This is a genomic window from Flavobacterium sp. Root420 (assembly GCF_001427905.1).
In the GTDB taxonomy this organism is placed as follows: Bacteria; Bacteroidota; Bacteroidia; order Flavobacteriales; family Flavobacteriaceae; genus Flavobacterium.
Map to the genome: position 1 here is coordinate 1 of NZ_LMEF01000014.1, position 57307 is coordinate 57307.

General features: G+C 33.7%; 62 protein-coding genes, 3 tRNA genes, 1 pseudogene and 1 riboswitch (1 of these 67 cut by a window edge). Of the genes and pseudogenes, 47 read left to right on the forward strand and 19 right to left on the reverse strand.

Annotated elements, in window-relative coordinates:
• The 4 genes from ASC72_RS24365 to ASC72_RS10645 form a co-directional block, all read left to right on the forward strand.
• On the forward strand, positions 1 to 187 hold a 187-nt coding region (locus tag ASC72_RS24365), incomplete at its 5' end, for a hypothetical protein (RefSeq protein WP_206743211.1).
• A gap of 106 nt (positions 188 to 293) precedes the next feature.
• Complete coding sequence (locus tag ASC72_RS10635) at positions 294 to 593, forward strand: hypothetical protein (protein WP_056190626.1); 300 nt, start codon at positions 294 to 296, stop codon at positions 591 to 593.
• Positions 594 to 843: 250 nt separating this feature from the next.
• Positions 844 to 1695, forward strand: coding sequence for a transketolase (locus ASC72_RS10640; RefSeq protein WP_056190628.1), 852 nt, complete (start codon positions 844 to 846; stop codon positions 1693 to 1695).
• A 73-nt stretch (positions 1696 to 1768) separates the two neighbouring features.
• Complete coding sequence (locus ASC72_RS10645) at positions 1769 to 2722, forward strand: transketolase family protein (protein ID WP_026984046.1); 954 nt, start codon at positions 1769 to 1771, stop codon at positions 2720 to 2722.
• 209 nt (positions 2723 to 2931) lie between these two features.
• Here ASC72_RS10645 and ASC72_RS10650 read toward each other — a convergent pair whose 3' ends face one another.
• Positions 2932 to 4092: an FKBP-type peptidyl-prolyl cis-trans isomerase gene (locus ASC72_RS10650; RefSeq protein ID WP_056190631.1), complete on the reverse strand. Its 1161-nt coding sequence runs from the start codon at positions 4090 to 4092 to the stop codon at positions 2932 to 2934.
• A 79-nt stretch (positions 4093 to 4171) separates the two neighbouring features.
• Here ASC72_RS10650 and ASC72_RS10655 point away from each other — a divergent pair, with 79 nt between their 5' ends.
• Positions 4172 to 4561 carry an RNA-binding S4 domain-containing protein gene (locus ASC72_RS10655; RefSeq protein WP_056190632.1) on the forward strand — a complete coding sequence of 130 codons (390 nt, stop codon included), beginning with the start codon at positions 4172 to 4174 and terminating at the stop codon, positions 4559 to 4561.
• 96 nt (positions 4562 to 4657) lie between these two features.
• Entirely contained in the window at positions 4658 to 5158 is a 501-nt protein-coding gene (locus ASC72_RS10660; protein ID WP_056190634.1) for a phosphoribosyltransferase domain-containing protein, read from the forward strand.
• On the opposite strand, the gene ASC72_RS10665 is transcribed toward ASC72_RS10660, so the two are convergent.
• Positions 5150 to 5668: a shikimate kinase gene (locus ASC72_RS10665; protein WP_056190635.1), complete on the reverse strand. Its 519-nt coding sequence runs from the start codon at positions 5666 to 5668 to the stop codon at positions 5150 to 5152. The genes ASC72_RS10660 and ASC72_RS10665 overlap by 9 nt on opposite strands.
• A gap of 126 nt (positions 5669 to 5794) precedes the next feature.
• On the opposite strand from ASC72_RS10665, the gene ASC72_RS10670 reads away from it, so the two are divergent.
• The 18 genes and pseudogenes from ASC72_RS10670 (at position 5795) to ASC72_RS10750 (ending at position 17928) form a co-directional block, all read left to right on the forward strand.
• Positions 5795 to 5867: transfer RNA gene (locus ASC72_RS10670), tRNA-Lys, on the forward strand.
• A gap of 40 nt (positions 5868 to 5907) precedes the next feature.
• Positions 5908 to 5980, forward strand: a tRNA-Lys gene (locus ASC72_RS10675).
• A 41-nt stretch (positions 5981 to 6021) separates the two neighbouring features.
• Positions 6022 to 6104 (forward strand) — tRNA-Leu (locus ASC72_RS10680).
• Positions 6105 to 6292: 188 nt separating this feature from the next.
• Complete coding sequence (locus tag ASC72_RS10685) at positions 6293 to 6934, forward strand: GNAT family N-acetyltransferase (protein ID WP_056190637.1); 642 nt, start codon at positions 6293 to 6295, stop codon at positions 6932 to 6934.
• A gap of 165 nt (positions 6935 to 7099) precedes the next feature.
• Positions 7100 to 7312 (forward strand): annotated as a pseudogene (locus ASC72_RS24800) (helix-turn-helix domain-containing protein); the annotation flags it as partial.
• A 269-nt stretch (positions 7313 to 7581) separates the two neighbouring features.
• Positions 7582 to 7905, forward strand: coding sequence for a helix-turn-helix transcriptional regulator (locus tag ASC72_RS10690; RefSeq protein ID WP_056190639.1), 324 nt, complete (start codon positions 7582 to 7584; stop codon positions 7903 to 7905).
• Between the two features lie 6 nt (positions 7906 to 7911).
• On the forward strand, positions 7912 to 8379 hold the full coding sequence (locus tag ASC72_RS10695; RefSeq protein WP_056190641.1) for an SRPBCC domain-containing protein: 468 nt from the start codon (positions 7912 to 7914) through the stop codon (positions 8377 to 8379).
• Positions 8380 to 8385: 6 nt separating this feature from the next.
• Entirely contained in the window at positions 8386 to 8763 is a 378-nt protein-coding gene (locus tag ASC72_RS10700; protein WP_056190643.1) for a DoxX family protein, read from the forward strand.
• Between the two features lie 17 nt (positions 8764 to 8780).
• Positions 8781 to 9359: a YdeI family protein gene (locus ASC72_RS10705; protein WP_056190645.1), complete on the forward strand. Its 579-nt coding sequence runs from the start codon at positions 8781 to 8783 to the stop codon at positions 9357 to 9359.
• A gap of 29 nt (positions 9360 to 9388) precedes the next feature.
• Entirely contained in the window at positions 9389 to 10054 is a 666-nt protein-coding gene (locus tag ASC72_RS10710) for a DNA alkylation repair protein (protein WP_056190647.1), read from the forward strand.
• A 15-nt stretch (positions 10055 to 10069) separates the two neighbouring features.
• Entirely contained in the window at positions 10070 to 10630 is a 561-nt protein-coding gene (locus tag ASC72_RS10715; RefSeq protein WP_056190649.1) for a DUF4256 domain-containing protein, read from the forward strand.
• Between the two features lie 224 nt (positions 10631 to 10854).
• The gene (locus ASC72_RS10720) at positions 10855 to 11355 is read left to right on the forward strand and encodes a hypothetical protein (RefSeq protein WP_241775679.1); all 501 of its coding nucleotides are present in this window, start codon (positions 10855 to 10857) and stop codon (positions 11353 to 11355) included.
• Between the two features lie 130 nt (positions 11356 to 11485).
• Positions 11486 to 12445 (forward strand): ion channel, encoded by a 960-nt coding sequence (locus tag ASC72_RS10725; protein ID WP_056190654.1) that lies wholly within the window; start codon positions 11486 to 11488, stop codon positions 12443 to 12445.
• Positions 12446 to 12520: 75 nt separating this feature from the next.
• Complete coding sequence (locus ASC72_RS10730) at positions 12521 to 13420, forward strand: MerR family transcriptional regulator (RefSeq protein WP_056190655.1); 900 nt, start codon at positions 12521 to 12523, stop codon at positions 13418 to 13420.
• A gap of 37 nt (positions 13421 to 13457) precedes the next feature.
• Entirely contained in the window at positions 13458 to 14924 is a 1467-nt protein-coding gene (locus ASC72_RS10735) for an NAD(P)/FAD-dependent oxidoreductase (RefSeq protein ID WP_056190657.1), read from the forward strand.
• 4 nt (positions 14925 to 14928) lie between these two features.
• A complete protein-coding gene (locus ASC72_RS10740) occupies positions 14929 to 15768 on the forward strand; it encodes a phytoene/squalene synthase family protein (protein WP_056190659.1) in 840 nt (279 codons plus the stop codon).
• Positions 15769 to 15852: 84 nt separating this feature from the next.
• Entirely contained in the window at positions 15853 to 16293 is a 441-nt protein-coding gene (locus tag ASC72_RS10745) for a sterol desaturase family protein (RefSeq protein ID WP_056190661.1), read from the forward strand.
• A 339-nt stretch (positions 16294 to 16632) separates the two neighbouring features.
• Entirely contained in the window at positions 16633 to 17928 is a 1296-nt protein-coding gene (locus tag ASC72_RS10750; RefSeq protein WP_056190663.1) for a deoxyribodipyrimidine photo-lyase, read from the forward strand.
• A gap of 235 nt (positions 17929 to 18163) precedes the next feature.
• Here the strand turns inward: ASC72_RS10750 and ASC72_RS10755 are convergent, their stop codons facing one another.
• Positions 18164 to 19468: an AarF/ABC1/UbiB kinase family protein gene (locus ASC72_RS10755; protein WP_056190665.1), complete on the reverse strand. Its 1305-nt coding sequence runs from the start codon at positions 19466 to 19468 to the stop codon at positions 18164 to 18166.
• A complete protein-coding gene (locus ASC72_RS10760) occupies positions 19465 to 20127 on the reverse strand; it encodes a TetR family transcriptional regulator C-terminal domain-containing protein (RefSeq protein ID WP_056190667.1) in 663 nt (220 codons plus the stop codon). Before ASC72_RS10760 ends, ASC72_RS10755 begins: the two co-directional genes overlap by 4 nt.
• 96 nt (positions 20128 to 20223) lie before the next feature.
• On the opposite strand from ASC72_RS10760, the gene ASC72_RS10765 reads away from it, so the two are divergent.
• Positions 20224 to 21135 carry a TIGR01777 family oxidoreductase gene (locus ASC72_RS10765; RefSeq protein ID WP_056190669.1) on the forward strand — a complete coding sequence of 304 codons (912 nt, stop codon included), beginning with the start codon at positions 20224 to 20226 and terminating at the stop codon, positions 21133 to 21135.
• A 1-nt stretch (position 21136) separates the two neighbouring features.
• Here ASC72_RS10765 and ASC72_RS10770 read toward each other — a convergent pair whose 3' ends face one another.
• The 4 genes from ASC72_RS10770 to rmuC form a co-directional block, all read right to left on the reverse strand.
• Positions 21137 to 21706 carry a YceI family protein gene (locus tag ASC72_RS10770; protein ID WP_056190671.1) on the reverse strand — a complete coding sequence of 190 codons (570 nt, stop codon included), beginning with the start codon at positions 21704 to 21706 and terminating at the stop codon, positions 21137 to 21139.
• Between the two features lie 234 nt (positions 21707 to 21940).
• Positions 21941 to 22333 (reverse strand): VOC family protein, encoded by a 393-nt coding sequence (locus ASC72_RS10775; protein ID WP_056190672.1) that lies wholly within the window; start codon positions 22331 to 22333, stop codon positions 21941 to 21943.
• A gap of 25 nt (positions 22334 to 22358) precedes the next feature.
• Positions 22359 to 22907, reverse strand: coding sequence for an acyl-CoA thioesterase (locus ASC72_RS10780; RefSeq protein WP_056190674.1), 549 nt, complete (start codon positions 22905 to 22907; stop codon positions 22359 to 22361).
• Positions 22908 to 22940: 33 nt separating this feature from the next.
• A complete protein-coding gene (gene rmuC, locus ASC72_RS10785; RefSeq protein ID WP_056190675.1) occupies positions 22941 to 24314 on the reverse strand; it encodes a DNA recombination protein RmuC in 1374 nt (457 codons plus the stop codon).
• Between the two features lie 191 nt (positions 24315 to 24505).
• Between rmuC and ASC72_RS10790 the strand changes: the two genes are divergently transcribed.
• From ASC72_RS10790 to ASC72_RS10810, 5 genes are all read left to right on the forward strand, one after another.
• Complete coding sequence (locus ASC72_RS10790) at positions 24506 to 25381, forward strand: protease complex subunit PrcB family protein (RefSeq protein ID WP_056190677.1); 876 nt, start codon at positions 24506 to 24508, stop codon at positions 25379 to 25381.
• 7 nt (positions 25382 to 25388) lie between these two features.
• Positions 25389 to 25784, forward strand: a complete 396-nt coding sequence (locus ASC72_RS10795) for a hypothetical protein (RefSeq protein ID WP_056190678.1) — start codon at positions 25389 to 25391, stop codon at positions 25782 to 25784.
• A gap of 49 nt (positions 25785 to 25833) precedes the next feature.
• Positions 25834 to 26388, forward strand: coding sequence for an RNA polymerase sigma factor (locus ASC72_RS10800; RefSeq protein WP_056190680.1), 555 nt, complete (start codon positions 25834 to 25836; stop codon positions 26386 to 26388).
• Positions 26385 to 28421, forward strand: a complete 2037-nt coding sequence (locus ASC72_RS10805) for a hypothetical protein (protein ID WP_056190681.1) — start codon at positions 26385 to 26387, stop codon at positions 28419 to 28421. The genes ASC72_RS10800 and ASC72_RS10805 overlap by 4 nt, the downstream gene beginning before the upstream one ends.
• A 61-nt stretch (positions 28422 to 28482) precedes the next feature.
• Positions 28483 to 29040 (forward strand): MepB family protein, encoded by a 558-nt coding sequence (locus tag ASC72_RS10810; RefSeq protein WP_371258452.1) that lies wholly within the window; start codon positions 28483 to 28485, stop codon positions 29038 to 29040.
• A gap of 58 nt (positions 29041 to 29098) precedes the next feature.
• Here ASC72_RS10810 and ASC72_RS10815 read toward each other — a convergent pair whose 3' ends face one another.
• Both ASC72_RS10815 and ASC72_RS10820 read right to left on the reverse strand, forming a co-directional pair.
• Positions 29099 to 32512, reverse strand: coding sequence for a T9SS-dependent choice-of-anchor J family protein (locus tag ASC72_RS10815; protein ID WP_056190685.1), 3414 nt, complete (start codon positions 32510 to 32512; stop codon positions 29099 to 29101).
• A gap of 242 nt (positions 32513 to 32754) precedes the next feature.
• A complete protein-coding gene (locus ASC72_RS10820; RefSeq protein WP_056190687.1) occupies positions 32755 to 33123 on the reverse strand; it encodes a hypothetical protein in 369 nt (122 codons plus the stop codon).
• A 186-nt stretch (positions 33124 to 33309) separates the two neighbouring features.
• On the opposite strand from ASC72_RS10820, the gene ASC72_RS10825 reads away from it, so the two are divergent.
• From ASC72_RS10825 to ASC72_RS10835, 3 genes are all read left to right on the forward strand, one after another.
• The gene (locus ASC72_RS10825; protein WP_056190688.1) at positions 33310 to 33513 is read left to right on the forward strand and encodes a hypothetical protein; all 204 of its coding nucleotides are present in this window, start codon (positions 33310 to 33312) and stop codon (positions 33511 to 33513) included.
• Between the two features lie 57 nt (positions 33514 to 33570).
• Positions 33571 to 34143 carry a pseudouridine synthase gene (locus ASC72_RS10830; protein WP_056190690.1) on the forward strand — a complete coding sequence of 191 codons (573 nt, stop codon included), beginning with the start codon at positions 33571 to 33573 and terminating at the stop codon, positions 34141 to 34143.
• A gap of 80 nt (positions 34144 to 34223) precedes the next feature.
• Positions 34224 to 34679, forward strand: a complete 456-nt coding sequence (locus tag ASC72_RS10835) for a tRNA (cytidine(34)-2'-O)-methyltransferase (RefSeq protein ID WP_056190693.1) — start codon at positions 34224 to 34226, stop codon at positions 34677 to 34679.
• Positions 34680 to 34882: 203 nt separating this feature from the next.
• Here ASC72_RS10835 and ASC72_RS10840 read toward each other — a convergent pair whose 3' ends face one another.
• From ASC72_RS10840 to ASC72_RS10850, 3 genes are all read right to left on the reverse strand, one after another.
• Positions 34883 to 35659: an ABC transporter ATP-binding protein gene (locus ASC72_RS10840; protein WP_056190696.1), complete on the reverse strand. Its 777-nt coding sequence runs from the start codon at positions 35657 to 35659 to the stop codon at positions 34883 to 34885.
• An 86-nt stretch (positions 35660 to 35745) separates the two neighbouring features.
• Positions 35746 to 36774: an iron ABC transporter permease gene (locus ASC72_RS10845; protein ID WP_117595789.1), complete on the reverse strand. Its 1029-nt coding sequence runs from the start codon at positions 36772 to 36774 to the stop codon at positions 35746 to 35748.
• A gap of 1 nt (position 36775) precedes the next feature.
• Positions 36776 to 37918 (reverse strand): ABC transporter substrate-binding protein, encoded by a 1143-nt coding sequence (locus tag ASC72_RS10850; RefSeq protein WP_056190698.1) that lies wholly within the window; start codon positions 37916 to 37918, stop codon positions 36776 to 36778.
• A 173-nt stretch (positions 37919 to 38091) separates the two neighbouring features.
• Between ASC72_RS10850 and ASC72_RS10855 the strand changes: the two genes are divergently transcribed.
• The 8 genes from ASC72_RS10855 (at position 38092) to ASC72_RS10890 (ending at position 45878) form a co-directional block, all read left to right on the forward strand.
• Positions 38092 to 38454: a DUF5522 domain-containing protein gene (locus ASC72_RS10855; RefSeq protein WP_056190700.1), complete on the forward strand. Its 363-nt coding sequence runs from the start codon at positions 38092 to 38094 to the stop codon at positions 38452 to 38454.
• A gap of 23 nt (positions 38455 to 38477) precedes the next feature.
• Positions 38478 to 38858: a four helix bundle protein gene (locus ASC72_RS10860; RefSeq protein WP_056190702.1), complete on the forward strand. Its 381-nt coding sequence runs from the start codon at positions 38478 to 38480 to the stop codon at positions 38856 to 38858.
• Positions 38859 to 38887: 29 nt separating this feature from the next.
• Positions 38888 to 39394 (forward strand): bifunctional adenosylcobinamide kinase/adenosylcobinamide-phosphate guanylyltransferase, encoded by a 507-nt coding sequence (gene cobU, locus ASC72_RS10865; protein ID WP_056190704.1) that lies wholly within the window; start codon positions 38888 to 38890, stop codon positions 39392 to 39394.
• Between the two features lie 123 nt (positions 39395 to 39517).
• Positions 39518 to 41197 carry a nicotinate-nucleotide--dimethylbenzimidazole phosphoribosyltransferase gene (cobT, locus tag ASC72_RS23640; protein WP_082564291.1) on the forward strand — a complete coding sequence of 560 codons (1680 nt, stop codon included), beginning with the start codon at positions 39518 to 39520 and terminating at the stop codon, positions 41195 to 41197.
• Between the two features lie 151 nt (positions 41198 to 41348).
• Positions 41349 to 42146 carry an adenosylcobinamide-GDP ribazoletransferase gene (locus ASC72_RS10875; RefSeq protein WP_056190706.1) on the forward strand — a complete coding sequence of 266 codons (798 nt, stop codon included), beginning with the start codon at positions 41349 to 41351 and terminating at the stop codon, positions 42144 to 42146.
• Positions 42131 to 42667 (forward strand): alpha-ribazole phosphatase, encoded by a 537-nt coding sequence (gene cobC, locus ASC72_RS10880; RefSeq protein ID WP_056190709.1) that lies wholly within the window; start codon positions 42131 to 42133, stop codon positions 42665 to 42667. Before ASC72_RS10875 ends, cobC begins: the two co-directional genes overlap by 16 nt.
• 68 nt (positions 42668 to 42735) lie before the next feature.
• Positions 42736 to 42941, forward strand: a riboswitch (cobalamin riboswitch).
• A 26-nt stretch (positions 42942 to 42967) separates the two neighbouring features.
• Entirely contained in the window at positions 42968 to 44821 is a 1854-nt protein-coding gene (locus ASC72_RS10885; protein ID WP_056190711.1) for a TonB-dependent siderophore receptor, read from the forward strand.
• A 4-nt stretch (positions 44822 to 44825) separates the two neighbouring features.
• A complete protein-coding gene (locus ASC72_RS10890; RefSeq protein WP_056190713.1) occupies positions 44826 to 45878 on the forward strand; it encodes a YncE family protein in 1053 nt (350 codons plus the stop codon).
• A gap of 91 nt (positions 45879 to 45969) precedes the next feature.
• On the opposite strand, the gene ASC72_RS10895 is transcribed toward ASC72_RS10890, so the two are convergent.
• The gene (locus ASC72_RS10895) at positions 45970 to 47442 is read right to left on the reverse strand and encodes a S41 family peptidase (RefSeq protein WP_056190715.1); all 1473 of its coding nucleotides are present in this window, start codon (positions 47440 to 47442) and stop codon (positions 45970 to 45972) included.
• Positions 47443 to 47672: 230 nt separating this feature from the next.
• Here ASC72_RS10895 and ASC72_RS10900 point away from each other — a divergent pair, with 230 nt between their 5' ends.
• The 4 genes from ASC72_RS10900 to ASC72_RS10915 are packed head-to-tail and all read left to right on the forward strand — an operon-like array spanning position 47673 to position 49731.
• Positions 47673 to 48182, forward strand: a complete 510-nt coding sequence (locus tag ASC72_RS10900) for an RNA polymerase sigma factor (RefSeq protein WP_026984094.1) — start codon at positions 47673 to 47675, stop codon at positions 48180 to 48182.
• Positions 48169 to 48627, forward strand: a complete 459-nt coding sequence (locus tag ASC72_RS10905) for a hypothetical protein (protein ID WP_056190717.1) — start codon at positions 48169 to 48171, stop codon at positions 48625 to 48627. Before ASC72_RS10900 ends, ASC72_RS10905 begins: the two co-directional genes overlap by 14 nt.
• A 28-nt stretch (positions 48628 to 48655) precedes the next feature.
• A complete protein-coding gene (locus ASC72_RS10910) occupies positions 48656 to 49183 on the forward strand; it encodes a DUF4252 domain-containing protein (protein ID WP_056190734.1) in 528 nt (175 codons plus the stop codon).
• Positions 49184 to 49185: 2 nt separating this feature from the next.
• Positions 49186 to 49731 carry a DUF4252 domain-containing protein gene (locus ASC72_RS10915; protein ID WP_056190719.1) on the forward strand — a complete coding sequence of 182 codons (546 nt, stop codon included), beginning with the start codon at positions 49186 to 49188 and terminating at the stop codon, positions 49729 to 49731.
• Between the two features lie 77 nt (positions 49732 to 49808).
• Here ASC72_RS10915 and carB read toward each other — a convergent pair whose 3' ends face one another.
• Both carB and rpmH read right to left on the reverse strand, forming a co-directional pair.
• Positions 49809 to 52664, reverse strand: a complete 2856-nt coding sequence (carB, locus tag ASC72_RS10920) for a carbamoyl-phosphate synthase large subunit (RefSeq protein WP_056190721.1) — start codon at positions 52662 to 52664, stop codon at positions 49809 to 49811.
• A gap of 147 nt (positions 52665 to 52811) precedes the next feature.
• A complete protein-coding gene (rpmH, locus tag ASC72_RS10925; RefSeq protein WP_008464848.1) occupies positions 52812 to 52973 on the reverse strand; it encodes a 50S ribosomal protein L34 in 162 nt (53 codons plus the stop codon).
• 166 nt (positions 52974 to 53139) lie between these two features.
• Here rpmH and ASC72_RS10930 point away from each other — a divergent pair, with 166 nt between their 5' ends.
• Positions 53140 to 53655, forward strand: coding sequence for a hypothetical protein (locus ASC72_RS10930; protein ID WP_056190723.1), 516 nt, complete (start codon positions 53140 to 53142; stop codon positions 53653 to 53655).
• 407 nt (positions 53656 to 54062) lie between these two features.
• On the opposite strand, the gene ASC72_RS10935 is transcribed toward ASC72_RS10930, so the two are convergent.
• A complete protein-coding gene (locus ASC72_RS10935) occupies positions 54063 to 54722 on the reverse strand; it encodes an alpha/beta hydrolase family protein (protein ID WP_056190725.1) in 660 nt (219 codons plus the stop codon).
• A gap of 279 nt (positions 54723 to 55001) precedes the next feature.
• Between ASC72_RS10935 and ASC72_RS10940 the strand changes: the two genes are divergently transcribed.
• Positions 55002 to 55307 carry a GNAT family N-acetyltransferase gene (locus tag ASC72_RS10940; protein WP_241775680.1) on the forward strand — a complete coding sequence of 102 codons (306 nt, stop codon included), beginning with the start codon at positions 55002 to 55004 and terminating at the stop codon, positions 55305 to 55307.
• Positions 55308 to 55380: 73 nt separating this feature from the next.
• Here the strand turns inward: ASC72_RS10940 and ASC72_RS10945 are convergent, their stop codons facing one another.
• Positions 55381 to 57015, reverse strand: coding sequence for an ABC-F family ATP-binding cassette domain-containing protein (locus ASC72_RS10945; RefSeq protein WP_056190727.1), 1635 nt, complete (start codon positions 57013 to 57015; stop codon positions 55381 to 55383).
• 269 nt (positions 57016 to 57284) lie between these two features.
• On the reverse strand, positions 57285 to 57307 hold the 3' end of the coding sequence (locus ASC72_RS10950; RefSeq protein WP_056190728.1) for a GlmU family protein. The gene runs 1153 nt beyond the window's last position; the window shows 23 of its 1176 coding nt (coding positions 1154-1176); its start codon lies beyond the right edge, outside the window; it ends in the stop codon at positions 57285 to 57287.

The window sequence follows — 57307 nt, forward strand, 5'->3', positions numbered from 1 at the left end:
AGAAAACCTGGTATCACAACCTTTTGGATTGGCCTGCAAAAATTCAATTCAGTCATGCAAGGCTGGATACTCTTTAGAGATGTGTCCAGACGGTAGGCTAAAAAGCCTTGTTTTTCTAAATCGGGAGATACCGCTTCTATCCCTAACGCAAATAAGTGACCGTTTTTCAGGAAACAATCAAATGTAAAAGTTACAACATATACAATAGTAAAGTATAACACCACAACAACATTGATTCCTTAATTTTAATGAAATAGAAAAACGAAAATAATATCCATTTAAATATAGAAATCATGATAAATTCAGACGATAATAACCCAATTAAAGAAGATCAAATTGAAAAAAATCTGGAAAACCTAGATTATCCGGCAAATGAAGATATTTACAATCAGGAAGATCAATTAGAAGACATTGATCCCGAAGATATTTCCGGTGAAAGAATCGTCAATCAGGATAATCATGAATGGAAACAAAACAGTGATAAACTCGGAAATGACTTAGATATACCAGGCTCAGAACTTGATGATAAACAAGAAGAAATTGGGTCAGAAGACGAAGAAAATAATTTCTACAGTGAAGGTGACACTAATTAAACCCCTATTTCAGATACATTTTAAAAACGAAATCAAAGTCCCAAAAGGGACTTTTTTTATTTAAATTTTCAATAAAAAACGATACAATTAAGTTATCTCGCTCAAGATATCTAAAACATTTCGGTCTTTTTTTCAGGATCAATAAAAAAAGCGGTGGAATTTAACAATTCCAGCAAACTAAAGCAAAAAATCATTTGTCTCCCCGCAAAATAAAAATTACTTTTGCTCCAGTTTAACTTTTACATATAAAATGAAGCCTAACACACAACAATTAAGCGATTTAACTATCCAAGTAAGAAGAGATATTCTTCGAATGGTACATGCTGTCAACTCAGGACACCCAGGTGGTTCACTAGGTTGTACTGAATTTTTGGTAACCTTATACCAAAATATTATGGAGCGCAAAGAAGGTTTTGATATGGACGGAATTGGAGAAGACATCTTTTTCCTTTCAAATGGTCATATTTCTCCAGTATTTTACAGCGTTTTAGCACGTAGTGGTTATTTCCCTGTTTCAGAACTTGCAACTTTCAGATTATTAAACTCTCGTTTACAAGGGCACCCAACAACTCACGAAGGATTACCTGGAGTTCGTATTGCATCTGGTTCATTAGGGCAAGGTTTATCTGTAGCTCTTGGAGCAGCTCAGGCAAAAAAATTAAATGGAGACAATCATTTGATCTATACTTTACATGGAGATGGTGAATTACAAGAAGGTCAAAACTGGGAAGCGATCATGTATGCTTCTGCAAAAAAAGTAGACAACCTTATTGCAACAATCGACGTTAACGGAAAACAAATTGACGGTACAACTGATGAAGTTTTACCAATGGGAAGTATCCGTGCTAAATTTGAAGCTTTTGACTGGGACGTTCTTGAAATTAAAGAAGGAAACAACATCGACGCTATCCTTGCAGGCTTAACAGATGCTAAATCAAGAACCGGAAAAGGAAAACCAGTTTGTATTTTATTATATACTGAAATGGGTAACGGAGTAGACTTTATGATGCATACACATGCATGGCATGGTAAAGCACCAAACAACGATCAGTTGGCAAGTGCTTTGGCTCAAAACTATTCTGCAGATCAAATCGATTATTAAAAAAGCTTTAAGCTTTAAGCAGTAAGCTTTATGCCTATTGCCTACAGCCTATTGCGTACAGCAAAAAAACAAAATGAAAAAATATACAAATACAGGAAGTAAAGATACCCGTTCAGGTTTTGGAGCGGGAATGACTGAATTAGGTCAAAAAAACGAAAATGTGGTTGCATTATGTGCGGATTTAATTGGATCATTAAAATTTGATGATTTCAAGAAAAATCATCCGGAGCGTTTTTTCCAAATTGGAATCGCAGAAGCTAATATGATTGGTATTGCTGCAGGTTTAACAATTGGAGGAAAAATTCCTTTTACAGGAACTTTTGCTAACTTCTCTACAGGAAGAGTTTACGATCAAATTCGTCAATCAGTTGCTTATTCTGATAAAAACGTAAAAATTTGTGCTTCTCACGCTGGTTTAACACTGGGTGAAGACGGTGCAACACACCAAATCTTAGAAGATATTGGTTTAATGAAAATGTTACCTGGAATGACTGTAATCAACACTTGCGATTACAACCAAACTAAAGCAGCAACTTTAGCATTAGCTGATCACCATGGTCCTGCTTACTTACGTTTTGGTCGTCCGGTTGTAGCTAACTTCACTCCTGCTGACGAGCCATTCGTAATTGGAAAAGCAATTTTATTAAACGAAGGAACTGATGTTACAATCGTAGCAACAGGACACCTAGTTTGGGAAGCGCTTATTGCTGCTGAAGCTTTAGAAGCAAAAGGAATCTCTGCTGAAGTAATCAACATCCACACGATCAAACCACTTGACGAAGAAGCGATTCTTAAATCATTGGCAAAAACTAAATGTGTGGTAACTGCAGAAGAGCACAATATCCTTGGAGGCCTTGGAGAAAGCATCTCAAGAGTATTAGCTTTAAACACTCCTGCTCCACAAGAATTCGTAGCAGTAAATGATAGTTTTGGTGAGTCTGGAACTCCGGAGCAATTAATGGAAAAATACAAACTAAACAATCAGGCGATTGTTGAAGCTGTAGAAAGAGTTATCAAAAGAAAATAATTTTTTACTTTTCTTACTTTATAAAAAACCTCGAAAAGTGATTTTCGAGGTTTTTTTATAATTATAAATTACGCTTGTATTTTTCATTAAAAGCACACGAACAAATAACCACGTAAATTCTTAAAGCTTAAAAAGAACTTCCATGGAAATATTACTTATAAAAAAACCTCGAAAGTGATTTCGAGGTTTTATATTTATAGGAAATAAATTTAATTCTTTTGAAAAGGATAGGTTTTATCCACATGCATTCTTGTACGTCCAGGAGCTGTATAATCTTCCGGCACAAATGCTTTTGAATTAGTAATAGATTCCGGTTTCGTAGGATCAGCAAGCGCTCCAGTTGGTCTTCTTGGAATACCCCAAATTTCAGATTCATCAGTATTAGGTGTATTCGGATTATCTAAAATTGGATCGTAAGGATAATATTTACTTACACCTGAATAGGTAGCGCCTGTTGGTTTAGTAAGTTCAAATCTTGTTGTATAACCATCTCCATCATCATCTCCATCAACAAAGTCAGCAATACCATCTTTATCAGTATCGTCTACTAAATTATCTGTCGGCTTCGGATACTTCGCCGTATCTCTAAAATCATATAAATAACCATCGCCATTAACATCTTCCTGATAATCATAAACACCATCCTGATCATGGTCTAATCTTTGCAAGTCATACAATTTAAAACTAAAGACCAAAGGCGAATATGCAGGAATATCTGTTTTAACTTCAGCATAATAACCAAGTCCGGAAGGTAGAAACATTACACCAGCGCCAAAATCAGTATAGGTAATTACACCATCACTAGCAGTACTCGAAGTACCAGTTTTAAATTTTGGAAAAATTTCTGACCAACCATCAATTACAGGAAATGCGTCTGCTGTGGGTTGATCATATGGCCATAAAAAAAATCTTCCAGGAATTCCTCCATTAGAAGAATCAAAAACAGTCCCATTTAATAAGTTCCCTTTATAAGTAGCTACAACCTTATCCGTATTGATAGGATTTTGTCCCGTTCCTTCTCTTAAGATCAAATAATAAATTTTATAAGTAATACTATCATTATAAACATCTCTAGTCAACAACTTAGGAAAAGAAGCACTATTAAGATATGACATAATAGAAGGCTGCGTTGCAGGATCTGTAATCTTACTAATAACAACGTCCTGATCTTGCGGAGTACCGGAACTATTAGTAACCGTAATATAATTAGTATTTAAATATTTAACAATAGAGTCGTTATCTGCCTTATATTGTACGGTATAATCATTCAAAGGAACTACCACTGCATCATCGTCATCATCACTTTTATTACAAGAAACCAAAGAAATCCCGGCAAGCAATAAAATAAAATAATATTTAAATTTATTCATTATTGTTAATTTTTTAGGTGCGCAAGATACAATATTGATTTATTTTTGTAAAGAATTTAACTTTGATTTTAGAAAAATTATGAGAATAGATAAATACTTATGGTGCGTGCGCTATTATAAGACCCGAAATATGGTAACTGAAGCATGCAAAAAGAACCATATTACTGTAAATGGGCAGGTTGCCAAGCCATCGAAAGAAGTTTTTCCAACGGACAGAATTACCTTCAGAAAAGATCAGATTACACAAATTATTACTGTACTTGATATTCCTGAAAGTCGTGTTGGAGCAAAACTGGTTGACATATACCGCAAAAACGAAACGCCAGCTGAAGCTTATGCACATTTAGAACTATTAAAACTATCTAAAGAACATTATAGAAAAACCGGCGCAGGAAGACCAACTAAAAAAGATCGTAGAGATATTGATGAATATGGGAATGATATTATTGATGAAGAAGAAGAGAATTAAATTCCAATTTTCCATCTGAACAATTCCATTCAAAAATCTGAAATCTAAATTCTAAAATCTAAAATTCTTATTTGTATTTTAGCAAAAAAATAAATCATGAGCAAAAACATCATCTTAACCAATCAGGAAATCGAACACAAAATCAAACGTATCGCTTATCAAATTTACGAGACCTTTGTTGACGAAGAAGAAGTTGTGATTGCCGGAATCGCTTCTAACGGATCTATTTTTGCCAAAAAAATTGCTTTGGCGTTAAGTACTATCTCAACACTTAAAGTTTCGACCTGCGATGTCAAAGTCGACAAACAAAATCCGCAATCGCCAATTCAGACTTCTTTGACTAAAGAAGAGTACCAAAACAAAGGTTTAGTATTAGTTGATGACGTTTTAAACTCAGGCACAACTTTAATCTATGCTGTTCGTCATTTCTTAGACGTTCCGCTTAAGAAATTCAAAACAGCAGTACTTGTAGACCGAAATCATAAAAAGTATCCGGTAAAGGCCGATTTTAAAGGCATTTCACTTTCAACTTCTTTATTAGAGCATGTTCAGGTTGTTTTTGACGACAAAGAAGGCGATTACGCTTTTTTAAGCTAATAAAGCGACAATATCCTCAACCGTTTCTTCGACCGTTTTATCATCAACCACAACTTTATGTTGCGCATGGTTGTAATAAAAGCTGCGATCGAATAAATGCTTCGCGATAAATTCTTTCATTTCCTCTTCATCCATATCTGCAATCAAAGGACGCTTACTTTTATTGTGCACTAATCTATTATATAAAGTCTCGATAGAAGCTTTTAAATAAACAGACATAATATCATCTCTTTGTAACAATAAATGATTATTTGCATAACATGGAGTTCCCCCACCTAATCCGATAATGTTATTTTCTGAAGATTGAAGTAATTCAACAAACATTTTGTGTTCTAATTTTCTAAAATAGATTTCTCCATGTTGTTCAAAAATTTCATTTATGGATAAATTGGCTCTTTTTTCGATGCATTTATCTAAATCTAAAAACGGAATATTTATAATTTTTGAGAGATTTTGGGCAATTGTTGACTTTCCGCAACCCATATATCCTAATAAGATGATTTTTTTCATTTTAATAAAACCCTATAAACTAGGGCGTTGTAGACGTTGGTTAAAAAAAGACAAATTTATAATAAAAATGCTTGCAAATAATAAAATAAACTCCTTATATTTGCACCCGCATTCAAGAAACATAATGACTCGATAGCTCAGTCGGTAGAGCACATCACTTTTAATGATGGGGTCCTGGGTTCGAGCCCCAGTCGGGTCACAAATTATGTGATTAACAACATAAGTTTCTTGAAAGCAATGACTCGATAGCTCAGTTGGTAGAGCACATCACTTTTAATGATGGGGTCCTGGGTTCGAGCCCCAGTCGGGTCACAAAGGTTGTTCGCCACGGCGAATGACCTTTTTTCATTTTTGGCCACGTGGAGAAACGGTAGACTTGCCATCTTGAGGGGGTGGTGCTCGTAAGGGCGTGTGGGTTCAAATCCCACCGTGGTCACTATAAAAAAGAAAAAGCCTAAGAATATAGATTCTCAGGCTTTTTTTGTTCGAAATCTTATTAGGTTTTTTACTTTTTAAAAAGTCAGTATTTGAGTGGAGTATTGGTTTGAACTCCGTCATGGGATCTTCAATTTCTAAATCTAACAATTGTTGTTTTTACTATATTTGTTTATAATATATCTAACCATGAATGATTCTATTTCTTCAGAAATCGTTGAAAACTGGCTTAAAGCCTGGAGTATTTCGAGAAAATTGCCATTACCTGTTAAATTTAAATCCGGCTTAAAGGTGGATGTGGGTCTTGAAAAACAGAAAACTCGCTATGTCTTTACAGAACTTAATACCGATTTTATCCAGCTTTCGAAAGATATAGATGAACCGTGGGTCTTTTTAAAAGTTTGTGCTTCCCCAAGCGAAGTAAAACGTCATATATCGAAGAAATGGATAGTTCAGCCTCAAGGTTATATGATGTCTTGTTTTCATCCGATGACTATTCCAAATATACGTTTACATAACGATTATAAATTAGAAACAACTAATTATAATTCAACTTTTGTTATTAAAATAGTTACTCACAAAGGCGAAGTAGCATCCACAGGTCGCCTTATTCTTGTTGATCAAATGGCGGTATATGATAGAATTTTGACTGATGATAATCATAAAAGAAAAGGGCTTGCAACATTTTTAATGAAAGAACTTGAAAAAATTGCATTATCAAAAGGTATTTCCAAAAACTTTTTAGTTGCCACAGAAGAAGGAAAACCTTTGTATCAATCACTAGGATGGAAACTTTATAGTCTTTATACTTCAATCGTTATTCCTGCCTAATTTGACACTTCTTGTAAATTGATTTTATTACTTCATTGCACAACATTGACCTATCAGGTGAATCTTTTCCAAAACGACCGGAGAAATTTTTAGTTGAGGTAACTCAATAACTTTGGATGAAGTGGCAGAAATAGTTTCCATGAATAAAACTGCTTTTGCCGTTATTTTAAAAATAGAACAAAAAAAACTTTTTCATCTTTTCTAAATGAAATACGAATTGGATATGCCTGCAAATTAATTAGAGAAGATAATTATGGAATTACTGAAGCCGCTTATTTAAGTGGCTACAATAGCCCTTCCCATTTTAACAAACAATTCCGTTTAATAAAAAAAATATCACCATCAAAATTTTATCAGGATTCAAAAGATATCATATAAACCTTTGCAGGAACAAATTTGCTAATTTCCCTGAATCACTATAAATACTCTTTTTTCATAATAGGCACTAATTTTAAATCCTTCAGTAATCCTTTTATTAAAAACAGTGCAAAACAGGTTTTCAAATGCATTATTTATTTTAAAAACATACAAGACTATTCCAAAGTAAACTCATAAACGACAGATTTCTTGTCAATTACAAAAAAATAGCTCTAAATATTTGCGTAGTTAAATAACTACACATATATTTGTAGCCAAATAACTTCATAATGAATTTAAGACGAGATGTATTTCAGGCAATAGCCGATCCCACAAGAAGAGCGATTTTACTTTTGGTGACTTCGCATTCGATGACGGCGGGTGCTATAGCATCCAACTTTGACACAGCGCGACCAACCGTTTCAAAACATTTAAAAATCCTAACCGAATGTGAATTGCTTCAGCAAACACAAAACGGCAGGGAAGTTCATTACACTATAAACGCAGAAAGAATGAGAGAAGTAGCCGAATTCATTGAACCTTTCAGAAAAATGTGGGACGACAGATTCAATAAACTTGAGGATATAATGAAAAACTATAAACCAAAAAACTAAACCAATATGGAATTAAAAACAAAAATAAGTGCCGAAGACGGGAAACAGGAACTCGTCATTACAAGAGATTTTGATTTACCTGTTTCCCTACTCTTCAAGGCTTATATAGAACCCGGAATTGTAGAACAATGGATGGGAACCAAAGTATTAAAACTGGAAAACAAAAAACACGGCGGATATCAATTTGAGACCAGTGACCCTAATGGAAATGTAGTTGTTCAGATGAATGGCGCCATTCATGAGTATATTCCCAACCAAAAAATTACACGAACCTTTGAAATGGAGAATTCACCGTTTGCAGTTCAATTAGAATTCTTAGAATTTGAAGCACTTACAGAAAACACCAGTAAACTAACTATGCAAATTGTTTACAAATCGAATGCTTTAAGAGATCAAATGCTGCAGCTTCCGTTTAAACAAGGCATCAATATGGCGCACAATCGACTTCAGGAAATAGTAAATAAATTAAAATAAAACATCATGACAAAGAGAAACAAAATTATATACTGGGTTGCCACACTTTGGCTGGCATTAGGAATGACTGCAACCGGAATAGTGCAAATATTGCAAGTTAAGGAAGAAGTAGATATGATGGCACATTTAGGTTATCCGCTTTACTTTATGGTTATATTAGGTGTTTGGAAATTATTAGGCGTTATCGCAATACTGATTCCAAAATTCCCGTTACTAAAAGAATGGGCTTATGCGGGTTTCTTCTTCGCAATGTCTGGTGCTATTTTATCACACTTTGCCAAGGGTGACGAAGCTATTGCTTATTTTGGTCCAACTTTATTACTTGTTTTAACTGTTCTTTCCTGGTATTTTAGACCTGCAGACAGAAAAACTATTTCAGTTTAACCCATAAAACAAACAGCATGAATCCGAAAGTTGATTTTTATTTTAGCAAAGCCGGTAAATGGCAGGAAGAATTAGAACAATTAAGAACGATTGCACTTGATTGTCAATTGACAGAAGAGTTAAAATGGGGCACTCCTTGTTATACGCACCAACAAAAAAATATTGTTTTAATACACGATTTTAAAGAGTATTGCGCCTTTTTATTTTTTAAAGGCGCTTTATTAAAAGATACTGAAGGCATCCTGATCCAACAATCGGAGAATGTTCAGGCCGCACGTCAAATTAGATTTACCAATCTTAAAGAAATTGTCAAGTTAAAAAGCGTTCTAAAAACCTATATCTATGAGGCTATTGAAATAGAAAAAGCAGGCTTAAAAGTCGAATTAAAAAAAACCGCAGATTTTCCGGTTTCTGAAGAATTTCAAAAGCAGTTAGATGAAGATTCTACATTAAAAAAAGCTTTCGAAGCCTTAACTCCCGGTCGTCAAAGAGCTTATCTGTTACATTTTTCTCAGCCAAAACAAGCCAAAACGCGAGAGTCAAGAGTTGAAAATGCTATTCCACAAATTCTTGACGGAAAAGGATTAAATGATTAATTATCTTTACAATACAAAACAGAATCAAAATGAAGGCAAAAGATATATTAGCACAACTTGAAGCTCTTGGTGACGAAAAAATGCGTGCGCAAAACAAAAAGCGTGGCGCAGGAGATAATCAATTTGGTGTTAAAATGGGCGACATACGAACTATTGCTAAAAAGATAAAAACCAATCATGAACTAGCCTTAGAACTTTGGGATACCGGAAATGTTGAGGCCCGCTTTTTAGCTGCCTTAATTATAGATCCCAAAAAGCTTTCAAACGACGAAATTGCCAAAATGGTTTCTTCAGAAAAATTCACGCATATTGCCGATTGGTTTTATTCGTATGTCATAAAAGAATATCCAGACAAGGAAACTTTACGACAAAAGTGGATGCATACATCTGATATTATGCAGGCACGTGCCGGCTGGAGCCTTACCAGCGGCTGCGTAACCCGCAATCCTGAATTAGTCGATATTCCGGCTCTTCTCGACAGAATTGAAAACGAGATGCCAAAAGCAGCTCCGGAAGTGCAATGGACAATGAATAGCACTTTGGCACAAATCGGAATTAATCATCCTGAATATCGGGAACGCGCTCTTGCTATTGGAGAAAAATTAGGTATTTATAGAGATTACCCAACTTCAAAAGGTTGTACCTCGCCTTTCGCCCCAATCTGGATTAACGAAATGGTTCGCAGACAGGAATAAACAAATAAAAATATCATGAGCAAAAATAAATTATCACCAGAACATCAGGAGGAAATTATCAGCATCCTTAAAACGCGTTTTGAAAAAAATAAAACACGCCATGCCGATATTGAATGGAATAAAGTACAAGAGAAGCTACAAGCAAATCCAACAAAACTCTGGTCACTCCTTGAAATGGAAAAGACTGACGGCGAACCAGATGTTGTGGGTTATGATAAAAATACAAACGAATATATTTTTTTCGACTGCGTGGCTGAAAGCCCAAAAGGACGTAGAAGCTTGTGTTACGATCGTAAAGCGCTGGATTCACGAAAAGAGCACAAACCTAAAAATAGCGCCATAGATATGGCTGACGAAATGGGTATCGAAATCCTGACCGAAGAACAATATAAGGCATTACAGGAATTAGGGAATTTCGACACCAAAACTTCAAGCTGGATCGCCACAACTCCGGAGGTTCGCAAATTGGGCGGCGCATTGTTTTCTGACTTCCGTTACGGCAGAACCTTCGTGTATCATAATGGCGCCGAATCATATTATGCGGCAAGAGGTTTTCGTGGTTGTTTAAAGGTTTAGTTTTTTTCAGGAGCTATTTCCAGCCATCCACTATATCTTTTATGGTGAACCCCACCATAAAAGGATGCCGCTCCTGTCTGGGCTAGGGCATTTGTTTTCATAAGAAGTTAATAAACTTTTAATTTAATCACGATTATTTCACAAAAGAATTTCTCCTACAAATAAAACTTTCATAAATTCGTTTCCGAATTAATTAACCTACTAACCTAATCCCAAATTGGTTTATGAAAAAATTATTACTAGTATCATTTATTATGATCAGCTGCTCGACCTGGGCACAATCTGCAACGGCTTATTTTGACAAAGCCATGAAAAAAGCCGAAGCCGGCAACACAAAAGGCGCCATTGTCGATTACACCAAAGCTATAGGCATGAATCCAAAGTTTGTTGAAGCTTACCAAAACCGCGGTGTAGCAAAATTCAAACTCAACGACTTAAAAGGAGCACTCGCTGATTTTAGCAAAACAATCGAATTAAATGACATGAATGCAGATGCTTATACAGGAAGGGCAAATGTAAATTACAAATTAATGAACTTTAAAGAAGCCATCATAGATTGCACTTCATCTCTCGATTTAAACCCAAAAGATTATATCGCTTACAACTTAAGAGGTTTGGCTTATAACAAAATTGGAGATAAAAAGAACTGCTGCAAAGATTTCTCAAAAGCTATTGAATTAGGCAGTCAAAGTGCCATAAAAAACAAAGCAACGTTTTGTAGATAAAACAAAAAATAGCTGGCAATATCAAAAAGCAATCAGTAAAACGTATTTTTACTGATTGCTTTTCTGTTTAAAACCAATCGCATTTTCTTATAAAAGATATCATTACATTTGCTCTTTAAACTAACCTTGAATGGCACTTCTTAAAAAAATAAATAACCAGGCAAAAACCGATAAAAATTCAGGATTCGGAACCAATGCAAACAGTTACGGTGGCAGATTTGTAAATAAAAACGGAACTCCAAATATCGAAAAAAAAGGAATGAATATCCTGCGTCGTATCAGTTGGTACCATACCATGATCGACATGCCCAATTGGAAATTCATGCTTATTTTATTTATGTTTTATATTGCTATCAATTTTGTTTTTGCAGTACTCTATTACGGAATCGGAATTGAACATCTTGACGGAATTTCACCATCGCAAAGTGTACTTACACAATTTGGGCAAGCCTATTTTTTTAGCGCACAAACTTTTACAACAGTGGGGTACGGACATATTAGTCCAAGCGGTTTTTTAACAAGTGCATTATCTGCCGCAGAAGCTTTAATTGGTTTATTAAGTTTTGCCATTGCTACAGGTCTATTCTTTGGAAGATTCAGCAAACCAACCGCTTTCTTAAAATTCTCACATAATGCGTTAATTTCTCCATACGGTGAAGGCAAAGGACTAATGATTCGTCTTGTACCTTTTAAAAACACCAATTTTACAGATGCAACGGCCAAAGTAACACTCGGAATGAGCATCGAAGAAAACGGCCAGAGAACAAACAAATTTTACACTTTAGATTTAGAATTGGACAGAATAAATGCATTGTCTTTAAGCTGGACATTAGTTCATCCCATAACAGAAAAGAGTCCATTGTATAATTTTACCAAGGAAGATTTTAAAAGAATTCATGGCGAAATTTTAGTTTTCATCACAACCTTCGATGACATGTACAGTAATACCGTAGCAGCCAGAACATCCTACACTTTTAATGAGGTTATTTATGGTGCAAAATTCGTTACCATGTACAACAGAAGTAAGGATAACTCTAAAACAATTCTGTATCTGGACAAATTAAATCAGTATGATACTACAAACTTTTAATAATCTATCATTTTGATCAGGTTTTAAATGTAATCTCAGATTTTATTCTATTTTTGTTCATCCAAAATAGTAATAATGATAAACAACATAAAGACCGTTTTTAGCATAAAAGACCTTGAAAATTTATCAGGAATAAAAGCGCATACCATTCGTATTTGGGAGAAAAGATATAACATTCTTGAACCCATGAGAACTGATACCAACATCAGACTTTATAATGTACAAAATTTACAGAAACTCCTAAACATAACGTTATTACACGAATACGGTTATAAAATATCTAAAATTGCTACTTATCCCGAAGAGAAAATTCCGCAACTAGTTCGTGAAATTATTTCAAAAAAGAACTCTCAAAATTATGCCATTACATCCTTTAAGATGGCAATGATGAATTTTGATCAGGAATTATTCTTTACCACATTTGACTGGCTTATTTCAGAAAAAACTTTTAGTGAAGTTTTTAAAGATCATTTTCTTCCTTTATTAAAAGAATTAGGGTTATTATGGCAGTCTGAAACCATCACTCCGGCCAATGAACATTTCATGAGTCATTTGATCAAACAAAAGATTCTAATTTATACCGAAAGCCTTCAGATATTAAAACCTACCAAAACCGACCGCGTATTTGTTCTTTCATTACCTCTTAATGAAATTCATCAAATTGGATTATTGTACATACAGTATGAAATCCTGATGAAGGGATATAAAACCATTTATCTTGGTGAAAGCATGCCAATTGAAAATTTACAGGATCTTACCAAATATTTTGAGAATATTACTTTTGTCTCTTTTATGACTATTCAGCCAGATCGCAGCGTAATTAATCAATATGTAAAATCAATGGGCCAAAAGTTATTGGCAAAAAACAACGAAATCTGGCTTATGGGGAATATGGTCGAGCACATCGACGAAACAGTTTTACATGAAAGAATAAAACTTTTCTATAGCATGGAAGAGACTCTCGAAAGAATATAATTATTTTGTTTAAAGTTTTTGTACATTTGTTAAACAAATGAAAAAAACTATCGCAATAATAGGTTCGGGCTTTTCCTCTTTAGCCGCTTCTTGTTACCTGGCACAGCAAGGAAACCAGGTAACTATTTATGAAAAAAACGAATCTATTGGCGGAAGGGCAAGACAATTTAACAAAGATGGTTTTACTTTTGACATGGGACCAAGCTGGTACTGGATGCCTGATGTTTTTGAACGTTTCTTTTCTGATTTCAACAAAAAAACTACTGCTTATTACGAGCTCATCAAACTAAATCCGGCTTATCGGGTTTATTTTGGCGTAAATGATTTTATCAATATTTATGATAATCTTGCAGAAATAAAAAACACTTTTGAAGGCATTGAAAAAGGAAGTGGTAAAAAATTAGAAACCTTTATCAATCAAGCCAAAAGCAATTATGAAATTGCAATTAAAGATTTGGTTTATCGCCCCGGAGTTTCTCCATTAGAATTAATCACTCCACAAACTGCATTAAAATTAAATCAGTTCTTTAGCAATGTAAGCATTGACATTCGGAAGAAATTTAAAAACGAGCGATTAATTCAAATTCTGGAATTTCCTGTTTTATTTTTAGGAGCAAAGCCAACCAAAACACCTTCCTTTTATAATTTTATGAATTATGCCGATTTTGGATTAGGAACCTGGCATCCGAAAACCGGAATGTTTGATGTGGTTCGCGGAATCGAGAAACTGGCAATTGAACTAGGAGTTAGGATTGAAACCAATTCATCAATTGAAAAAATTATAGTTGAAAACAAAACGGCTACCGGAATCATAATTAACGGAAAAATAATAAAAGCCGATATCATTTTAAGCGGTGCCGATTATCAGCATACTGAAACTTTACTCGATGAAACGTATCGCAATTATTCAGAAAAATATTGGGAAAGCCGCGTTTTTGCACCTTCTTCTTTATTGTTTTTCGTTGGCTTCAATAAAGAGATAGCGAACATTACACATCATGCTTTATTTTTTGATGTGGATTTCAACCAACACGCAGCCGATATTTACGATGAACCAAAATGGCCTGACGAACCATTATTTTATGCCAATTTCCCATCTAAAACAGATTCAACAGCAGCTCCTGAAGGAATGGAAAGCGGATTTTTTCTTATTCCGCTAGCACCTGGAATCAAAGATACCGAAGAACTTCGGGAAGAATATTTCGAAAAGATAATTACTCGTTTTGAGCAGCTAACGCAACAAAAAATTAGAAATAATATTATATTTAAAAGATCTTTTTGCAAAAATGATTTTGTAACAGATTATAACGCATACAAAGGGAATGCTTACGGAATGGCCAACACACTTTTACAAACTGCTTTTTTAAGGCCAAAACTAAAAAGCAAAAAAGTTCGTAATTTATATTTTACAGGGCAATTAACTGTTCCTGGTCCGGGGGTTCCGCCTGCCCTAATTTCTGGAAAATTAGTAGCTGAGTTAATTCAAAAATCTCTAACATCGTAAAAAGATGAAATCACTATTCGATGCCGTTTCTATAAAATGCAGCAAATTGGTCACCCAAAGCTACAGCACTTCTTTTTCGCTTGCGGTAAAAATGCTTTCTCCAAGTATCCGAGACGGTATTTACAGCATTTATGGTTTTGTTCGTTTTGCCGACGAAATCGTCGATTCTTTTCACAATTATGACAAAGAAAACCTCATCAATGATTTTGAGAAAGAATATTACAAGGCTATCAAAATGGAAATCAGCCTCAACCCTATTCTTAACTCTTTTCAACATACTGTAAAACACTATAATATTACTGACGATTTAGTTCAGGACTTTTTAAAAAGCATGAAACTCGATCTCGTAAAATCAAATTACAGCACCCAAACAGAATACGAAGATTACATTTATGGTTCTGCCGACGTAGTCGGTTTAATGTGTTTAAAGGTCTTTGTTAAAGGAAATAATCAAAAATACGAACAGCTTAAAAATGAAGCGATGCGTTTAGGATCTGCTTTTCAGAAAGTAAATTTTTTAAGAGATTTGAAAGAGGATAATTTAGTTTTAAACCGAAATTATTTTCCCGGAGTCGATTTGAAATCTTTTGATGAAAATGCTAAAACGACAATCATCAAAGAAATTGAAGAAGATTTTAAAATTGCCTATCAGGGAATTGTGAAATTACCAATCGAAGCAAAATTTGGCGTTTATACTGCCTACATTTATTATAAAAAGCTACTAAAGAAACTAAAAAACACGCCTTATTATGAAATTGGAAATTCAAGAATCAGAGTTTCAAATTACACTAAAGCCGGACTTTTAGCACAATCTTTTGTAACTTACAAACTAAAATTAGTCTGATCCTTTATAGCTTAATCTTTTATATTTTTAAGCTAAAATCTCAGCCAGTTTAATTGCAACTTTAATATTTCAACAAATACAAAAATGATTTCTTTCTTAATCTTTTTAGGTGTTTTTCTCTTTATGGAATGCGTTACCTGGCTTACGCACAAATATGTGATGCACGGATTAATGTGGTATTTTCACGCAGATCATCACCAACCCAAGTACGATCATACTTTTGAGCGCAACGACATTTTCTTTGTCATTTTTGCCATTCCGAGTATTGTTCTTTTTTATTTTGGCGTTCAGGACGGATTCAATTATTTGTTTTTCATTGCCTGTGGTGTAACTTTATATGGTGCCTGTTATTTTTTAATTCATGATGTTTTAATTCATCAGCGTTTTAAATGGTTTAAAAACACCAAAAATAAATACCTAATCGGATTGAGAAAAGCGCATAAAATTCACCATAAACATTTAGGAAAAGAAGAAGGAGAATGCTTTGGGATGTTATTTGTTCCTTTTAAATATTATAAAATGTAAAAGATTTTGGGTTTTCGCCGCGGCGAATGGGTTTTCCGTTCCCGTTTTTTTATGTCAGGCAAAAAAGCAAACTAAAAACCATTTTTGATTATCGCCATAATAAAATTGAAGAATTGTTTACTTCAAAGTATTAGTTGAAAATCAAACCGATTAATTTTTAAACACATAGAAACATAGTTTTCATTAACCAGAAAAGGCGCTTCACTCACATATAAACACATAGTGCTATGTGTAAAAAGCTAGTTTCTTTTTAAGGTCTCTTATTATAAAATTAAAAATCTATGTTTCTATGTGTTTAAAATTACATGAAACAAAATATTTCTTCAGCAAAGATTAAAGATGGCAAAACAAAAAGTTACCCTTTTCTGGTTTAGACGCGATTTGCGTTTAGAAGACAACACCGGATTATTTCATGCTTTACAATCAGACTTTCCCGTAATACCATTGTTTATTTTTGATGATGATATTTTGGAGAATCTTCCTCAAAATGATGCGCGGGTAAGTTTCATTTATGATTCACTTCAAAAAATGAATGAGCAACTCCAGGCAATTGATTCTTCAATTTTAATCAAAAAAGGAAAAACTATTGAAGTCTGGAAATTACTTTTAGACGAATATGATGTTCAACAAGTTTTCTTTAACAAAGATTACGAACCTTTTGCCATCAAACGTGATTTAGCAATTTCATCACTTTTAAGAGATAATAATATCGAAGTTTTTTACTTTAAAGATCATGTAATTTTTGAAGAAAAAGAAATTACAAAAGCAGATGGGCTTCCCTATACCATTTACACACCCTACAAAAATAAATGGCTCGAGAAATATCATCTTTCAGGCGGCGTATCAGAATATAATTCAGAATCACTATTTGGCAATTTTGCTAAAAATCAATTTCCGTTTCCGGGATTAAATGAAATCGGTTTTGAAAGAAGTGCGATAAAAGTCCTTCTTCCTAACTTAACGCAAATTGCCAATTACAAAGAAACCCGGGATTTTCCTGCTTTAGACAGCACTTCTTATCTTTCACCACATTTACGTTTTGGAACCGTTAGCATCAGGAAATTAGTAAATTGGGCCAATCGAAAAAACCAAACTTTTTTAAGTGAGTTGATTTGGAGAGAGTTTTTTATTCAGATCCTTTTTAGCTTTCCGAATGTCGTGAATCACAATTTCAAATCTGCTTACGATGGCATTCAGTGGCGCAATAACGAAGATGATTTTAAACGTTGGTGTTCCGGAACAACGGGTTACCCGATGGTCGACGCGGGAATGCGACAACTTAATGAAACCGGTTATATGCACAATCGTGTTCGCATGGTTGTGGCCAGTTTTTTATGCAAACATTTATTGATTAACTGGCAATGGGGCGAAGCTTATTTTGCAGAGAAATTATTAGATTTCGAATTGGCTTCGAACGTAGGGAATTGGCAATGGGCCGCCGGAACAGGTTGTGATGTCGCACCCTACTTCAGAGTGTTTAATCCTGAAATCCAACAGAAGAAATTTGACGAGAAAGGAATTTATATCCGAAAATGGATTCCTGAATTTGATTTGGGATATGTCGAACCTATGATTGATCACGCTTTTGCGAGAGATCGAGCTATTGCGACTTATAAAAAGGGAATTTTGAAATAAGTTTCTTTTGTTTCAGGTTTCAGGTTTAACCGCAAAGGTCGCAAAGAGTTTACGCAAGGCACGCAAGGTTATATTCGCAAAGCTTTGCGAACTTAATAAAGCCAATTGCAACACGCGCCACAAAAATCTTCGCGCACTTTGCGTTAAATTAACCGCAAAGTGCGCAAAGCAACTACATCTAGTTTGTCACCACGAGAACCTGAAATTTGAAACCTGAAACAAAAAAAACTATTTTTTAATATTTCAAATAATTCTCAACAACAATCTTCGCTTTCAAATCAAACATCAAATTGTACAAACCAAAGAAAGTACGATTCATATAAATAAAGTGCTTAGAACCGCGATTTCCGTTCATTTTTTTGAGATTGGTATCATTTGAGAAACGTTCTCCTAATTTGGCAATGCTTTCGAAAAAAGTTTCATCGGCAAAATCGAAAGTTTCGTTTTGGAATGGTTTCGTAAAAAGTGATAACAAATCATGAAACATCTCCGTAAAATATTCAATTTCTGAAGGCGAATCGTCTGAACGCAGAATTTCCAATTCGAATAATTTCTGATTGAAAAGCTTTTGATCCGTGATTACATTTTTGTTGATTAATTCGAAATAAGGCTCGTAAAATTCATTCGGAATTTGTTTCATACAACCAAAATCCAATGCAATTAATTGGTTCTGTTCATTTACTAAAAAGTTTCCCGGATGCGGATCAGCATGCACTTTTCGTAAAACATGAATTTGATACATATAGAAATCCCAAAGCGCCTGACCAATTTTATCGCCTACTTCCTGACCTGTATTCTTAGCCGTAAACTCAGAAAGATGAATTCCGGTCATCCAATCCATCGTGATGATTTTCTCTGATGAAAACTCAGGATAATAATTCGGGAAAATTATATTTTCAATTTTACTGCAGGCTTTAACAACTTCTTGGCTTTGTTGTAATTCTAATAAATAATTGGTTTCTTCAATCAGTTTGTCTTCAACTTCCTTGAAATATTTATCAGAATCTTTTCCCTGTAAATTAAACATTCGGATGGCAATGGGTTTTACCAAAGCCAAATCTGACGAAATACTATTGGCAACGCCTGGATACTGAATTTTTACAGCCAGTTTCTTATCGTTTTTCTTCGCCAAATGCACCTGACCAATACTTGCTGCATTTACAGAATTGGCATTGAATTCATCAAAGATTTCATAGGGTGTTTTCCCAAAATTCGTTTTGAATGTTTTTAAAACTAATGGAGCTGAAAGTGGCGGAACAGAAAATTGTGATAACGAGAATTTCTCGACATAAGCCTGAGGCAAAAAGTTTTTGTCCATGCTTAACATCTGAGCAACTTTTAAAGCACTTCCTTTCAGGCTTTTTAATCCGTCATAAATATCTTCGGCATTATTTTCGTTTAATTTATCTCTGGTTAAATCTGGATTGACCATTTTTTCGGCATAATGCTTCACATAGTTTACACCTATTTTAGCCCCAGTTTGCACCAATTTTCCCGCTCTTTCTATTTTTGATGTTGGTATATAATCGATTGTTTTCATTGTTTGCTATATATTTTTTCTTTGAATAGAAATTTTCCAAAATCTATCAAATGATTTAGAGGCGCAACATTCATCAATTCAAATGAAGCATTAACTGATTTTTCGATAAAAATATCTGTTTTTTCAAAAGCGGCAGATTCATCGTCCATCCAGAATTTTATCGTCATCATTAATTGTAGCCAGGCCGATTCCTGAATTCCTTTTTCCTGAAATTTTTGAAGTTTTTCCACCTCTAATCTATAATCATCCGTCAGGATTTCAGAAACATATTCTTTAAACGATTCACGAAGAGAAGTCAGTTGAACTAAATTTTTCAATGGATTTCTGTCGAATTTCAACGATTGTAAAACATAGCTTCTGTTGGCCGTCAAAACCTCAAAGAATGTAAAATAGAAACTCAACATTTTGTTCTTCATATCATATTCCTGATAATCTGAATTTTTATGAAGCAAATCAATTGTATTAGCAAAAAAGAGTCTGAAAATCTCTTTTTCCAAACCTTCCAATGTTCCAAAAAAAGCATAAAATTCCGCTTCTGTAAAATCATTTTCTTTTGCGAAATGATAAACTGATTTTGGTTTTTGCCCCTTTTCTAAAACTTCATTCATGTACATTGAAACGATTTCTTCTTTGCTGATTATCTTCTTTTTAGTAGCCATTTCATTTAAATTTAGAATTTGCCCTAAAGGTAAGCAATGTTTAAGTACCTTTACTAATCGCTAAACAAGATGCACTGTTAAATATATTATAATATAATGACTAAGAATGTATTGCTTACAGGAGGAACGGGATTTGTTGGTAAACACCTTACAGATGTCCTTATTGACAATGGTTTTTCTGCATCTGTTTTAAGCCGTTCTCCAAGAAAAAACACGCCATCGATTACGTACTATAAATGGAATCTAAAAGATAATTTTATTGAGAAAGATGCCATTCTGAATGCGGATTATATTATTCATTTGGCAGGCGAAGGAATTGTAGAAAAACGCTGGACTAAAAAACGTAAAAAAGCAATTTTAGAAAGCCGTATCAAACCTATTGAACTTATCTTTTCTATTTTAAAAGAAAATAATAAAACTTTGTATGCTTTTGTTTCAGCCTCTGCAGTTGGAATTTATGGTGCTGTTACAAGTCAGGAAATTTGTACCGAAAACACACCTCCGGCTAATGACTTTTTAGGAACAACCTGCCAAAAATGTGAAAATGCTGCCGATCAATTTACTTCATTGGGAATAAGGACAGTAAAAATCAGAACTGGAATTGTTTTGGGAAAAGACGAAGGATTTCTTAAAAAGATAACACCAGGTTTTAAAGCCGGCTTTGGCGCTATTTTAGGTTCGGGAAAACAATATATACCCTGGATTCATATAGAAGATTTATGCCAGATTTATTTAAAAGCACTAACAGACATTGAAATGCAGGGCGCATACAATGCCACTATTACAGACAATACAACAAATGCAACGCTCTCAAGAATTCTGGCGCATTTGTACGGATATACCATTTGGTTTCCCAATATACCGGCGTTTCTAATCAAACTTGGATTAGGTGAAATGAGCATCGCTGTTCTGGAAGGACAACGTATTTCATCAGAAAAAATACAAAAAGCAGGTTTTGAATTTCAATATACAGATATTGAGGCAACACTCTCTACCAGCCTGACCTGATTTATTTTAAAGTCACCAGAAAAGCATCATTGTTTCGAATTACTCCAATCAAATCAGTATTAGCCGTTTGTGAAATTTTTTCGACTATTCTGTTAGGGATTTGAATATTAAAATCAGAAAACGAAATTGGAAAATCAGAATGAATCTGGATTCCTTCATTTACTCTTTTCAAAAAAGCTTTCACTTCAATTTCTTTCGATTTTCCTCGAACGGTCAATTTACCCTTTATCGTATATTCTTTTTCAGTTTCATTGATATCTTTCAAATCAAACTTGGCAATTTTACCTTTAAAAACCGCTTTAGGATAGCGGTTACTTTCCATATAATTGTCATTAAAATGTTCTTGCATCAAGTCCAGTTTAAAACGAAAATCTTTGACAATAACAGTGCAGATGAAAACGCTTGTTTTAGGTTCCAAAACAATCGCAACAGATCTATTTACAGCTTTTATTTCCTCAAACAAAGGGACGGATGCTTCAAAATTCACAGTTCCGGTATTGGTTGTAAATTTTTCCTGAGCAAATAAAGAAAATGCTGAAAAAAGCAGGATTAATAATGTAGTTCTTTTCATAATCGTCAGCAATTAAACAATTATGTCATTCGGTTTTCTTAGTAGGATTAACTAAAAAAAGAATCAGATTTTATAAAAATCGAATGGCAATACTCCGTGAAAATATAGTAACTTATCTATACACTTAAAGTTACGAAATTTTCGAGCTATTAGTTGCTGAATTTATGCTAAATATTTGTGAAAAGTTTTTTTTGTGTTAAATCTGAAATGTTACTTGTGACATGTTTTTAAAAACTATTCCATTTCAGTACAAATCTCTACTAAAAAGCCATCTAAATCCCTAATATAAGCCACTACTTGTCCCCATGGTTTTGCAGTTGGCTCTTTTACCAGCACCGCCCCAAAAGAAGTTGCTTTTTGTACCAACTCCGGAACATCGTCTGTAATAAAGCCTATTTCAATTGCAAAAGGCTTATTGTCTAAGTTACTTTCAACAAAACCATCTTTTAAGTTTTGACTTGCCAGTTTTTTTGAGGTAAATGAAAGTGTAGTTTCACCTGTGATTAATTCACCATAATCATTATCAGGAGTTATGAATTTTCTTGAGAACCCAAATACATTTTCATAAAACACAATTGACTCTTCTACATTTTCTACATATAAAATTGTATATCCAAATTTTACCATTTTGATTTAATTAAACTTTTTATTCCTAACTAATTTCTAAAAGTACATTATATTTATCCAAACTTGCCAAATCCTCAATCGAATTTACATTGGTAATTTTGGCGTGTTCTTCAACTTCTTTACGTACTTCAATATGTTTAACTGCTTTTCTAAAACGGCGAACCTCTTCTAAATTAGATAAAATAAGCCCGGGAACAACAACACTTTTTCCTTCTTTGTCTTTGGCCACCATTGTAAAATAAGAAGAATTACAATGTTTAACAGCTCCTGTCTGAATATTTTCTGCTTCAACACGAATCCCGACAACCATCGAACTTCTTCCAACATAATTTACAGAAGCTTTCATGGTAACAAGCTCTCCAACTTCAATAGGTTTCAAAAAGTTTACCGTATCAACCGAAGCTGTAACGCAATAATTGCCGCAAAATTTTGAAGCAGAAGCAAAAGCGATTTGATCCAGTAATTGTAAAATATAACCTCCATGAATTTTACCGCTGAAATTGGTGTGCGATGGCAACATTAATTCGGATATACTTATTTTCGATGAAGAAACGGGTTTGAAATCTGCAGTCATATAAATTGTGGTATTATTAAGTAGGTAAATATTTTAGTTTAGTAGTTGATTTTCATCTGTATTTGAGGCTCTTGCAATAATATTTTCCGGAAGCGCCTTTTTCGCCTTTGCTCCCATTTTCTTTAATTTTTCGACACTCGAAATCAGGTTTCCTTTTCCGTCTACCAATTTATTCATGGCGCTGTCGTATTCATTTTTAGTGTCTTTTATTTTGTTTCCAATTCTAACCAAATCGGCAACAAAACCTTCAAATTTATCGTATAAAGCTCCGGCTTGTCTGGCAATTTCAAAAGCATTCTCCTGTTGTTTTTGGTTTGCCCACATGCTGTCGATCGTTCTTAAAGTCGCCAGTAAGGTACTTGGTGTTACAATCACAATATTGCGATCAAATGCTTTATTATATAAAGCCGAATCTTCATTTAATGCAATCGCAAAAGCGGGTTCTATCGGAATAAAAAGCAAAACAAAATCGGGGCTTTCAATTTGATATAGATCATGATAATTTTTATTTCCGAGTTGTTCTACGTGTCTTTTAATTGAATTGACATGCTCTTTCAGATAATCAATTTTAAGAATTTCAGATTCTTCGTTGATCCATTTCTCGTAGGCTACCAAAGAAACTTTAGAATCTACAATCATTTTTTTACCGTCGGGTAAATTGATTACAACATCAGGGAAAACACGCGTTCCTTCACTGTTTGTAAAACTTTGTTGTACTTCGTATTCACGTCCTTTTTCTAAACCTGATTTTTCTAAAACACGTTCTAATACCAGCTCTCCCCAATTACCCTGCATTTTACTGTCACCTTTTAACGCCTTAGTCAGGTTTAACGTTTCTTTGCTCATTTGGGCGTTCATTTCACTTAATCCCACAATCTGCTGACGCAAAGCCGCGTGATAATCGATACTTTCTTTGTGTGTTTGTTCGACTTTTTGTTCAAATCCATGAATTTTATCCTGCAACGGCAACAAGATGTTTTTCATGTTCTCGCTATTTTGTTCGGTAAACTTAGCCGACTTTTCTTCAAGGATTTTATTGGCTAAATTTTCAAATTCTTTGGTGAATTTCTCCTGAAGTTCTGTAATCTCTGCTTTTTGTTCCTTATGTCTTTCCCATAAATTTTCAAAATCGACTTCTTTTTTAGAAAGTTGAATCGCCAGACTATCTTTTTCAGTTCTGATACTTTCTTTTTCTACATTATTTAATTGCAGTGCTTTCTCAAAATTTCTTTTTTCATTTTCAAATTGCTCTTTCTGCAATTGCAATTGATTGATATTGGCATTTAGTCTTTCCTCTAAACTTACCTTTTCTGATTGAAATTTAGCCGAAAACAGCATTCTTCCTAAGTAAATACCCAGAAACAAAGCCACAACAAAAGCCAATAAAAACGGAAGAAAATCAAACATAACTAAGTTCTTTTTTACGTAAAAGTACGCAATAATACGTAGTACTTAATTTTTAAAATTAAAATTTCACGAATTATTGCCGATCTCAAATTAAATAAACATTCTCAAAAAAAACATCATAAAAAATATTTCTGCACGCAACCATTTCAAAAAATCACATCTACTAAATATAACCTATTAAAATATTACCAATGAAAAAATTAATGTTAAGCTTGTTTATAGCTTTCGCATTTAGTGCCTGCTCTCTTAGTAACGATGATATGAATGTAGATTGCGGAGTAAACACAGAAGTAGCTTTTACAGGATTTCCACTTTTATGCAATTACACCGTTAAAAGCTTATCTCCTAACCCAGCCGCTATAATAGTAAACACGCAAGAAAGAATGGAGAACTACTTTACCAAACACGAAAATACTTGTACAGTTCCAAGTGATCCTAATATCGATTTTACTCAAAAGTTCTTAGTAGGAATTTTTGCAGGCGTAAAACCTACAAGTGGTTATGCTATAAAAATTACGAGTATTGTAGAAAACAATTGTCAGATTGTAATTAACTTTTACGAAAAAAGTCCACAGAATGGCGAAACTTTATCATCTGCACCAACTTATCCATCAGATTTCATTTTGATTCCTAAAACTTCAAAACCTATCGTTTTTAACAGAACAACGGAAAGTCCTGACAACATCGTAATTGGAAGTTTCAACAGTAAATGTGTCGGTTCAGATTGTCAAAAATTCTTTCAGATAAACGATTATAATATTCAGAAATTTCAAAATGTAGTAGCAGGCAATTATGATTTTAGCCAATATAAATATAGTACTACTACAAAAAGAGACGAATATACTTTGTTTTCGAAAAGTATACCAACTGAAATTTTAAACTTAAAAGGGCAAACGAAAACCTACGGAACACCGAACTCGGCTGATCAGGGCGGAATCTATTTTGAATTTACTCAAGGTTCATCAGTTACTAAAATTTATATCGACAACGCCGACACAGCAGATCAGGGTACAGAGGTTAAACTTTTCAAAAAAGCTATTCAGGATAAAATCACTAGTTTAAAATAATAAGATTATGAAAAAACATTTTTTATTTTTTATTGTATTTGGCCTTTTTACGGCAGCATATTCGTTAGAGACTAAAGGTTTTGCGGGTTCTATTATCAACACCTGGATTTGGGAAAAATCAATTGGAGGATCAAGTAATCCTTATATGGCGACACCAAAGACCATCGGTTTCAATAAAAAAATTGTTTTTACACCCGAAGGGAGAGTGATCACTTATAAAAACAATGTAGAAATTAGAAACAGCACCTATCAAATAGAAAAAGGTATTGGATTTTTTGACCATTCAGAGCATGACCTGATTACCTTTGAAGGCAAAACTTATATCATAGAAAATGTTGATAATCAAAACTTAACAATCGTTAGCAATAACCAGGATGCTACTCGTAGTATTTACAAAAGGTAGTTTTTTACGTTTATAAAAACTATTTTTGCAAAACCAAATTTAACCATTTTTGAAAGACGATTTAGAAAAATATATCAGGCAATGTATGCAAAATGACAGAGGAGGGCAACTGAAAATTTATCAGTTGTTCTCTCCTGTCTTATATGGCATTTGTCTAAAATATATGAAAAATGAAGATGATGCAAAGGATGTTTTCCAGGAAGCGTTTGTCATTGTTTTTCAAAAAATTGGCCAATACAAATTTGAAGGAAGCTTTGAAGGCTGGTTAAAACGAATTTTCATAAATAAGCTTATCGAAACTTTAAACAAAAAGAAAAAAGAAAGTTTCTTTTTGGATGTTTTTGATCCTGATACCGATTTTACTGAAGAGGAAGAATTAGATACAATTCCGATAGAGCAAGAAAAATTACTGGAATATATTCGGGATTTACCTGATCAATACCGGACTGTCTTTAACTTGTATGTTTTTGAAAAAATGAAACACAAAGACATAGCCGAGTTACTAAAAATTTCAGAAGGAACATCAAAATCAAATTTAAACAGAGCGAAGGGCATTTTGCAGAAAAGGATTTTGAGCTTAAAAAAAAATTTTAAAATAGCATGAAAAAGCAGAATATAGAAGATATTTTTTCATCAATGGAAAACTTTTCAAGTGTTCCACCGCCTGAATTGTGGGCAAACATTGAGAAAAAACTTGACAAACCAAAAAAGAAAAAAAGAGCTATTCTTTGGTGGTCAGCAGCGGCATGCCTTTTATTAGGCTTGTTATTGCCTTCTGTTTTATATTTTAGCTCAAACAACGGAATCAAAACTATAAATAATGGTGCCGGAGAAAACAATGGCGTTGTTATCGATGAGCACAAAAAAAATAGTAACGATATAAAAACAATATCTACAGAAAAAAATATCGAAAATAAATCCGGAATTGTAGAAAGTTCTTCTGAAGAAAGCTCGAAAAACAGCTCTGGTAATTCTGAAGAAAATCAAACAACAGAAACTGCAGTAGCCCATACTGATTCTAAAAATAACAGTAATCCTGGTCCTTCAGAAGTAAATATAAATTCAGAAAAAAGAAATACAAATCAAACTGTAGCTGAACAAACAGCTGTTTCAGAAAAAGGAAATCAGTTCAATTCACTTTCGAAAAATAAAAATTTAAATTCGGAGAAAAGAAACGTAAATCAGGCTGTAGCCGAAAAAACGTTTACTACCGGAAATCAAAATCAGTTCAATTCACTTTCAAAAAATAAAAACTTAAACGCTGAGAAAAGAAATGGAAATCAGGCGGTAGCCGAGAAGACTTTTACTACCGGAAATCAAAATCAGTTCAATTCTTTTTCAAAAAATAAAAACTTAAACGCTGAGAAAAGAAATGGAAATCAGGTTGTAGCCGAAAAAACGTTGACTGCCGGAAATCAAAATCAGTTCAATTCTTTTTCAAAAAATAAAAACTTAAACGCTGAGAAAAGAAATGGAAATCATGTTGTAGCCGAAAAAACGTTGACTACCGGAAATCAAAATCAGTTCAATTCTTTTTCAAAAAATAAAAACTTAAACGCTGAGAAAAGAAACGGAAATCAGGTTATAGCTGAGAAAACTTTTAAGACCACAAAACAAAGTCAATTTAATTCTTTTTCAAAAGATCAGGTACCAGGTTCTATTTTTGAAAATCAATTGAATTCAAATCCTGCAGCTATTGCTTTAGGAGATTCAAATTCAGTTTTCAACAATAAACAAAAAGCAATAACTGATAACAAAAAAGAAGCTGCAACAACTATTAAAACAGAAAAAGCAATTGCCGATAATGCTCCCAAAAGCAATTCTAAATTCAGCAATGTTTTGAGTAAACAAGACTCTGTCCAGTTGGCAGAACTTCAAAATTTAGAAAAAGGTATAAATCCTGAAGTTAAAAAAGAAAACGAGAAAAATCCGAAAACCTCATCAAAAGCTGAAAAATGGGCTCTTGAAGTTTTTGCAGGAATTGCCAATTCTGAAAATTATAAAAATGACAAAACTTTAGGCAACGTAAATGACTCGAAACAAAGTAGTACTTACGGTGTTAAAACTAAATATAAAATCAATAAAAAATGGGCAGTTGGTTCTGGTTTCAAAATCAATGAATTAGGTCAGAGTGTGGCTAATGTCTCGTATATAAAAACTGCCAACAATGCTTTTTTAACTACTGGTGATTATTTTATGAAAAACCCAACGGTTCCTCAAATTGCAAGTAATGACAGTTATGTATTAGTTTCAAACAATACTAAAAATGCCGTGAGCAGTACTAATGTACAAAGTGGAAATTTAGATCAAAGTTTACGATATGTTGAGATACCTTTAGAAGTTTCGTATGCTGTTTTTTCTAAAAACAAAGCTTCTATCAGTCTGAATACAGGTGGTTTTGTGGGTAAATTGATCTCTAACAATGTTGCCATAGACGGAAATTCATTAGGTAAAAATGTAAACGCAAATGATTTTGTATACGGCTCAACATTAAGTAGTACAGTGCAATACCGGGTTTACAAAAAAACAAATGTTTTTGTAGAGCCAGCAATGAATTATTATGTAAATCCATTAAATAGTCAGTCCTTTAATCAATTTCAATGGGGATTAAATTTTGGGCTAAATGTTTCATTTTAAATAAAAAAAACAATATATTTAACACTCAAAAACCTACGTAAACCCTAAACCTACAATAATTTTGAAAACAAGCTTAAAAGCGGGTCTTTTCAAAATGATCGCAAAAAACCATTGGACTAACCACAAATCTATGCCCAAAGATTTGCTTTTAGCCAAAGAACTGGTTTATGATTGTTTTGATTTTGACTGTTCGCAACCGCAGCAGGAAAGCGAGAGCATTGATTACAGTGCTTATCGTTTTTATCTCAATGAGAAATTTATTTGTTACAGAGAAGCCAAAATAACCCCAACAAAAACTGGCCAATTTGTTACTTTGTGGAAACGAAGCAGATTAGGAACAATTGAACCCTTTGATTCAACTGATTTAATCGATTTTGTTTTTGTCAGCGTTCGAAAAAATGATCTCTTTGGACAGTTTATTTTCCCTAAAGATGTTTTACTCGAAAAAGGAGTTTTTTCGACAGCAACCACCGAAGGAAAAAGAGCTATAAGAGTTTATCCGCCCTGGGATGAAACAAACAATAAACAGGCTAAAAAAACGCAAAATTGGCAGGTGAAATATTTCTTTGAAATAACTCCTGAGCCCGATTTTGACACTTTTAAAGAATTAGTTAATTAGTATAAAAAATGGCTGTCTATTACTGGACAGCCATTTTTACTTTAAATCTTTTTTCTGTTTATTTTTTTATGATTTTATTGCTATAAATAACCTTATTGTTTTCACTTAAGGTATAAACATAAATTCCGGATCTAAGATTACCTAATTGAATTACAGCATCTTTTTTTTCCCCGGTCTCTTTCATTTCAATTGGATTACCAACTAAATGTCCGGAAATATCATAAAGTCGCAATTTTAAAATTTTATCTTCTTTCGTTTTTACTGTCACATTTACAACATCGGTTGCAGGATTAGGATAGGCTTGTACAAAATATCCATTATTTGTTCCGAAATCAATGGTAGACAAAACATCTTTTTTCAATTCAAAACGGGCAATTACAGGACCATGATCTGAAGTTGTATTGGTATAGTCGGTAATATCATTACGCGGATCATAAACAGCAATAGAATTCGGAATATATTGATCTGTCAATTCATTCGAAATAACAATATGATCTAAAAATCCATTTGAACTCAAAAAACTATAGGCACCAGCCTTGCTAATCTCTAAAGTAAGTGTATTATAACGACTTGTATCTTCAACTATTTTTTGATAAGACGAAGGTTTTCCTGCAATAACAGATGCTTTGACATCATCGTTAAAATCTCCCAAAATCATAAAATTAGCATTTGGAAACTCAACATCCAGACTATCTTTCAACAATTCAACATCGTATTTACGCATATTATATCTCGAAATATCAGATCCGCTATTGGCGCGTGCATGAAGATCAATCAGATTAATCTCTTTTTTAATTCCGCCAATATTTGTTTCTATTTTTACCAGATATGGCAAACGTCCTGATGAGAAAAAGCTGTCATCATTACCATCCGTGCTCGGATAATTAGCCAAAGTTTTTGTTCCTGCGCGAACCTCATCATATAACTTCTTAAACATAACACGTGTACTTTTTACTGTCGTTGTTTGTGTATTATAAAGTACGACCAATTTTTGCGGAGGAAAATTAGGATCGGCAGCATTAAACGAATACGACCATGAAGTTGAAATTGATTTATCAAATGTTTTTCCGTTGATATTAATTTTCCCAATTAAAATATCTATAGACGGATCATCTGAAACTTCCTGAACAACATAAACATCGGCATTTAATTTGTTCATTACTTTAGCGACATTTTCAATTTGCACGGTGTCATCTGTTGGACCGAATTCTACATTATCTGTACCTTTTACATCAGAACCAAAAAACTCCAGGTTATAGGTTACAATATCAAAAGTATCTGCTTTTAGCAACGAAGATCCTGTTAAAGATCCAATTTGTTTATTTAAATCAGTTCCGGTAACCGTTAAAGTGCCAGATATAGTCAATGTTCTTATAGAAGGTGTAAATCGAACATAAACTGTTTTTCCTGCCATTGCCTCAGCTGAAGTTATCAAAACATCTGACTGAAATGCAGCGTTATCCAAAGACAATTGATAATCTGCAGGAGCTTTTATCGTAATGTCATTGTAACCCTCTGCCTTGAAAACAAAAGACTGACTTGCTGATAGTGTATTTATAGTAACCTCTCCAAAATCTAAAATAGGATTTGCTGCTACAAAGCCAGCTTCATTTGTTATAGCAACATCATCTAATGACCATTCTGCCGCATTATTTGCCCCTCCGGCTGTAGTTACATAAACCCAGGCAACATAAGTATGATCCGTTTTATAGGGTCCTAAATTTATGAATTGCGATTGTTTATAAGTATCTGTAATAGTCGGGAAATCTCCTGGTATTTCTGTCCACGTTGCTGTTTCCGGATTGCTTTTACCATCATAATTAACAGAGACCATTAACTTCAAATCTGAACCTCCGTAATACTTGCGGGAATAAAAAGATAATAACGGAATTTGGGTAAAATTATCCAAACGCAATCTAGGCGAAATCAACCAATCTTTGCTTGCACCACTATCAGAATATCCATTAACAAGTACCGCGCCGGTTCCTGAATTAACGTTTCGTGCCACTGTTATACTTATCCAGGCATTTACAGTCCCTGCTACATTATACTGCGTCCATCCGCTATTAGTTAAAACGGCCGGATCGTTAAAGCCCTGTACATACGGATTGATTCCTGTTCCCGAAAGCGTAACTATTTTACTTGTCGCTCCCGTCGATTCGTGTGTTATCTGTCCAGACAAACTACCTGTAGCCGTTGGTGTAAAACGAACATAGACAGTTGGTGTTGCATTTGCAAAATCAGCTATGGTGTATGTTAAAGAAGCTGCAAACGAAGTATTATCTTTCGAAATAGTAAAATTTCCTGTAGCATTCACTGTTACATTGGCTGAAAGATTGGCCGCCTGAATTTGATAACTTGCACTTTCTGAAGTAAAACCTGCTTCTGAAAACCCTAAATCAAGAGAAGCAACAGTTGTTGTTATAGAAGGAATTACTGCGGCTGAAGTTGTGGCGTCAACTTTAACCACATTTGTCTGAACGTTACCATATGGATCTTCTGAAATAGAAAAAACAGAATAAACGGTACTAATTGAAAGTCCGGTAAAACTTTTTAAATATATCTGATTTGGATCTGTGATATCAAAAAAACCTGATTGCAAAGCCGCAGTACCGTTTGCATCCTGACCTGCTTTTATTTGAACTACACTTGGAGTCGCACTTCCACCAGGGAGTAAAACATAGTAAGTCTTTCCGATTTCGTCTAATTTATTGGAAAAATCAAAACTATTGGATAAAATATTATCTGCTTTTGGATAACCCACAACGCTTATTGGTGCAGCAACATCACTTTTTATATCAATATTATCGATTGCAAAGGATGGTCTTGAACCTGATCCGGAAACTTGTCTGGAAATCCATCTTATCTGAACTTCAGACTGATTATCACATTCAGCAGGCAACGTAATGTTATAACTTTTTAGATTTTGAGAAGTGGTAACAGCCGTTATTTGTTTTACATCGTTATTACTATAGGCAGTTGATAATAATGAAACAAAAGGAGCACTTGTTCCTACTCTGTATTGCAAAACCATCTCATTAATACGCGTATTGTTTGTTGCATCATAAGGATTACGGATTGTCACAGCATCATATTGAACCTGTATTGCTTTTTGGTTTGTAGCATCAAAAGCAAATCCAATTGTCAAATCAAGGTCACTATTATTTAAAAAACCAATTTTTCCATCATAATTATGAAAATTACCGCTAGTAGTAGAGGCTGTGCTACTTGCTATCAAAGGTCTGTCGGCAATTAGAGTAGCATTTATATTAAAGGCCGAACCCGGCTTTATACTTGCTGTCCAGCCCTGAAATCCATCTGGATAAACGGTAGCAGTTGCCGCTAATCCATCAAAACTTTGTGCATAAGGTAATGTTCGTTTTGCTGGAAACGTCTGAGCAAAAACAGATAACGAGCAATAAAAAAAACAAAAAAAAGCCATTAAATGGCGAGCCGAGTAGATCTTTTTCATAGGTTAAGAAATAGAGTTTTTAGAGGTTAAAGTTATCGTCTTTAAAGTTAAGAGAATATTGTTAAAACATGAAATAATTGTAAGATTTTTATAACAATGTACAAATAAGGAAAATAGTCCTCAATCTTTTCCTTCTTGAATTACTTATTAATAAAACCAGAAATAGCTGCCTTTAAATTCAGGCAGCTGTTTTCGTATTTTATATTTATGGGCAGTTAAAACAGAATCACTTATTTTCAAAATCATTCATCTAATTTCATATTTCCGCGATCTTCATGACTTTCCGGATTTGAATTTGGATAACGATTTGGTGTGATATCAGAATTTAGATCTTTATTTTCTACCGTTTTTTTCGCTTGTTCTTCTGTCGAAACTCCGCGATTGGCATTTGGATTGTTTGAATCTATATCTTTTGAAGTTTCTTTGATACTTTCGTTTTCATTTCGGGCTCTGTCTACAATTTCTTCATTTCCGCTTTTGTCAGTTACTACTTCTTGTTTTATTTCTGATTCATGAAATTCAGCATCGTGTGAGATATTTTTGCCTTTTGATTCATCGATATTTTTTTGTGCTCCGTTTATTTTTTTAGAACCTAGATTATTATTTTCCATGACATTATATTTTTTCCATTACTACATAATATTACGAATTCTAAATGGGAAAAATAAGACCTTTAACATAGCTTTTGGATTCTTAATTTAATTTAAAAATCGCATTTAAAACTCATAACACAATAATTATCAAAATAATAGTAAATTAGTAGCACAGATTTTTAAATAACGATAAAATCAATAATTATGAACTTTTTCAATGCAAAAACGACTTGGTCAAATGCCGAATTTATCATTATAAAACTATGCATAGCTTCGGCTTATATTTTAATTGGAAGCTATTTTCATGATTTTTTCAAGGATTATTATCTTCCATTATTTATAATTTTCGGAATCACAGTAATTTGGTTTGTCTTTTTATGGCTTAAGAAAATGACAAACAGAGCTTAAGTATTAGTTGGAAATACTTCACAAACAAGACTATCTTTGCAGTCAAAAATTTAAAACATGCACCATCATTTCATTCTTTTTAAACCTTACGGCTATTTAAGCCAATTTATCTATGAGCTAAAAAGAAAGAAAAAACTTTTGGGCGAATTATTTGATTTCCCCCAAGGAACAATGGCAATTGGCCGTTTAGATGAAGATTCTGAAGGATTGCTTCTACTGACAACCGACGGAAAAGTAAGTGAACAAATAAGAAGTAAAAAAGTCGACAAAGAATATTACGTGCAAGTTGATGGCGTCATAACTCCTGAAACAATAGAAGAACTGCAAAAAGGAGTTGAAATTGGTTTTGATGGCGGAAAATATAAAACCAAACCTTGTAAAGCATTTATTATTACTGAAATTCCTGATTTTGGACCAAGAGCAAAAAAAATTCGTGACGAGCGCCACGGCCCAACATCATGGGCTTCTATAACTATAAATGAAGGCAAATTTCGTCAGGTTCGTAAAATGACGGCTGCAGTTGGTTTTCCTACTTTAAGATTGGTTCGTGTTAGAATAGGAAATGTATATTTGCAAAACTTAAAAGCCGGAGAAGTTCTGGAAGTTTCAGATTTTAAATTAGAAAACTAATTAGATAATGTGTCAATTAGATAATTTGATAATTATTTTGAAACTCAAAATTCATAACTTATAATTCATAACTCAAAAAAATGCTAAACGTTGTTCTTGTAGAACCGGAAATACCAAATAATACCGGAAATATTGGGCGCTTATGTGTGGGAACCGAAAGTCGACTACATTTAATTCATCCTTTCGGATTTGTGATTAACGATAAAAACCTGAAACGTTCGGGTTTGGATTATTGGGTGCATCTTGATGTGACCGAATATCAAAATATAGAAGAATGGATTCAGCAGATTCCGGATCAATCGCGTGTTTTTTTGATGAGTTCGCATGCAGAGAAATCCTATTTAGAAACCGATTTTCAGGATGGAGACTGGCTGGTTTTTGGAAAAGAAAGCGTGGGTTTAAGTCAGGAAGTTTTAGCTCGTTTTGAAAATCATTTAACGATTCCGATGTCGAATTTAATACGCAGTTTTAATATTGCAAATTCTGTGGCTTTTGTGGTTGGAGAGGCAAAAAGACAGATTGGGTTGAAGACTTAATTTATTTTGAAGCTCCAGAGGAGCATAATATTTATAGTTATAATATTAACTTAGGCCAAAGCTCCAGAGGTGCGATATCTTAATTTTTATTTTGATAGATAAATATTTCACCCCAATGGGGTTCTACCAAAATGCTTTTATAATTCTATAAATATAATGTCCCGCTGGGACTCATAATTAATAGAATTTATTAAAAAAACACTCTAAGTAATCACAAACTTACCTTTTTCAGCATCAAAAATAATATGTTCATCTTTAAACAAAGTGGCAAAACTTCCCTTTGAAATTAAATTACATGGTTCATCCTGAACAACAAATTCCGGCGTCATAATAATCATTTCGTCACTTAACTGAATCGCCAAATCGATATCATGTGTTGAAAATAAAATACATTTTTGGGTTTCCTGAGTTAGCTTTTTAAGCAATTTGAAAAGCGAAACTTTATGTAATAAATCTAAATGCGTTGTCGGTTCGTCAAGAATAATTAACGGCGTGTCTTGTGCCAAAGCTCTTGCGATCAAAACCTTTTGCAATTGTCCGTCACTAATTTCAAAATGCCTTTTTTGTGCCAAATGTTCAATTTGGGTTAATGCCATTGCATCCTGAACTTTTTCTATATCTGTTTGGGATAAAGTTCCAATCCAATTCGTATAAGGCTGTCTTCCTAAGGCCACTAATTCAAAAACAGAAAGGTTGCTGGGTGGTAATTTTTCGGTTAAAACCAAACTTAGATTCTGTGCTAAATCTAAAGTATTATAAGTATTTATATTCTTTTCATTCAAAAGAACTTTTCCTGACAATGGTTGTTGAATTCCTGTAATCGTCCGTAATAACGTTGATTTCCCTATTCCATTTGCACCAATTAATGAAATAAGTTTTCCTGAATTTAAACTCAAATTTAAGTTTTCAGCAATTGTCACAGTTGCTTTCTTGGACTTGTAGCCAATTGTTAAATTTAAAGTTTCAAGAATTTTTTTCATTTTTTTGAAGTTGCTAAGTTTTTTCTAGGAATTAAAATAATATGCGAAAATCCGTTTCATCTGCGTAATCCGTGGTCAAATATATCTTACTTAAAATTTCTTTTTCTTATTAATAACCAAATTACTACCGGCGCACCAATTATAGACGTAATAGCATTTATCGGAAGCGTAACATCAAAGCCCGGCATTTGAGAAACCATATCACAGAATAATACAATAATAGCTCCAAAAAGCAATGTGCTCCAAAACAAAATCATATGATTACTGGTTTGAAAAGTCAGTTTTGCGATATGTGGAACGGCAAGCCCAATAAACGCAATCGGACCTGCAAAAGCAGTGATACTTCCGGCTAAAATACTGGTTGCAAAAATAATGATCAAACGGGCTTTATTGAAATTCAAACCCATGCTTTTTGCATAATTTTCGCCTAAAAGTAACGCATTCAAAGGTTTGATGCTACCCGCACTTAAAACTAAACCCAAAAATACGCTAACTGCCAAAACTGTAATTGATTTCCAGGAAAGATTTCCAAGATTTCCCAATGACCAAAAAGTGAATTTCTGAAGCTGTTCAGCTGTACTAAAATAAGTTAAAACACTAACAATTGCAGTAGTAAAACTTCCAAACATTAAGCCGACAATTAAAATTGCCATCGTATCCCGTAAACGTTGTGAAACTACTAAAACCAATAATAGAACAAGTGTACTCCCTAAAGTCGAAGCCAAAACAATTCCATATGACGATAATGCAATAGTTCTCAAAAAAGAAGGCAAAAATCCAGCACCAAGAATCACAAAAGCCACTCCGAGACTTGCGCCCGAACTTAATCCTAATACATAAGGTCCTGCAAGCGGATTTCTAAATAAAGTCTGCATCAACAAACCGCTTATTGAAAGTCCCGTTCCTACTAAAATTGCTGTAATCGCTTTTGGCAAACGGTAATTGATAATGATATATTCCCAGGTCGTTTTACTGGCCTGACCTCCAGTTAAACTCGTATAGACATCTCTAAATGGAATATTAACGGAACCCAAACTAATACTCGCAAAAAACATCAGAAGAAGTCCTAAACCCAGAACGATAAATAAAATGGTATTTCTTTTTTTATTCGCCAATTTAATTCAGTTTAGATGCAAAAGTAAACTCATAACTCGGCAGCAAATCCGGATGAAAAATTTTGATATAATCTTTCAAAACCAAATCTGGCCGACTTGGTGATAATTCATAGTAAATGGTTCCGCCAGTTGCTCCAAACTTACTTTCTAAAGTATAGATTGATTTGTTTTTAAAAGCATCAAATTCGCTGTAATGGGGATTTGCTTTTTGCAATTCGGCTAAAGTCAGAAAAGATCCCGAAGCAATCCAAACGTTTGCCGTTTTCGCTTTGTCTAATACTTTTTCGAACGATAAACCCTGACTTCCTGTTCCTTTTAAATCGGCCCATAAATAATTAGACTGTGCGTCTTTCATAAATTGCGCCACCCAGCTGTTTCCTTTGGCCACATACCAAACATCTTCATACATAGAACCATACAATACTGTGGTAGTTGCAGGTTTATTAGCTACTAATTTCTTAGCCTGATTATAGCTTGTTACAATTTTATCAAACAATTCTTTGGCTTTATCTTCTTTCCCAAATAAGGCTCCGTAGAGTTTAATCCATTCAGCTTTTCCAAGTGGAGATTGTTCCATCCAGTCGGCCTGAATCATTACATTTAAACCACTTTTTGTCAAATTATCCAACATCGGATTGTTGTTATCTACGCCAAAAGTCACAATTAAATCTGGCGACAATTCTATTAGTTGTTCAATGTTTAATTTTTCATTTTGTCCAACATTTTTCACGGCACCTTTATCAATTAATATTCTGGTTTTTTCAGATGAAATATAATCGGTATGCGGAAAACCAACTAATTTATCTTCGACATCCAGCATTTCAAGATAAGGAATATTGGTCGTTGATGTTACTACAACCGATTGTAAAGGAACCTGAATAGTCGTATACTTTTGTAGACTATCCGGAACTTTAGCTTCTTTTTCTTTTAAAATATAAGTAAAATTTTTATTTGCATTTGGCCAGGGATTTGTCACCGTTACTACTGAAAATCCTTCGTGTTTTACAATAGAAAGTCCAGAAGCATATTCAATACTATTTTTAGCAATTGGAGATTTTGCAACTTTAGCAGTTTCATTTTTTTTACATCCGATTAGAAGAAAAAAAGATAGAATAAAAATGGATTTAGGTAATAGATTTTTCATATACTGGTTATACTATTTTGGAGCATGAAATCGTTAATATGCAATATCGGCACAGATTTTGAATATCACAATTTCATTATTTAAATTTTCGATAGCGACAAAGGTAAGGCAATTTCTAAATTTTTTGTTTACCTTTATTCTTACAAATTTCAACAAAATTATCTTTTATATTTATGAATACCACAAAAACCAAAGTTTGCTCAAGTTGTGAATCTACTTTTAGCTGCGGAGATATTTCTGTTGAAAACAAATGTTGGTGTAATGATTTCCCTCCTATTTTTAATCTTTCTGAAGGAGGCGATTGTCTTTGTCAGACTTGCTTTAAAGAAGCCTGCGTAGACAAAATAGATGCTTATGTCGAGACTATGACTCCAATAAAAGCACTACATAATAAAGCTCTATCTTTACCAAAAACCGGAAAACTTATTGAGGATATCGATTATTATACAGAAGATGGCAATACCGTTTTTACTAGTTGGTTTCATTTGAAACGTGGAAACTGTTGCGGAAATGATTGTCGTCATTGCCCTTATTAATTATAAATTGTTAGTTGTTAATTATGAGAAACAACGTAATCAAAGACAAAAGTTTTGATTTTGCTATTCGAATTGTCAAATTATATCAATATTTATCTACTGAGAAAAAAGAATTTACACTTTCCAAACAACTGTTACGATCAGGAACAAGTATTGGTGCGATGGTTCGAGAAGCAGAACATGCCGAAAGCAAAAGTGATTTCATTCATAAATTTGCGATTGCACAAAAAGAAGCAAATGAATCAGTTTATTGGTTAGAATTATTAAAAGCTACTGATTATTTAAATGATAATGAATTTGAGAACATCAACAGCGATGCCATTGCAATTTTAAAACTAATAACAAGTATTCTCAAAACTACAAAAAGCCAACTCATTTCCAAAGCAGTTTCTACCACAAATTAACAATTTACAACTAACAATTAATAATTATAATGATTTACTTAATTACCGGAGGCGAACGATCAGGAAAAAGCAGTTATGCCCAAAATTTAGCCCTAAGACTTTCAGATACACCAATGTACGTGGCAACGGCCAGAAAATGGGATGATGATTTCCAGACCAGAATCGACAGACATCAGCAGGAACGTGACGAGCGCTGGACCAATATTGAGAAAGAAAAATATTTAAGTGAAATTGATTTTTCGGAAAAAGTAGCTTTGATTGATTGTGTAACACTCTGGCTTACAAACTTTTTTACTGATCATAAATATGATGTAACTTTAAGTTTGGAAGAAGCCAAAAAAGAATTTCTGGCGATTGCAAATCAGGAAAATGCGACAATGATTATTGTGACCAACGAAATTGGAATGGGTGTTCATGCAGAAACTCATATCGGCAGAAAATTCACCGAATTACAAGGCTGGATGAATCAGTTTTTGGCTTCAAAAGCAGATGAAGTTGTTTTGATGGTTTCGGGAATTCCAGTAAAAATAAAATAAAATTCCAAATTTTAAATTCCAAATTCCAAGGCACTGCCTTAACTTTACATAAATTCAAACATTCAGATTGATTTTTGAAATTGGAATTTGGATTTTTTTTATTGGAATTTTAACCCCAACAACATGACTAATTTAGACGATATTTTAAAATCGCGTCGTGATACCCGGCATTTTACCGCTGATGAAGTTCCTGATGAAGTGATTGAAAAAGCTTTACAGGCAGGACATTGGGCACCTTCTGTTGGACTAACGGATGCTACACGCTATTATATCATTAAATCGGCAGAAGTAAAAAATGCGATCAAAGATTTGTTCTTAGATTATAATAAAAAAGCTGAATCACTAACCGATAATCCGGAACAGAAAGAACACTATAGATCGCTGAAACTCGAAGCTATTGAAGAAGCACCAGTTGGACTTATTATAGCTTATGACCGTTCCGTTTTAAATCAATTCACAATTGGAACCGTTGGCAGTAATGAAGCGGTGAAATTTAGCTCGGTTTGTGCGGCTCAGAATATCTGGCTTTCCCTTACCGATCAAGGTTATGGCATGGGATGGGTTTCAATTTTGAATTATCATCAGTTTAAAAAAATACTCGATTTACCTGAAAACATTGAACCTTTGGGTTATTTCTGTGTTGGAAAACCGGCCACAAATTATGATAATCAGCCGATGTTGCAACAATTGCACTGGAAACAGAAATCAGAAGCACCAATTTGTTCGGAAATTAAAAATGTAACAGAAAGTTATATTTCTGATTTGAAATTAAAACCTCAAACTGACGTTGAGAATAAAAAAGATTTCAGCAGACTTTTACAAGAAAAAATAGACGGTAAAACCAAACCCGTTGGGGCTTTGGGAACTTTAGAATCTTTGGCTTTTCAGATGGCAACTGTTTTTGAAACATTAAATCCAAAAATCATAAATCCGAATATTGCTGTCTTTGCGGCAGATCACGGAATTGCAAATCACAGCGTGAGCGCTTATCCGCAAGATGTAACCCGCCAAATGGTTGGTAATTTTTTGGAAGGCGGCGCGGCGATAAACGTTTTTTGCAAACAAAATAACATTCATTTGTCGATTGTTGATTCGGGTGTCAATTATGATTTTCCGACAAATGCGAATCTCATAAATGCCAAGATTGCAAAAGGAACCCAATCGTTCCTGCACGCGCCCGCAATGAGCAAAACCGAATTGCAATTGTGTTTTGAAAAAGGAAAGTCAATAGTCGAAGATATTGCTAAAACGGGTTCGAACTGCATTGGTTTTGGTGAAATGGGAATTGGGAATACTTCTACCGCTTCGGTTTTAATGAGTCTTTTAACTGATTTCTCTATTGAAGAATGTGTTGGAAAAGGAACGGGAGTTGAAAATAAAAAACTAATTCAGAAAAAGCAATTTCTAAAAAAAGCAATTGAAAATTATTTCGGTCAAGCCGAATTAAAAGAACAGCTTGCTTATTTTGGAGGTTTCGAAATCATACAAATGGCAAGCGGAATGCTGACGGCTTTTGAAAACAAAATGCTGATTCTGGTTGACGGTTTTATTTGCAGTGTTGCTTTTTTAATTGCTTCAAAAATGAATCCTGCTATTATAAAAAATGCTATTTTTTGTCATTGCTCTGCTGAACAGGCACATCAAAAATTACTTCACTATTTAAATGCGAAACCAATTTTAAATTTAGATTTACGTCTGGGTGAAGGAACGGGTTGCGCGATTGCTTTTCCGATTTTGAAATCGGCTGAGGCTTTTTTAAATGAAATGGCTAGTTTTGAGAGTGCCGGGGTTAGCAGGAAGTGAGAAAAGCACCTTGGTTTGTCATTTCGAAGGAGAAATCACATCCAGAGAGCGACGCACTGTGTGTGAGCTTCTAGTGTGATTTCTCCTTCGTCGAAATGATAAGATTATCTAAATTGTATTCATTAAATATTAAAACAAATATCTTTCATAAATGAAAAAAGAACTACATATTTTCTTCACCTGTTTAATGTTTTACACCCGAATTCCATGTCCAAAAAACATCGATCATAATCCTGATTATTTAAATAAAGCCACACGTTATTTTCCTTTTATTGGATGGATTGTGGGAAGTATTTCTTTTTTGGCTTTTTATATTTTCGCTCAGTTTTTGTCTGTTGAAATTGCTGTAATTTTAGCCATCATCGCCTCGATTCTAACAACTGGTGCTTTTCATGAAGACGGTTTTGCGGATGTTTGTGATGGTTTTGGCGGAGGCTGGACCAAAGAAAAGATTTTAATGATTATGAAAGATAGTGCCATTGGTGCTTATGGAGCAATTGGATTAGTTTTATTATTTTTATTGAAATTTAAATTACTTTCTGAGTCAATTTCTATTTTTCAAATAGAAAGTTATAATGGACTTCTGCAGATTTTTCTTTTGTTTATATCAGCTCATTCTCTAAGTCGTTTGGTTGCTATTTCTATCATTTTCACACACGAATATTCGCGTGATGATGCTACGAGCAAAAGCAAACCAATTGCTAAAAAACATACCTGGAAAGAAATTCTAGGCTCTTTTTTCTTCGGATTATTGCCCCTTTTAGTGCTTTCTTATTTTCAGTACAAATTCTTGTTTCTCTTAATTCCCGTTTTTATAACACGTTATTTTTTGGCGCGTTATTTTCAAAAATGGATTGATGGCTATACTGGGGATTGTCTGGGTGCAACACAACAGGTTTGCGAAGTTGTTTATTATTTAAGCTTTCTTTTTATATGGAAATTTATCTAGTTCGTCATACCGAAACTGCTTGTGAAAAAGGCCTTTGTTATGGCCAATCTGATGTAAACATAGCCGAACCTTTCGATTCCATTTTTAAAAATATTGTAACACAATTACCTTCAGAAGCAATTGTTTTTTCTAGTCCCTTAAAACGTTGTGTTCTTTTGGCAAAATATATTCAGGATAACATCAAAACAATATCTTATCAGGAAGATAAACGTTTAATGGAAATGAATTTTGGCGATTGGGAAATGAAAAACTGGAATGATATTCTGCCCGAACAACTCAATCCATGGATGGAAGATTTTGTAAATGTTCCGGCTTCAAATGGAGAATCTTTTGTGGAATTACATAACCGCGTTGAAGACTTTTTAACTGATTTAAGGTCAAAAGAAATCAATCAGCCAATTGTTCTTGTTTGTCACGCCGGAATCATCAGAAGTATCTTATGTCATTATTCTTCTTTGCCGTTAAAAGATGCTTTTCAGAATAAAGTAGATTTTGGTGAAGTCATTAAAATTGAGCTCTAAGAATGATTTTGTTTAGAATTTGACTTAAAAAGTAAAACAAATTTGATAATTCAACATTTTTAACTTTATCTTTGCCCGAAATTTAAGGTTGTGTTTTAATTTTAAAAACGCATTAAAAGGGAATCAAGTAAAATCTTGAGCTGTACCCGCAACTGTAAGCTAAGTTCTGAAAAGAATGCTTGTTGTTAACTACAAAACCACTGTTCGCCCGGCGAATGGGAAGGTAAACAACAAGACGCAAGCCAGGAGACCTGCCTTTATAACAAATATCGAACTCTCGGGAAAAAGAGTGTAGAAATTATGACTTTAAAAAAACGCTTTGCTTTTTGTTTGCTGTTGCTGTGCCAGATTATTTCGGCGCAAAACGATTCTATTACAAATCTAAAAACGGTTGTAGTTTCTGATGCTAATCTTAAAAAATATTCCACTTCACAATCGGTTTTAAAGCTTAATGATTCTGTCATCAATAAAAATGAAGCTTTATTAACGGATCTTCTAAATTTCAACTCAACTATTTATTTCAAGGAATACGGACGCGGCATGCTTTCGACAGTTGCTTTTAGAGGAACAACTTCATCGCAAACGGCTGTAATCTGGAATGGAATCAATATCAATTCTCAAATGAACGGAAGTACTGATTTCAATACGATTTCTGGTTCCGATTATAATTCGGTTAGTGTAAAAGCCGGTGGAGGAAGTGTTATTTATGGAAGTGGAGCCGTTGGAGGAACCGTGCATTTAAATAATGATCTGAGTTTTTACAAGCGTTTTGAGAATAATTTGAAATTGGATTACGGAAGTTTCAATACCATCGGAATTAATTATAAAACTACTATTTCGAACGAAAAATGGAGTGCTCAAATTGGTTTTTCTAAAAACAGTTCGACAAACGATTATAAATATCTGAATCAATATACCTGGAAAGGCGAACAACGCTGGAACCAAAACGGGCAATATGATGTTGTAACTATGAGTGCTAATTTGGGTTATAAATTTGATGCCAAAAACAGTCTGAAATTATACAGTCAAGCTTCTAACACAGATCGAAATACCTCATTAATAACAGAAACAGAAACCAAAAGCAAGTATGTGAATGGTTTCAATCGAAATTTACTAGAATACGACGGCGATTTTGGAAAATTCAAAACCAATTTCAAAACTGCTTATATTTTTGAAAATTATCAATATTACGCTGATAATTCACTTAATCAATACACTTTCGGAAAAACGGAAAACTTCATCGCCAAAGCTGATTTAGGTTATACGCTTTTCAAATCGACACAGGTCAATGGAATTTTAGATTACAACCGAACTAAAGGTTTTGGAAGTGGTTTTGGTGATAATACAAGAGAAATTAGCTCTGCAGCATTATTTATTAAACAAGATTTTTCAAAAGATTGGAAAAACGAATTTGGCATCAGGAAAGAATTCACGGATAATTACAAATCACCGGTTTTATTCTCTTTGGGATCTTCGTATCAATTTGGAAAATTATATAATTTAAAATTGAATTTGTCAAGAAATTTCAGAATTCCAACCTTCAATGATTTGTATTGGGAAGAAGGCGGAAATCCGGATTTGAAACCTGAAAGTTCCTATCAGGCAGAAATTGGAAATGTGTTTACTTATAAAAACATTTCGCTCACGCAGACTTTCTACTATATCAAAATTACCGATTTATTACGTTGGATTCCCGGAAGCAACGGAATCTGGACACCGCAAAATACGGATAAAGTCAACACTTACGGAACCGAAACTTTACTAAGCTGGAAAAAACAATATGGCAAAAATTATTTTGGTGCCAATGCCACTTATGCCTACACGGTTTCTGAAGATCTGGAGACAAACAAACAACTCTTTTTTGTTCCTTTTAATAAAGTTACAGCAGCTGTTTCTTATTCAAGGAATAATATTTCAGCTTATTATCAATTTTTGTATAACGGTTTTGTTTATAGACAAGCTGATAATGATCCAAATGAAATTGTAGAGGCTTATATGGTTTCAAATATAGGAATCGATTATGATTTTAAATTTTTAAGCTCTTTCAAACTAGGGTTTCAGGTTTTAAATCTTTGGAATGAAAATTATGAAAGCCTTGAAAACAGACCAATGCCGGGAAGAAATTTTAACATGTACTTAAACCTTAAATTTTAATATAATGAAGTTAACCAGATTATTTTTAGTAGCATTAAGTGTATCGCTTTTTGTTTCTTGTTCAAACGATGATGACAACAATGATCCGAAAGGAGTTTATGATAATGGTTTTTTCATCTTAAACGAAGGAAATTCTGATGGTGGTTCAGTTTCTTTTGCAAGTGATGATTTAGCCAATTTTACAACAGATGTTTACAAGACTGTAAATGGAGCTGATTTTGCTGGAGTATATCTTCAAAACATCTTTTTTGATGGAGATAAAGCCTATATTATTGCTGGTGGATCAAACGTGATTAATGTTGTAAATCGTTACACTTTTAAATTAATTGCAAAAGTTGAAACAGGACTTGCAAGCCCAAGATATGGAGTTGTAAAAGATGGGAAAGCATATGTAACGAATGCTAATACGTATTCTTACATTAACCCGGCTACTGGTAATACTGATGATTATATTGCAATAATCGATTTGGCTACTAATAAAGTAGAATCTAAAATTGAGTTGGGCGCAACTGCAAATAGAATTTTATTGGAAAACAATAAACTATACATTACAGATTCTTCTAATGACAAGGTATTGGTAGTAAACCCTGCGACAAAAGCATTAGAAACTCCGATAACGATTGGTGATAGTGGTGACAGTATGGAAGTTGAAGATGGTATTTTGTATGTTTTGAGAGCTCCTTATGGTAATAACAGAAGTGAAATTGTAAAAGTAAAATTATCTGACAAATCGGTTACTAAAATTACTTTCCCTGCATCTTTAGACAGAGCCGGATACTTAGACATTTATAATGATAAGGTTTATTATACTTCTAACAAATCAGTATACGCAATTACGACTACAGCAACAGAAGCTTCAACTACAGCAATTGCAACTGCTAGTCTTCCTGCAGGTGGTTCAATTTATGGTTTTGCTGTAAACGATGATAAAATATTTATTGCTGATGGGGGCGATTTCGGATCCAACAGCAAAGCTTACATCTACAACTTAAGTGGAAGTTTGCAAAAAGAATTGACAGTTGGTGTAGGACCAAATGGTTTTTACTTCAACGATTAATACCTTTATTTTTTTAAATTAGTTTTTGGATTTTTTGTAAAAAAGGCTTTCATTTCTGAAAGCCTTTTTACTTTTTATTTCTTATTTACATCTATTTTAATGCTCTTAAAAGCCCTTCTGGTGCTCTTTCAGTATACATTTGATTTCTTATTCCGTTCATTGCTTTAACATTCGTGAACGTTCTTAAAGCCTGAGTTCTGTCCTGCTGGATTTTCTTCGCAGTTGAACCTGTAATTTTGGAAATTGTTAAATTCAATAATGGCTCTGACGGATCTCCTAAAACCCCCATATTATTAATATACTCCAATTGCTCATAAGTTGGTGTCAAACCGTCTGTATATTCTCCAAAACCAGCAGAGTTCACAATTTTTAAAACTAAAGGCTGCATAGCATATTTATGATTTGGATTTCTATTTGTTTTCCCGAAACTAGGTGAATCATACAAGGTAACCGAACCTACATTTTTACCAACCGTCGTCTCTCCTACCTGAACTACAGAAATATAAGGTACAAGTCCGTTGATAACCAATTCACTTGCAGAAGCAGTTCCATCTGTAGTAATGATATATATTTTAGATAAATTCAGGCTATTGATTGCAGCTCCGTCTATTTTATCCGGAAACCTGACATTCAACGATTCGGGATCTTCGCTTTCGTAATATTCATTCACCTTTGGATTCCATTTTTCTTTGGCAAAAATTTTAGTTGCAAACTGACCAGTAATCATACTTGCCAGCCTTGATGCTGTTTGAATCGAGCCTCCGCCATTGTATCTTAAATCTAAAACAAAATCAGTTATTCCTTGTGATTTTAATGTCGCAAAAGCGTCATTAAGTTGGGCATCATAATTAGCATAAAATCCATTATACATTAAATAACCAATTTTATGACTTCCGGAAACAATCACTTTATTAATAAAAATTGGATTTTCATCTAATGTAGTTTTAACCAAAGCCACTGTTTTACCATTAGAAGTAATGGCTGTTCCATTCATAGTTGCCATATTCAGTGTATAGCTGTCAGCATTCAAAAGTCCTTTATAATTTGAAACTGTTAGCTGTGTTCCGTTTACGGCTGTAAAAAGATCACCACGTTTAATATCTTTAGTTGAAGCATCAGAATTTGGAATAATATAACGAACAAACCCAACTAAATCTGTTGTACTTCCCGGTTTGTAACTCAATCTAAAATCTACTCCATCATTTTTTGTAGTTCCCTGAAGTTCTCCTTCCAAAACAGTATAATCGTCAACAATCCAGCTAAAACGATCAATTGCCTGTCCTTTTGGGAATTTACTACTTGGTTTATTCAGTAAATCCTGAAATAAATCATCGGGTTGAGAATATCCTTTTAAAAAAGAGTTAAGCGCTTCCTGAGAACTAAAACGATCATCAGCTAAATTAGGAACATCAGGTTGCCATAAATAAAACTGATTTAATCCTTTCCAGATAAAATCATTCACCTGCAAATCTGCCGGAGCAGCAACATCATCCTGATCTTCGCACGATTGCAAAGCAAAAGCAAGCAAAAACGCAAGTAATAAACTCTTTAATATTGTTTTCATATAGGTAAGTATAGTGGTATCAATAATATATTAACGTAAAAATACTACCTTTAGTTTTAACATTATTCAGTTTAAGTTGTTTTTTCAAAAAAAAATTAAAAATACGTTGTAACAAAAATAATAGTGCCTCGTCTTGACTATATAAGCTTACTTATAAATATTGATTAATTAAAAAAAATCATACTAAGAAAGTAACTTATAACCGACCAAAAACCAACAAATAACCAATTATGAATCAAGTTGCGTTTATAGAATTGATCAATCCTTTTAAAGACAAAGTTTTTCGTCTGGCAAAAAGATTGCTCACTAGTACTGAAGAAGCTGAAGATGCGACACAGGAAGTAATGGTGAAATTATGGAACAAAAAAGAAAATTTAGACGCCTATAATAATATTGAAGCTGTCGCAATGACAATGACCAAAAATTATTGTCTGGATCAGTTAAAATCTAAAAGAGCAGGAAATCTAAAAATAGTTCATAATAATTATACAGATCGTGAACCACAGTTAGACAAAAAACTGGAAGATTCTGATAGTCTGGAGTGGGTCGAAAAAATAATAAATCAGTTGCCCGAGCAACTCCAAATATTAATTCAGCTTCGCGATGTTGAACAATATGAATTTGATGAAATTGCAAAAATTGTCAACATGAATGAAACGGCTATTCGGGTAGCACTTTCGAGAGCGAGAAAAAAAATAAGAGAATCAATGGTTAATACACACAGTTATGGAATTAGATAAAATAGAAAATATATTAGAAAAATACTTTCAGGGAGAAACTACTATTGCAGAAGAAAACCAATTAAAAGAATACTTTTCTTCGCCGAATGTTGCGCAGCATTTAGAGCAATACAAACCAATGTTTGGTTATTTCTCTCAGGTAAAACAACAAAAATCGAAGCAAGAGATACCACTACAAACTAAAAAACGTAATGTGGCGTGGTTATCAATTGCAGCTTCAGTTGTTGTTTTACTAGGAATTGGAACCTTTTATTATGTGAGCCAGGAAACTACAACTCCGGTTGTAGCGCAATCAGAATTAGGAACCTATGATGACCCGGAAGAGGCACTTGCTGCAACGCAAAAAGCTTTAGCCTTATTATCAAACAATGTGAATGTAGGTATTGAAAGTGTACAATACATTGAGGAATATGAACAATCAAAAAACAAAATTTTTAAACAGTAATTTAAATCAATCAAAAAAAATAAACAAAATGAAAAATTTCATCATAACACTAGTTTTCGCATTCGTTAGTACCGCCTTTTATGCTCAGGGAGCCTTTGACAAATTTGATGGTCAGGACGATGTAACCTCAGTAATTGTAAACAAAAAAATGTTCGATTTAATGAGTAAAGTAAAAGTTGACGCTTCTGATAAGGAAATGCAGCAATACATCAGTCTGATTAAAAAATTAGACTACCTAAAAGTGTTTACAACAAAAAACCCTAAAATCGAAGCTGAAATGAAAGCTTCAGCAGATAAATATGTTAAAACAGCCGGTTTAGAAGAATTAATGAGAATTAATGACGGTGGCAGAAACGTAAAAATATCAGTAAAATCAGGAGCAACAGATTCTCAGGTAAGAGAACTACTGATGTATGTTGACGGAGTTAAAGGTGACGAAACGGTTTTATTATCTTTAACAGGTAATTTTGACATCAACGAAATCTCAGTACTTACAGACAAAATGCAGCTTCCTGGAGGTTCTGATCTAAAAAAAGCCTCTAAAGGCAAAAAATAATCATGAGAACCAGCATCTTTACCACAGTACTTTTAGCATTATTAACTTTAGTAAGTTGTAATTCTGAACCATCATTACAAAAATATTTTGTACAGAATACCGATAATAAAGATTTTATCGCTGTTGATGTTTCGTCTAATATTTTAAACTTAGACAAAGCAAAGTTATCAGCAGAACAAAACGAAGCTTTAAAATCGTTTGACAAAATGAACATTTTAGCTTTTAAAGCAGACGATAAAAATCAGGCTCAATTTGAAACGGAAAGAGCAAAAGTAAAAGCAATTCTAAAAGATCCAAAATATCAGGAATTAATGAAAGTTGGTTCTGGTAAAGACGGTGCTTCTATAAGTTATGTTGGCTCTGATGAAAACATCGAAGAGTTTGTAGTTTTTGCCAACAGAAAAGAAAATGGTTTTGCAGTAGTTCGCGTTTTAGGAAAAAACATGAACCCGAACAACATCATGACATTAATGTCTGTTTTGCAAAAGTCAAAAATTGACATGGAACAATTGAAACCTTTGCAGCAATTGGTTAACACCAATAAATAATACATCTTACTTTAAATTGAAAAAGCTCCAATTTTCATTGGAGCTTTTTTTTGTATATCAGAATTTGTGTTTCTATTTTATTTACTCAAATACATTTTTCTTCTAGAATACAACTCGTAGAATTGATCGTCTTTTAAGTCATCAATAAACAAGATGCTTTCTCCAGTCGATTTCATTTCTGGCCCTAATGCTTTATTTACATTTTGGAATTTACTGAAAGAGAAAACCGGTTGTTTGATCGCATATCCTTTCAATTGCGGATTAAAATCGAAGTCTGTTACTTTATTGTGCCCTAACATTACTTTTGTAGCGTAGTTTACATAAGGCTCTCCGTATGCTTTTGCAATAAATGGAACTGTTCTAGAAGCTCTTGGATTAGCCTCAATAATATAAACTGTATCATCTTTTATAGCAAACTGAATGTTAATCAAACCAACTGTTTTTAAAGCTCTCGCTATTTTATAAGTATGATCTTTAATCTGCTGCATTACGAATTCCCCTAAGTTGAAAGGAGGCAATGTCGCATTACTATCTCCAGAGTGAACTCCGCAAGGTTCGATATGCTCCATAATTCCGATGATGTAAACATTCCCATCAGCATCACAAATTGCATCTGCTTCCGCTTCGATTGCTCCGGCCAAATAATGATCTAAAAGCAATTTATTTCCAGGAATCGTTTTCAATAAATTAATAACGTGTTCCTCCAGTTCTTTTTTGTTGATAACGATTTTCATTCCCTGACCTCCTAATACATAAGAAGGACGAATCAATAATGGGAAATCTAAAGTATCTGCTAAGGCAGAAGCCTCGTCAGCTGTTTCTGCAATTCCGAATTGTGGGAAAGGAATATGTAATTCTCTCAATAAGTCTGAGAAACGTCCTCTGTCTTCCGCTAAATCAAGCGCATCAAAACTAGTTCCGATGATTTTTACTCCGTATTTAGATAATTTTTCAGCTAATTTTAAAGCGGTTTGTCCACCTAACTGAACAATAACACCTTCCGGTTTTTCATGCTGAATGATGTCATAAATATGTTCCCAGAAAACAGGCTCAAAGTATAATTTATCCGCTGTATCAAAATCAGTCGAAACTGTTTCCGGGTTACAGTTTATCATGATTGTTTCATAGCCACATTCTTTTGCTGCCAAAACTCCGTGCACACAAGAATAATCAAACTCAATTCCTTGTCCAATTCTGTTTGGTCCTGAACCCAAAACGATGATTTTCTTTTTATCAGTAACAATGCTTTCGTTATCTACATAACGTTCGCCGTTTGCTTTTTCGATCTCAGCCTCAAAAGTCGAGTAGTAATAAGGTGTTTGTGCCTTAAACTCAGCCGCACAAGTATCAACCAGTTTAAACACACGGTTGATATTTTTTTCCATACGCAAAGTATGTACTTCACTCTCCAGACAATTCATCATGTGTGCGATTTGTCTGTCGGCAAAACCTTTTTGTTTCGCTTCAAGCAAAAGCTCTTTTGGAAGGTTCGAAATTTTATAGTTCGAAATTTCTTTCTCTAAAGTATAAAGTTCTTCGTATTGTTTTAAGAACCACATATCGATTTTTGTGATTTCATGAATACGGCTCAACGGAATTCCCATTGCAATCGCATCATAAATTACAAAAACACGATCCCAGCTTGCAAAAGTCAGTTTCTCAATAATTTGCTCGTAATTCGTATATCCTTTTCCATCAGCACCTAAACCATTTCTTTTGATTTCTAACGATTGTGTTGCTTTGTGTAAAGCTTCCTGAAACGAACGGCCAATCCCCATAACTTCACCAACAGATTTCATCTGAAGTCCTAAAGTTCTGTCAGCACCTTCAAATTTATCAAAGTTCCAACGTGGTATTTTAACAATTACATAATCCAATGTCGGTTCGAAAAGAGCCGAAGTCGATTTTGTAATTTGGTTTTGCAATTCATCTAAATTGTATCCTAAAGCCAGCTTAGAAGCAATTTTAGCAATTGGATATCCAGTCGCTTTTGATGCTAAAGCAGAAGAACGAGACACACGAGGATTAATCTCGATTGCTACGATATCTTCTTTTTCGTCTGGGGAAACTGCGAATTGTACGTTACATCCTCCTGCAAAATTTCCGATACTACGCATCATTAAGATCGCATAGTCACGTAATTTTTGGAAAGTTGTATCTGATAAAGTCATTGCTGGTGCAACTGTAATCGAATCTCCGGTATGAATTCCCATCGGGTCCATATTTTCGATCGAACAGATAATCACAACATTATCATTTTTATCTCTCAAAAGCTCCAATTCATATTCTTTCCATCCTAATAAAGCTTTGTCAATCAGCACTTCATGAATTGGTGACATTTCTAATCCGTAGGTTAGTTTTTCGTCAAATTCTTCTTTGCTGTGAACAAAAGCCGCTCCGGTTCCTCCTAATGTAAACGAAGGGCGAATTACTAACGGAAACCCAAATTCCTGAGCAATTTCTTTTCCTTCAAGGAAAGAAGTTGCCGTTTTTGCAGGTGCAGTTGGTACATTTATTTTTTGAAGCAATTGTTTAAATTGCTCTCTGTCCTCAGTAATATTAATAGCATTTACATCAACACCAATTAATCTTACTCCGAAATCCTGCCAAATTCCTTTTTCATCAGCTTCCAAACATAAATTCAAAGCCGTTTGTCCACCCATTGTTGGCAAAACTGCATCAATTTGCGGATGTTCCTTTAGAATTTCAATAATCGATTTTGTAGTTAATGGTTTCAAATATACATGATCGGCCATGGTTGGGTCGGTCATAATAGTCGCTGGATTTGAGTTTATCAAAATAACTTCAATTCCTTCTTCACGAATAGAACGTGCAGATTGAGATCCTGCATAATCGAATTCGCAAGCTTGACCAATAACAATAGGTCCTGATCCTATTATTAAAACTGATTTTATTGATGTGTCTTTAGGCATTGTATTTGTATTGTGTAGTTATATAAAGTACTTTAAAAAACATTCGTAGTATATTCTAAACTAGAACGTTGCAGCTTTTTTTACCGACAAGGTATAAAAAAAGGCGATACTAAAAAAGTAATCGCCTTATGTATGTTTATACAAACATTATTTTTTGTGTCTAGGCTCGCTAGAAACAGTTAATTTATGTCTTCCTTTTGCTCTTCTACGCGCCAGAACTTTTCTTCCATTCGCAGAAGCCATTCTGTCCATAAATCCGTGCTTATTTCTTCTTTTTCTTTTCGATGGTTGAAACGTTCTTTTGCTCATTGCTTTGTATCTTTAAAATGGTATCTAATATCTCTTTTCTGTTTTACAATAACGTTATTCTAAAACCGAGTGCAAATATACAAAGACTTTTTTTTCTGGCAAGTACTTTAATAAAAATATTTTTAATTCATTTTACTATATTTGCAATCTCAAATATACATCTATTATGTTTAACAAAAATATTAAACTTATTTTAGCCGGACTTCTTGTAGTTGCTGGCGTTTGGCAATTTACAGAGAGTAATATCGGGAATGGTATTTTCCTTATATTATTGACTGCAATTCCGATTTTTCTTTATTTCAAAAACGAATTTATTCTTTTAGCCTTCCTTAAATTAAGAAAACAAGACTTCGAAGGTGCTAAAAAATGGCTAGCATACATCAAAAATCCGGAAGCTGCATTAGTAAGAAAACAACAAGGGTACTTTAATTACCTTCACGGAATCATGTTATCTCAGACCAATATCAACCAGGCTGAGAAACATTTCAAGAAAGCAATCGAACTTGGACTATCAATGGATATGGATTTAGCAGTAGCAAAATTAAACCTTGCCGGAGTTGCAATGTCACGCAGAAGAAAGCTTGAAGCGACTAATTTATTGAACGAAGCTAAAAAACTAGACAAACAAGGCATGCTGAAAGAGCAAATCACCATGATGAAAGATCAAATGAAGAAAATCTAAACTTCTTTAAACTACGATATTTAAAATCCCAAATTCCAATTTATGGCGTTTGGGATTTTTTTGTCATTGCGAGGAACGAAGCAATCTCACTCAGTGTTTTTTGATAAATCATGGAATTTATTAGAATTTGGCTTTTAATCAGGAGCTATTTCCTGCTGTCCTTCCAATCTTTTGTGCCGAACCCCGGCACAAAAGGATTCTCCCTCCCATCAGGGCTAGGGGAATCGTTTTCAAAAGAAGATTTACCCCCTTGAACTATTAATTCTCATTTTTTATCAGAAATGACAAGATTGTGCATAATAACTTTGCTCGTAAACCTCATCAAAGCTCAAAAACCTTAACAAAGATTCTAAGACCCCCAAAGAATTGGAATTTAGAATTTAAAAAAATTGGAATTTTGAAGATTTCTAATCTTCCAATATGATCGAAGGCAAATTCTCATTCAGCCATTTGTATTTATTAAGAATCATAACATGCGTTCCTCCTTTTACAATAATACAGCTCTTAATATACTTTATAGGAAAAACATCGTCCTTGTCGCCATGGATATGGATAACGTTTTCATCTCTTTCATCTCTGTCCCATAAAATTACATTTTCAACAGCCCATTGCAAATAATTAAGATCCCGCATGGCCAGAAACTTCTCATACAGCTTAATACGTTTGTTTATTTTTTCCCCAAAAGAATATTTTGCAAGATTTTCGATATTCAAAATCAACTTCATCGGGATCAACTTATACGCCTTTGTCGTTTTCCCAATCTTCATTCTTCTCGGAAATTCAGTATTACTTCTTACACTTGAAATAATGATTATTTTCCGAACGGGAATATGTTTTGCCATTTCCTGAACCAGAATTCCTCCAAAAGAAACGCCAATTAAAACCGGATTTTCATGTTTAATGTTTTTAGTGATTCGCAGTGCATAATCAGACAATGATTCTTTAGGCTGCGGAATCTCCCACTCCAGCAAACACATTTCAAAAATAGATTCATCTAATATAATTCTTTCAAAAATGCTTGAGCTTGCGGCCAAACCAGGCATAAAATATACAGGAATTTTAGTCATTTGCTGGAAAAGGAATTTTAATTACAGTTTCAATTTCAAGTTAAATTTACTTTTTTATAATATACACAGCAAATCTCACACCATAATTCGATATTAAAACAAATAAAATTACAAAAAGAGAATTAAGCAAGCACTTAAAAAAATAATTTCATATTGAAAATCAAATGATTACCTTTGTATGCCAAATGATTCGTATTCAATCTTCACCAAAACAAGTTTGAACGAATTAAAACCCTAATCTATATTAACATTTTTAACCTACTAAAAACATGTAAAATTATGGAACCTATTGAAACAATTATGGAAATCAAAGACAACACTTTCGCAAGACAATTTGAAACCATAACCCCCGAAGGACTAATTTCTGTCGAGTATTCATTTCAGGAAAAGAAAATTTTCCTAACAAAAATCAATACTCCGGAAGGTTTTGAAAATCAGGAGTTGATTAATACATTGCTTAAAAGTATTATGGAAATTGTCATCGAAAAGAAATTCAAACTAATGCCTATTCATCCAAAAATTGCACTTTTTATTAAAAAAAACCCAAAGTACAAAGAATTACTCCCTCCTGGAATTAGACTTTAATTTCACGATTTCTCACAAAATAAAAAAGCACAAGTTAATCCTTGTGCTTTTTCGTTTTATATATGTTCAAAAATTATTTTTCGATCTCTCTCATAGAATCCATTTTTTTATGCGCTAAGAAACCGGCAACATCTTCAAAATGTTCTTTCACTCTTTTGTTTCCAAATTCAAAAACCTTAGTAGCCAATCCGTCAAGGAAATCACGGTCGTGAGAAACCAGAATCAAAGTTCCGTCGAAATCGCGCAACGCATCTTTGATAATATCCTTAGTTTTCATATCTAAGTGATTCGAAGGCTCATCCAGAATCAGTAAATTAACTGGCTCCAGCAATAATTTTATCATTGCCAAGCGCGTTTTCTCTCCACCTGAAAGCACTTTTACTTTCTTGGTAATATCATCACCCTGAAACATAAATGCCCCTAAAATATTTTTGATCTGAGTTCTAACATCACCAACAGCAATATTATCTATAGTTTCAAAAATGGTAGCATTTTCATCTAACAATGAAGCCTGATTTTGGGCAAAATATCCAATTTGTGAATTATGACCAATATCTACACTTCCTTCATCGATACCAATTTCTTTCATGATCGCTTTGATCATAGTCGATTTACCTTCACCGTTTTTACCTACGAAAGCCACTTTTTGACCTCTTTCGATAACAATATTAGCATCTTTAAAAACGACATGATCTCCGTATGATTTAGACAAATCCTTTACCACAACAGGATATTGTCCTGAACGCGCCGCCGGAGGGAATTTTAATTTTAAAGCCGAATTATCTACTTCATCAACCTGAACAATCACCAATTTCTCCAACATTTTAACACGTGACTGAACGGCATCGGTTTTAGAAAACGTTCCTTTAAAACGATCAATAAAAGCCCTGTTATCAGCAATCATTCTTTGTTGCTCATCATAAGCTTTTTGCTGATGAATACGACGATCTTTTCTCAATTCTAAATAATGAGAATATTTTGCTTTGTAATCGTAAATTCTTCCCATTGTAACTTCAATAGTACGATTCGTAATATTATCTACGAATGCTCTATCGTGCGAAATTACCACAACTGCCTTTGCAGAATTAATCAAAAACTCTTCTAACCACTGAATACTTTCAATATCCATGTGATTCGTTGGCTCATCCAGCAAAATCAAATCCGGTTTTTGCAAAAGAATTTTAGCCAATTCGATTCTCATTCTCCATCCTCCTGAAAACTCAGAAGTCTGACGCGTAAAATCTTCACGTTCAAAACCCAGACCAACTAAAATTTTCTCAACTTCAGCTTCATAATTTACTTCTTCAATCGCATAAAATTTCTCACTTAAGTCAGAAACTCTTTCGATCAATTTCATATAAGCATCACTTTCATAATCCGTACGAACTGTCAATTGCTCGTTGATTTCGTCGATTTCAGCTTTCATTTTAAAAATCTCACCAAAAGCTTTTGAAGCTTCTTCCATTACAGTAGAGCCATCTTTAGTCAATAAATGCTGAGGCAAATAAGCCACAACAGCATCTTTTGGAGTCGAAATACTTCCGGTTGAAGGTTTACTTTGACCTGCAATTATTTTTAGAAGTGTCGATTTTCCCGCACCATTTTTACCCATAAGGGCAATTTTATCATTTTCATTTATAGCAAAAGAAACATCGCTAAATAATGTAGTTCCACCAAACTGAACCGAAATATCGTTAACTGTAATCATTACTTTTTGTGAATTTGTTTAATCGGTTAATCGTTTATCTGACTACCCCTTTTTTTCGTGGTGCAAAGATAGATTTTAATTAGATAATGTGCCAATTCTAAATGTGGCAATTTGTCAATTAGATAATTAGATAATTTCAATAATTAGAAAATGTGCCAAATAGAAAAATTATATAATTTTAAAATTCATCAAAAAGTAAAACCGGACAAGTTCTAAAACTTGTCCGGTTTACCAAAATTATCTAATTGACTAATTTTCTAATTATCTAATTAGTCTTTTCTCCATTTTTTCG

Bases quoted from the DNA above. Each gene is read 5' to 3' on its own strand.
- ASC72_RS10930 (WP_056190723.1), top strand. From the start codon at position 53,140: ATGTTTAACAAAAATATTAAACTTATTTTAGCCGGACTTCTTGTAGTT.
- rpmH (WP_008464848.1), bottom strand. From the start codon at position 52,973: ATGAGCAAAAGAACGTTTCAACCATCGAAAAGAAAAAGAAGAAATAAG.
- ASC72_RS10935 (WP_056190725.1), bottom strand. From the start codon at position 54,722: ATGACTAAAATTCCTGTATATTTTATGCCTGGTTTGGCCGCAAGCTCA.
- ASC72_RS10640 (WP_056190628.1), top strand. From the start codon at position 844: ATGAAGCCTAACACACAACAATTAAGCGATTTAACTATCCAAGTAAGA.
- ASC72_RS10855 (WP_056190700.1), top strand. From the start codon at position 38,092: ATGAATACCACAAAAACCAAAGTTTGCTCAAGTTGTGAATCTACTTTT.
- ASC72_RS10945 (WP_056190727.1), bottom strand. From the start codon at position 57,015: ATGATTACAGTTAACGATATTTCGGTTCAGTTTGGTGGAACTACATTA.
- ASC72_RS10635 (WP_056190626.1), top strand. From the start codon at position 294: ATGATAAATTCAGACGATAATAACCCAATTAAAGAAGATCAAATTGAA.
- ASC72_RS10835 (WP_056190693.1), top strand. From the start codon at position 34,224: ATGCTAAACGTTGTTCTTGTAGAACCGGAAATACCAAATAATACCGGA.
- cobC (WP_056190709.1), top strand. From the start codon at position 42,131: ATGGAAATTTATCTAGTTCGTCATACCGAAACTGCTTGTGAAAAAGGC.
- ASC72_RS10875 (WP_056190706.1), top strand. From the start codon at position 41,349: ATGAAAAAAGAACTACATATTTTCTTCACCTGTTTAATGTTTTACACC.
- ASC72_RS10830 (WP_056190690.1), top strand. From the start codon at position 33,571: ATGCACCATCATTTCATTCTTTTTAAACCTTACGGCTATTTAAGCCAA.
- ASC72_RS10720 (WP_241775679.1), top strand. From the start codon at position 10,855: ATGAAAAAATTATTACTAGTATCATTTATTATGATCAGCTGCTCGACC.
- ASC72_RS10860 (WP_056190702.1), top strand. From the start codon at position 38,478: ATGAGAAACAACGTAATCAAAGACAAAAGTTTTGATTTTGCTATTCGA.
- ASC72_RS10725 (WP_056190654.1), top strand. From the start codon at position 11,486: ATGGCACTTCTTAAAAAAATAAATAACCAGGCAAAAACCGATAAAAAT.
- ASC72_RS10650 (WP_056190631.1), bottom strand. From the start codon at position 4,092: ATGAATAAATTTAAATATTATTTTATTTTATTGCTTGCCGGGATTTCT.
- ASC72_RS10850 (WP_056190698.1), bottom strand. From the start codon at position 37,918: ATGAAAAATCTATTACCTAAATCCATTTTTATTCTATCTTTTTTTCTT.
- ASC72_RS10820 (WP_056190687.1), bottom strand. From the start codon at position 33,123: ATGGAAAATAATAATCTAGGTTCTAAAAAAATAAACGGAGCACAAAAA.
- ASC72_RS10750 (WP_056190663.1), top strand. From the start codon at position 16,633: ATGGCAAAACAAAAAGTTACCCTTTTCTGGTTTAGACGCGATTTGCGT.
- ASC72_RS10740 (WP_056190659.1), top strand. From the start codon at position 14,929: ATGAAATCACTATTCGATGCCGTTTCTATAAAATGCAGCAAATTGGTC.
- ASC72_RS10745 (WP_056190661.1), top strand. From the start codon at position 15,853: ATGATTTCTTTCTTAATCTTTTTAGGTGTTTTTCTCTTTATGGAATGC.
- ASC72_RS10665 (WP_056190635.1), bottom strand. From the start codon at position 5,668: ATGAAAAAAATCATCTTATTAGGATATATGGGTTGCGGAAAGTCAACA.
- ASC72_RS10890 (WP_056190713.1), top strand. From the start codon at position 44,826: ATGAAGTTAACCAGATTATTTTTAGTAGCATTAAGTGTATCGCTTTTT.
- ASC72_RS10815 (WP_056190685.1), bottom strand. From the start codon at position 32,512: ATGAAAAAGATCTACTCGGCTCGCCATTTAATGGCTTTTTTTTGTTTT.
- ASC72_RS10660 (WP_056190634.1), top strand. From the start codon at position 4,658: ATGAGCAAAAACATCATCTTAACCAATCAGGAAATCGAACACAAAATC.
- ASC72_RS10790 (WP_056190677.1), top strand. From the start codon at position 24,506: ATGAAAAAATTAATGTTAAGCTTGTTTATAGCTTTCGCATTTAGTGCC.
- ASC72_RS10840 (WP_056190696.1), bottom strand. From the start codon at position 35,659: ATGAAAAAAATTCTTGAAACTTTAAATTTAACAATTGGCTACAAGTCC.
- ASC72_RS10715 (WP_056190649.1), top strand. From the start codon at position 10,070: ATGAGCAAAAATAAATTATCACCAGAACATCAGGAGGAAATTATCAGC.
- ASC72_RS10645 (WP_026984046.1), top strand. From the start codon at position 1,769: ATGAAAAAATATACAAATACAGGAAGTAAAGATACCCGTTCAGGTTTT.
- ASC72_RS10760 (WP_056190667.1), bottom strand. From the start codon at position 20,127: ATGGCTACTAAAAAGAAGATAATCAGCAAAGAAGAAATCGTTTCAATG.
- ASC72_RS10735 (WP_056190657.1), top strand. From the start codon at position 13,458: ATGAAAAAAACTATCGCAATAATAGGTTCGGGCTTTTCCTCTTTAGCC.
- ASC72_RS10900 (WP_026984094.1), top strand. From the start codon at position 47,673: ATGAATCAAGTTGCGTTTATAGAATTGATCAATCCTTTTAAAGACAAA.
- ASC72_RS10825 (WP_056190688.1), top strand. From the start codon at position 33,310: ATGAACTTTTTCAATGCAAAAACGACTTGGTCAAATGCCGAATTTATC.
- ASC72_RS10795 (WP_056190678.1), top strand. From the start codon at position 25,389: ATGAAAAAACATTTTTTATTTTTTATTGTATTTGGCCTTTTTACGGCA.
- ASC72_RS10755 (WP_056190665.1), bottom strand. From the start codon at position 19,468: ATGAAAACAATCGATTATATACCAACATCAAAAATAGAAAGAGCGGGA.
- ASC72_RS10710 (WP_056190647.1), top strand. From the start codon at position 9,389: ATGAAGGCAAAAGATATATTAGCACAACTTGAAGCTCTTGGTGACGAA.
- rmuC (WP_056190675.1), bottom strand. From the start codon at position 24,314: ATGTTTGATTTTCTTCCGTTTTTATTGGCTTTTGTTGTGGCTTTGTTT.
- ASC72_RS10690 (WP_056190639.1), top strand. From the start codon at position 7,582: ATGAATTTAAGACGAGATGTATTTCAGGCAATAGCCGATCCCACAAGA.
- ASC72_RS10915 (WP_056190719.1), top strand. From the start codon at position 49,186: ATGAGAACCAGCATCTTTACCACAGTACTTTTAGCATTATTAACTTTA.
- ASC72_RS10655 (WP_056190632.1), top strand. From the start codon at position 4,172: ATGAGAATAGATAAATACTTATGGTGCGTGCGCTATTATAAGACCCGA.
- ASC72_RS10685 (WP_056190637.1), top strand. From the start codon at position 6,293: ATGAATGATTCTATTTCTTCAGAAATCGTTGAAAACTGGCTTAAAGCC.
- ASC72_RS10905 (WP_056190717.1), top strand. From the start codon at position 48,169: ATGGAATTAGATAAAATAGAAAATATATTAGAAAAATACTTTCAGGGA.
- ASC72_RS10910 (WP_056190734.1), top strand. From the start codon at position 48,656: ATGAAAAATTTCATCATAACACTAGTTTTCGCATTCGTTAGTACCGCC.
- ASC72_RS10700 (WP_056190643.1), top strand. From the start codon at position 8,386: ATGACAAAGAGAAACAAAATTATATACTGGGTTGCCACACTTTGGCTG.
- cobT (WP_082564291.1), top strand. From the start codon at position 39,518: ATGACTAATTTAGACGATATTTTAAAATCGCGTCGTGATACCCGGCAT.
- ASC72_RS10765 (WP_056190669.1), top strand. From the start codon at position 20,224: ATGACTAAGAATGTATTGCTTACAGGAGGAACGGGATTTGTTGGTAAA.
- ASC72_RS10780 (WP_056190674.1), bottom strand. From the start codon at position 22,907: ATGACTGCAGATTTCAAACCCGTTTCTTCATCGAAAATAAGTATATCC.
- ASC72_RS10895 (WP_056190715.1), bottom strand. From the start codon at position 47,442: ATGAAAACAATATTAAAGAGTTTATTACTTGCGTTTTTGCTTGCTTTT.
- ASC72_RS10805 (WP_056190681.1), top strand. From the start codon at position 26,385: ATGAAAAAGCAGAATATAGAAGATATTTTTTCATCAATGGAAAACTTT.
- ASC72_RS10885 (WP_056190711.1), top strand. From the start codon at position 42,968: ATGACTTTAAAAAAACGCTTTGCTTTTTGTTTGCTGTTGCTGTGCCAG.
- cobU (WP_056190704.1), top strand. From the start codon at position 38,888: ATGATTTACTTAATTACCGGAGGCGAACGATCAGGAAAAAGCAGTTAT.
- ASC72_RS10775 (WP_056190672.1), bottom strand. From the start codon at position 22,333: ATGGTAAAATTTGGATATACAATTTTATATGTAGAAAATGTAGAAGAG.
- ASC72_RS10695 (WP_056190641.1), top strand. From the start codon at position 7,912: ATGGAATTAAAAACAAAAATAAGTGCCGAAGACGGGAAACAGGAACTC.
- ASC72_RS10730 (WP_056190655.1), top strand. From the start codon at position 12,521: ATGATAAACAACATAAAGACCGTTTTTAGCATAAAAGACCTTGAAAAT.
- ASC72_RS10940 (WP_241775680.1), top strand. From the start codon at position 55,002: ATGGAACCTATTGAAACAATTATGGAAATCAAAGACAACACTTTCGCA.
- ASC72_RS10770 (WP_056190671.1), bottom strand. From the start codon at position 21,706: ATGAAAAGAACTACATTATTAATCCTGCTTTTTTCAGCATTTTCTTTA.
- carB (WP_056190721.1), bottom strand. From the start codon at position 52,664: ATGCCTAAAGACACATCAATAAAATCAGTTTTAATAATAGGATCAGGA.
- ASC72_RS10705 (WP_056190645.1), top strand. From the start codon at position 8,781: ATGAATCCGAAAGTTGATTTTTATTTTAGCAAAGCCGGTAAATGGCAG.